Source organism: Tateyamaria sp. 7Alg 36 (assembly GCF_059882455.1).
This window is the reverse complement of sequence record NZ_CM187613.1, coordinates 1690682-1746708: the sequence shown is the minus strand read 5'-3', so window position 1 is coordinate 1746708 and position 56027 is coordinate 1690682. Positions and strand designations below refer to the sequence as shown.

General features: G+C 61.5%; 54 protein-coding genes, 1 tRNA gene and 1 other RNA gene (1 of these 56 cut by a window edge). 33 read left to right on the top strand and 23 right to left on the bottom strand.

Annotation, left to right across the window (positions count from 1 at the left end; genetic code table 11):
- The 3 genes from pheT to AC6GQJ_RS08580 all read left to right on the top strand — a co-directional run.
- Window positions 1-2364 carry the 3' portion of a phenylalanine--tRNA ligase subunit beta gene (gene pheT, locus AC6GQJ_RS08590; protein ID WP_500773720.1) on the top strand. 36 nt of this gene lie to the left of the window's left edge, so only the last 2364 of its 2400 coding nucleotides appear in the window; the start codon falls outside the window, past its left edge; its stop codon occupies window positions 2362-2364.
- 143 nt (window positions 2365-2507) lie between these two features.
- A complete protein-coding gene (locus AC6GQJ_RS08585; protein WP_500773718.1) occupies window positions 2508-2954 on the top strand; it encodes a YtoQ family protein in 447 nt (148 codons plus the stop codon).
- A gap of 26 nt (window positions 2955-2980) precedes the next feature.
- Complete coding sequence (locus AC6GQJ_RS08580) at window positions 2981-4588, top strand: GMC family oxidoreductase (protein WP_500773716.1); 1608 nt, start codon at window positions 2981-2983, stop codon at window positions 4586-4588.
- 85 nt (window positions 4589-4673) lie between these two features.
- Here AC6GQJ_RS08580 and AC6GQJ_RS08575 read toward each other — a convergent pair whose 3' ends face one another.
- On the bottom strand, window positions 4674-5372 hold the full coding sequence (locus tag AC6GQJ_RS08575) for a glutathione S-transferase family protein (protein ID WP_500773714.1): 699 nt from the start codon (window positions 5370-5372) through the stop codon (window positions 4674-4676).
- A gap of 146 nt (window positions 5373-5518) precedes the next feature.
- Between AC6GQJ_RS08575 and mscL the strand changes: the two genes are divergently transcribed.
- The 3 genes from mscL to AC6GQJ_RS08560 all read left to right on the top strand — a co-directional run bounded on the left by mscL (window position 5519) and on the right by AC6GQJ_RS08560 (window position 8117).
- The gene (mscL, locus tag AC6GQJ_RS08570; RefSeq protein ID WP_500773712.1) at window positions 5519-5947 is read left to right on the top strand and encodes a large conductance mechanosensitive channel protein MscL; all 429 of its coding nucleotides are present in this window, start codon (window positions 5519-5521) and stop codon (window positions 5945-5947) included.
- Window positions 5948-6096: 149 nt separating this feature from the next.
- Entirely contained in the window at window positions 6097-6387 is a 291-nt protein-coding gene (locus AC6GQJ_RS08565) for a hypothetical protein (protein WP_500773710.1), read from the top strand.
- A 35-nt stretch (window positions 6388-6422) separates the two neighbouring features.
- Window positions 6423-8117, top strand: coding sequence for a methyl-accepting chemotaxis protein (locus AC6GQJ_RS08560; RefSeq protein WP_500773708.1), 1695 nt, complete (start codon window positions 6423-6425; stop codon window positions 8115-8117).
- A 96-nt stretch (window positions 8118-8213) separates the two neighbouring features.
- Here the strand turns inward: AC6GQJ_RS08560 and rpsU are convergent, their stop codons facing one another.
- Window positions 8214-8420 (bottom strand): 30S ribosomal protein S21, encoded by a 207-nt coding sequence (gene rpsU / locus AC6GQJ_RS08555; RefSeq protein ID WP_007118112.1) that lies wholly within the window; start codon window positions 8418-8420, stop codon window positions 8214-8216.
- Between the two features lie 107 nt (window positions 8421-8527).
- Between rpsU and AC6GQJ_RS08550 the strand changes: the two genes are divergently transcribed.
- The 3 genes from AC6GQJ_RS08550 to AC6GQJ_RS08540 all read left to right on the top strand — a co-directional run bounded on the left by AC6GQJ_RS08550 (window position 8528) and on the right by AC6GQJ_RS08540 (window position 11370).
- Window positions 8528-9223 carry a COQ9 family protein gene (locus AC6GQJ_RS08550; RefSeq protein WP_500773704.1) on the top strand — a complete coding sequence of 232 codons (696 nt, stop codon included), beginning with the start codon at window positions 8528-8530 and terminating at the stop codon, window positions 9221-9223.
- A 144-nt stretch (window positions 9224-9367) separates the two neighbouring features.
- Entirely contained in the window at window positions 9368-10357 is a 990-nt protein-coding gene (locus AC6GQJ_RS08545) for an NAD(P)H-quinone oxidoreductase (protein WP_500773702.1), read from the top strand.
- A gap of 38 nt (window positions 10358-10395) precedes the next feature.
- Window positions 10396-11370, top strand: a complete 975-nt coding sequence (locus AC6GQJ_RS08540; RefSeq protein WP_500773700.1) for a quinone oxidoreductase family protein — start codon at window positions 10396-10398, stop codon at window positions 11368-11370.
- Between the two features lie 262 nt (window positions 11371-11632).
- Here AC6GQJ_RS08540 and AC6GQJ_RS08535 read toward each other — a convergent pair whose 3' ends face one another.
- Window positions 11633-12262 (bottom strand): ribonuclease T2 family protein, encoded by a 630-nt coding sequence (locus tag AC6GQJ_RS08535; RefSeq protein WP_500773698.1) that lies wholly within the window; start codon window positions 12260-12262, stop codon window positions 11633-11635.
- A 126-nt stretch (window positions 12263-12388) separates the two neighbouring features.
- On the opposite strand from AC6GQJ_RS08535, the gene AC6GQJ_RS08530 reads away from it, so the two are divergent.
- Both AC6GQJ_RS08530 and ltaE read left to right on the top strand, forming a co-directional pair.
- Window positions 12389-13147, top strand: a complete 759-nt coding sequence (locus AC6GQJ_RS08530; RefSeq protein ID WP_500773696.1) for a DUF1013 domain-containing protein — start codon at window positions 12389-12391, stop codon at window positions 13145-13147.
- 79 nt (window positions 13148-13226) lie between these two features.
- Window positions 13227-14267 (top strand): low-specificity L-threonine aldolase, encoded by a 1041-nt coding sequence (gene ltaE, locus AC6GQJ_RS08525; RefSeq protein ID WP_500773694.1) that lies wholly within the window; start codon window positions 13227-13229, stop codon window positions 14265-14267.
- Here ltaE and AC6GQJ_RS08520 read toward each other — a convergent pair.
- From AC6GQJ_RS08520 to AC6GQJ_RS08500, 5 genes are all read right to left on the bottom strand, one after another.
- Window positions 14264-14683, bottom strand: a complete 420-nt coding sequence (locus tag AC6GQJ_RS08520) for a thermonuclease family protein (RefSeq protein ID WP_500773692.1) — start codon at window positions 14681-14683, stop codon at window positions 14264-14266. The two genes, ltaE and AC6GQJ_RS08520, sit on opposite strands and share 4 nt — an antisense overlap.
- A 331-nt stretch (window positions 14684-15014) precedes the next feature.
- Window positions 15015-15608 carry a recombination mediator RecR gene (gene recR / locus AC6GQJ_RS08515; RefSeq protein ID WP_500773690.1) on the bottom strand — a complete coding sequence of 198 codons (594 nt, stop codon included), beginning with the start codon at window positions 15606-15608 and terminating at the stop codon, window positions 15015-15017.
- A gap of 24 nt (window positions 15609-15632) precedes the next feature.
- Window positions 15633-15977 (bottom strand): YbaB/EbfC family nucleoid-associated protein, encoded by a 345-nt coding sequence (locus tag AC6GQJ_RS08510; protein ID WP_500773687.1) that lies wholly within the window; start codon window positions 15975-15977, stop codon window positions 15633-15635.
- Window positions 15978-15991: 14 nt separating this feature from the next.
- Window positions 15992-16381 carry a hypothetical protein gene (locus AC6GQJ_RS08505; protein WP_500773685.1) on the bottom strand — a complete coding sequence of 130 codons (390 nt, stop codon included), beginning with the start codon at window positions 16379-16381 and terminating at the stop codon, window positions 15992-15994.
- Entirely contained in the window at window positions 16357-18114 is a 1758-nt protein-coding gene (locus AC6GQJ_RS08500; protein ID WP_500773683.1) for a DNA polymerase III subunit gamma/tau, read from the bottom strand. Before AC6GQJ_RS08500 ends, AC6GQJ_RS08505 begins: the two co-directional genes overlap by 25 nt.
- Before the next feature lie 141 nt (window positions 18115-18255).
- Here AC6GQJ_RS08500 and ypfJ point away from each other — a divergent pair, with 141 nt between their 5' ends.
- Entirely contained in the window at window positions 18256-19107 is an 852-nt protein-coding gene (ypfJ, locus tag AC6GQJ_RS08495) for a KPN_02809 family neutral zinc metallopeptidase (protein ID WP_500773681.1), read from the top strand.
- 86 nt (window positions 19108-19193) lie between these two features.
- Here the strand turns inward: ypfJ and ffs are convergent.
- Together ffs and AC6GQJ_RS08485 are read right to left on the bottom strand one after the other, a co-directional pair.
- Window positions 19194-19291: signal recognition particle sRNA small type (gene ffs, locus AC6GQJ_RS08490), an RNA gene on the bottom strand.
- Between the two features lie 43 nt (window positions 19292-19334).
- On the bottom strand, window positions 19335-21125 hold the full coding sequence (locus tag AC6GQJ_RS08485) for a 5'-nucleotidase C-terminal domain-containing protein (RefSeq protein ID WP_500773679.1): 1791 nt from the start codon (window positions 21123-21125) through the stop codon (window positions 19335-19337).
- Between the two features lie 172 nt (window positions 21126-21297).
- Between AC6GQJ_RS08485 and nudC the strand changes: the two genes are divergently transcribed.
- Both nudC and AC6GQJ_RS08475 read left to right on the top strand, forming a co-directional pair.
- On the top strand, window positions 21298-22266 hold the full coding sequence (nudC, locus tag AC6GQJ_RS08480) for an NAD(+) diphosphatase (RefSeq protein WP_500773677.1): 969 nt from the start codon (window positions 21298-21300) through the stop codon (window positions 22264-22266).
- Window positions 22267-22305: 39 nt separating this feature from the next.
- Complete coding sequence (locus AC6GQJ_RS08475; RefSeq protein WP_500773675.1) at window positions 22306-22773, top strand: SRPBCC family protein; 468 nt, start codon at window positions 22306-22308, stop codon at window positions 22771-22773.
- On the opposite strand, the gene AC6GQJ_RS08470 is transcribed toward AC6GQJ_RS08475, so the two are convergent.
- Window positions 22770-23600: a prephenate dehydratase gene (locus tag AC6GQJ_RS08470; protein WP_500773673.1), complete on the bottom strand. Its 831-nt coding sequence runs from the start codon at window positions 23598-23600 to the stop codon at window positions 22770-22772. The two genes, AC6GQJ_RS08475 and AC6GQJ_RS08470, sit on opposite strands and share 4 nt — an antisense overlap.
- Before the next feature lie 142 nt (window positions 23601-23742).
- Between AC6GQJ_RS08470 and AC6GQJ_RS08465 the strand changes: the two genes are divergently transcribed.
- From AC6GQJ_RS08465 to AC6GQJ_RS08445, 5 genes are all read left to right on the top strand, one after another.
- Window positions 23743-24255, top strand: a complete 513-nt coding sequence (locus AC6GQJ_RS08465; protein WP_500773671.1) for a c-type cytochrome — start codon at window positions 23743-23745, stop codon at window positions 24253-24255.
- Window positions 24256-24441: 186 nt separating this feature from the next.
- Window positions 24442-26391 carry an extracellular solute-binding protein gene (locus tag AC6GQJ_RS08460; RefSeq protein ID WP_500773669.1) on the top strand — a complete coding sequence of 650 codons (1950 nt, stop codon included), beginning with the start codon at window positions 24442-24444 and terminating at the stop codon, window positions 26389-26391.
- Between the two features lie 4 nt (window positions 26392-26395).
- Complete coding sequence (locus AC6GQJ_RS08455) at window positions 26396-27487, top strand: microcin C ABC transporter permease YejB (protein ID WP_500773667.1); 1092 nt, start codon at window positions 26396-26398, stop codon at window positions 27485-27487.
- Between the two features lie 68 nt (window positions 27488-27555).
- Complete coding sequence (locus tag AC6GQJ_RS08450; RefSeq protein ID WP_500773857.1) at window positions 27556-28665, top strand: ABC transporter permease; 1110 nt, start codon at window positions 27556-27558, stop codon at window positions 28663-28665.
- Window positions 28662-30242: an ABC transporter ATP-binding protein gene (locus tag AC6GQJ_RS08445; protein WP_500773665.1), complete on the top strand. Its 1581-nt coding sequence runs from the start codon at window positions 28662-28664 to the stop codon at window positions 30240-30242. Before AC6GQJ_RS08450 ends, AC6GQJ_RS08445 begins: the two co-directional genes overlap by 4 nt.
- Window positions 30243-30283: 41 nt before the next feature.
- On the opposite strand, the gene AC6GQJ_RS08440 is transcribed toward AC6GQJ_RS08445, so the two are convergent.
- Window positions 30284-30646 (bottom strand): DUF6552 family protein, encoded by a 363-nt coding sequence (locus tag AC6GQJ_RS08440; RefSeq protein WP_500773663.1) that lies wholly within the window; start codon window positions 30644-30646, stop codon window positions 30284-30286.
- Between the two features lie 102 nt (window positions 30647-30748).
- On the opposite strand from AC6GQJ_RS08440, the gene AC6GQJ_RS08435 reads away from it, so the two are divergent.
- The gene (locus AC6GQJ_RS08435) at window positions 30749-31624 is read left to right on the top strand and encodes a LysR family transcriptional regulator (protein WP_500773661.1); all 876 of its coding nucleotides are present in this window, start codon (window positions 30749-30751) and stop codon (window positions 31622-31624) included.
- Window positions 31625-31645: 21 nt separating this feature from the next.
- On the opposite strand, the gene AC6GQJ_RS08430 is transcribed toward AC6GQJ_RS08435, so the two are convergent.
- The 3 genes from AC6GQJ_RS08430 to AC6GQJ_RS08420 all read right to left on the bottom strand — a co-directional run bounded on the left by AC6GQJ_RS08430 (window position 31646) and on the right by AC6GQJ_RS08420 (window position 34733).
- Window positions 31646-32308: an aspartate/glutamate racemase family protein gene (locus tag AC6GQJ_RS08430; RefSeq protein WP_500773659.1), complete on the bottom strand. Its 663-nt coding sequence runs from the start codon at window positions 32306-32308 to the stop codon at window positions 31646-31648.
- A gap of 25 nt (window positions 32309-32333) precedes the next feature.
- The gene (locus AC6GQJ_RS08425) at window positions 32334-33758 is read right to left on the bottom strand and encodes a D-alanyl-D-alanine carboxypeptidase family protein (protein WP_500773657.1); all 1425 of its coding nucleotides are present in this window, start codon (window positions 33756-33758) and stop codon (window positions 32334-32336) included.
- Window positions 33759-34034: 276 nt separating this feature from the next.
- On the bottom strand, window positions 34035-34733 hold the full coding sequence (locus AC6GQJ_RS08420; protein ID WP_500773655.1) for an HAD family hydrolase: 699 nt from the start codon (window positions 34731-34733) through the stop codon (window positions 34035-34037).
- A 91-nt stretch (window positions 34734-34824) separates the two neighbouring features.
- Here AC6GQJ_RS08420 and clpS point away from each other — a divergent pair, with 91 nt between their 5' ends.
- From clpS to hemF, 4 genes are all read left to right on the top strand, one after another.
- Window positions 34825-35166: an ATP-dependent Clp protease adapter ClpS gene (gene clpS / locus AC6GQJ_RS08415; RefSeq protein WP_500773653.1), complete on the top strand. Its 342-nt coding sequence runs from the start codon at window positions 34825-34827 to the stop codon at window positions 35164-35166.
- Window positions 35167-36150: a class I SAM-dependent methyltransferase gene (locus tag AC6GQJ_RS08410; RefSeq protein ID WP_500773651.1), complete on the top strand. Its 984-nt coding sequence runs from the start codon at window positions 35167-35169 to the stop codon at window positions 36148-36150.
- A gap of 2 nt (window positions 36151-36152) precedes the next feature.
- Window positions 36153-36956 carry an SDR family NAD(P)-dependent oxidoreductase gene (locus AC6GQJ_RS08405; protein ID WP_500773649.1) on the top strand — a complete coding sequence of 268 codons (804 nt, stop codon included), beginning with the start codon at window positions 36153-36155 and terminating at the stop codon, window positions 36954-36956.
- 66 nt (window positions 36957-37022) lie between these two features.
- Window positions 37023-37916, top strand: a complete 894-nt coding sequence (hemF, locus tag AC6GQJ_RS08400) for an oxygen-dependent coproporphyrinogen oxidase (protein ID WP_500773647.1) — start codon at window positions 37023-37025, stop codon at window positions 37914-37916.
- A 121-nt stretch (window positions 37917-38037) separates the two neighbouring features.
- On the opposite strand, the gene hemC is transcribed toward hemF, so the two are convergent.
- Window positions 38038-38982, bottom strand: coding sequence for a hydroxymethylbilane synthase (gene hemC / locus AC6GQJ_RS08395; RefSeq protein WP_500773645.1), 945 nt, complete (start codon window positions 38980-38982; stop codon window positions 38038-38040).
- 67 nt (window positions 38983-39049) lie between these two features.
- On the opposite strand from hemC, the gene hemE reads away from it, so the two are divergent.
- The 6 genes from hemE to AC6GQJ_RS08365 all read left to right on the top strand — a co-directional run bounded on the left by hemE (window position 39050) and on the right by AC6GQJ_RS08365 (window position 44709).
- Window positions 39050-40093 carry a uroporphyrinogen decarboxylase gene (hemE, locus tag AC6GQJ_RS08390; protein WP_500773643.1) on the top strand — a complete coding sequence of 348 codons (1044 nt, stop codon included), beginning with the start codon at window positions 39050-39052 and terminating at the stop codon, window positions 40091-40093.
- Window positions 40094-40150: 57 nt separating this feature from the next.
- Window positions 40151-40227: transfer RNA gene (locus tag AC6GQJ_RS08385), tRNA-Met, on the top strand.
- Window positions 40228-40626: 399 nt separating this feature from the next.
- A complete protein-coding gene (locus AC6GQJ_RS08380; protein WP_500773641.1) occupies window positions 40627-41664 on the top strand; it encodes a TRAP transporter substrate-binding protein in 1038 nt (345 codons plus the stop codon).
- 57 nt (window positions 41665-41721) lie between these two features.
- Window positions 41722-42288: a TRAP transporter small permease gene (locus AC6GQJ_RS08375; protein WP_500773638.1), complete on the top strand. Its 567-nt coding sequence runs from the start codon at window positions 41722-41724 to the stop codon at window positions 42286-42288.
- A 40-nt stretch (window positions 42289-42328) separates the two neighbouring features.
- Window positions 42329-43648 carry a TRAP transporter large permease gene (locus AC6GQJ_RS08370; RefSeq protein ID WP_500773855.1) on the top strand — a complete coding sequence of 440 codons (1320 nt, stop codon included), beginning with the start codon at window positions 42329-42331 and terminating at the stop codon, window positions 43646-43648.
- Window positions 43649-43815: 167 nt separating this feature from the next.
- Window positions 43816-44709 (top strand): helix-turn-helix transcriptional regulator, encoded by an 894-nt coding sequence (locus AC6GQJ_RS08365; RefSeq protein WP_500773636.1) that lies wholly within the window; start codon window positions 43816-43818, stop codon window positions 44707-44709.
- Window positions 44710-44719: 10 nt separating this feature from the next.
- On the opposite strand, the gene AC6GQJ_RS08360 is transcribed toward AC6GQJ_RS08365, so the two are convergent.
- The 5 genes from AC6GQJ_RS08360 to AC6GQJ_RS08340 form a co-directional block, all read right to left on the bottom strand.
- Window positions 44720-45208, bottom strand: a complete 489-nt coding sequence (locus AC6GQJ_RS08360; RefSeq protein WP_500773634.1) for a DUF2165 family protein — start codon at window positions 45206-45208, stop codon at window positions 44720-44722.
- A gap of 88 nt (window positions 45209-45296) precedes the next feature.
- Window positions 45297-46952: an ABC transporter substrate-binding protein gene (locus AC6GQJ_RS08355; RefSeq protein ID WP_500773632.1), complete on the bottom strand. Its 1656-nt coding sequence runs from the start codon at window positions 46950-46952 to the stop codon at window positions 45297-45299.
- A gap of 210 nt (window positions 46953-47162) precedes the next feature.
- Window positions 47163-48572, bottom strand: coding sequence for an FAD-binding oxidoreductase (locus tag AC6GQJ_RS08350; RefSeq protein WP_500773630.1), 1410 nt, complete (start codon window positions 48570-48572; stop codon window positions 47163-47165).
- A complete protein-coding gene (locus tag AC6GQJ_RS08345) occupies window positions 48569-49747 on the bottom strand; it encodes an amidohydrolase family protein (RefSeq protein ID WP_500773628.1) in 1179 nt (392 codons plus the stop codon). Before AC6GQJ_RS08345 ends, AC6GQJ_RS08350 begins: the two co-directional genes overlap by 4 nt.
- Window positions 49744-50514 (bottom strand): creatininase family protein, encoded by a 771-nt coding sequence (locus tag AC6GQJ_RS08340; RefSeq protein ID WP_500773626.1) that lies wholly within the window; start codon window positions 50512-50514, stop codon window positions 49744-49746. Before AC6GQJ_RS08340 ends, AC6GQJ_RS08345 begins: the two co-directional genes overlap by 4 nt.
- 270 nt (window positions 50515-50784) lie before the next feature.
- On the opposite strand from AC6GQJ_RS08340, the gene AC6GQJ_RS08335 reads away from it, so the two are divergent.
- Complete coding sequence (locus AC6GQJ_RS08335; RefSeq protein WP_500773624.1) at window positions 50785-51174, top strand: RidA family protein; 390 nt, start codon at window positions 50785-50787, stop codon at window positions 51172-51174.
- An 85-nt stretch (window positions 51175-51259) separates the two neighbouring features.
- Here AC6GQJ_RS08335 and fahA read toward each other — a convergent pair whose 3' ends face one another.
- Together fahA and AC6GQJ_RS08325 are read right to left on the bottom strand one after the other, a co-directional pair.
- Entirely contained in the window at window positions 51260-52516 is a 1257-nt protein-coding gene (gene fahA, locus AC6GQJ_RS08330; RefSeq protein WP_500773622.1) for a fumarylacetoacetase, read from the bottom strand.
- Window positions 52517-52561: 45 nt separating this feature from the next.
- Complete coding sequence (locus tag AC6GQJ_RS08325; RefSeq protein WP_500773620.1) at window positions 52562-53371, bottom strand: division plane positioning ATPase MipZ; 810 nt, start codon at window positions 53369-53371, stop codon at window positions 52562-52564.
- Between the two features lie 193 nt (window positions 53372-53564).
- Between AC6GQJ_RS08325 and edd the strand changes: the two genes are divergently transcribed.
- Window positions 53565-55376: a phosphogluconate dehydratase gene (gene edd / locus AC6GQJ_RS08320; protein WP_500773618.1), complete on the top strand. Its 1812-nt coding sequence runs from the start codon at window positions 53565-53567 to the stop codon at window positions 55374-55376.
- 2 nt (window positions 55377-55378) lie between these two features.
- Complete coding sequence (gene eda, locus AC6GQJ_RS08315) at window positions 55379-56023, top strand: bifunctional 4-hydroxy-2-oxoglutarate aldolase/2-dehydro-3-deoxy-phosphogluconate aldolase (protein WP_500773616.1); 645 nt, start codon at window positions 55379-55381, stop codon at window positions 56021-56023.
- Window positions 56024-56027 lie beyond the last annotated feature (4 nt).

The following is a 56027-nucleotide window of genomic DNA, read 5'->3' as shown; positions in this document are numbered from 1 at the left end:
GACACAACTGCAACAGTGGACGAGATCACCTATGCCTTGACCGACCTCGGTCTTGAGGTCGAAGGGGTCGAGGACCGCGGTGCGAAACTGGCGGATTTCACCATCGGCAAAGTTATCAGCGCCGAAAAGCATCCCGATGCGGACCGCCTGCGCGTCTGTCAGGTGGACACGGACGAGGGCATGAAACAGATCATCTGCGGCGCGCCCAACGCCCGCGAGGGGATCACTGTGGTTGTCGCCAAGCCCGGCGTTTATGTCCCCGGCATCGACACGACCATCGGCGTGGGCAAAATCCGTGGCATCGAAAGCTTCGGCATGATGGCGTCCGAGCGCGAGATGGAGCTGTCCGAGGAACATGACGGCATCATCGAACTGCCATCGGGCGAGGTAGGTGCGCGCTTTGTGGACTGGCTGGCCGAAAACGATCCGGCCAAGGTAGACCCCGTGATCGAAATCGCGATCACGCCGAACCGCCCCGACGCTTTGGGTGTGCGCGGCATCGCCCGCGATTTGGCCGCACGCGGCATCGGCACGCTGAAACCGCTGGACAATCCCAACGTCGAAGGGGCCTATCCCTCGCCGATCTCGGTCAGCATCGACGCAGATGCACGCACACAGTGCCCCGTCTTTTTCGGACGGCATATTCGCGGCGTCAAGAACGGCCCCAGCCCCGTTTGGTTGCAGGACCGTCTGCGCGCCATCGGCCTGCGCCCGATCTCGTTCCTTGTGGATGTGACCAACTATTTCACCTTTGACCTGAACCGCCCGCTGCACGTGTTCGACGCGGACAAGATCGAAGGAGGCGCGTTGCGCATTCATCGCGCCGAAGGGGGCGAGACCCTGATCGCGCTGGATGACAAGGAATATACATTCAGCCCCGACATGACCCTGATTTCGGATGCCGAAGGCGTCGAAAGCATCGGTGGCGTCATGGGCGGCGCCCGTACCGGCTGTACGGAGGAGACCGTGAACGTCTTTGTCGAGGCGGCCTATTTCGATCCTGTCCGCACTGCCTATACGGGCCGCGCGCTCAAGATCAATTCCGACGCGCGCTATCGCTTTGAGCGCGGCATTGATCCGGCATTTACCGCAACCGGTCTTGATCTGGCTTGCGAGATGATCCTTGAACATGCCGGCGGCGAAGTTTCCAGCCGCGTGCAATCGGGCGAGGTACCGAACACGGCGCGCGCCTATCGCTTGAATGCGGCGCGCGTACAAAGCCTTGTTGGTATGGACATCCCCGAATCCGAGCAGCGCCAGACGCTGACCGCGCTTGGCTTCCGCCTAGAGGGCGACATGGCGCATGTGCCAAGCTGGCGTCCCGACGTGATGGGCGAGGCCGATCTGGTCGAGGAAGTGGCCCGTATTGCGTCGCTGACCAAGTTGCAGGGCCGCCCCCTGCCGCGTCTCAGCGATGGCATCCGCAAGCCGGTGATGACCCCGATGCAGCGCCGCGAACAGATCGCGCGCCGCACCACTGCCGCCTTGGGCTATAACGAATGCGTCACCTACAGCTTCATTGATCAGGCCTCGGCGGCGCTGTTCGGGGGCGGAGAGGATATCACGCGTCTGGAAAACCCGATCTCTTCGGACATGAGCCATATGCGCCCCCACCTGTTGCCCGGTCTGTTGCAGGCTGCGGCACGCAATCAGGCGCGCGGTTTTATGGACCTGTCCCTGTTCGAGGTCGGCCCCGTCTTTGACGGTGGCGAACCAGGTGAGCAGCGGTTGCAAATCTCCGGCCTGTTGATCGGCCGCACCGGTCCAAAGGATGTGCACGGGGCGTCGCGCCCTGTGGACCTCTATGACGTGAAGGCGGATGCCGAGGCCGTGCTGGCCGCGATCGGCGCGCCTGCCAAGGTTCAGATCCTGCGCGGCGCGGACACGTGGTGGCATCCGGGCCGTCATGGCAAAATCTGTCTGGGTCCGAAAAAGGTGCTGGGCGTCTTTGGCGAACTGCACCCCAAGGTGACGGCGGCGATGGACATCAAAGGGCCCGCCATGGCCTTTACCCTGTGGCCCGCCGAGGTGCCGATGCCGCGCAAGACCGGCGCAAATCGCGGCGCGTTGGAGATCAGCGATCTGCAAGCGGTCGAGCGTGACTTTGCCTTTGTCGTGGATGCAGATGTCGAGGCGCTGACCCTTGTGAACGCTGCGATGGGTGCCGAAAAGGGGCTGATTGACGACGTGCGTGTCTTTGACGAGTTCATCGGAGGTGCCTTGGGCGAGGGCAAGAAATCCCTTGCCATCACAGTGCGGATGCAGCCCCGCGATTCCACGCTGAAGGACGCCGATATTGACGCGGTGGCCAAGAAAGTCGTCGAGAAAGTAACCAAAGCCACCGGCGGTACGCTGCGCGGTTGATGTTTTGACAGGGACCGACCGGCGCGGCATTGCCGGTCGCTCCCTTTGACGCGCGCGTGATCCGTGTGCGCTGTTCCTGCCTCTTGCCTTCGGGCGACAACCTGACAGGGTGGTCGCCAAGCAATGCAAGAGGAGCAATACCTATGTTGAACGTTTACCTTTCCGGCGAGATCCACACCGACTGGCGTGAGCAGATCATCGACGGGGCGCAGGGTCTTGATGTGACCTTTAGCGGGCCTGTGACCGATCACGGGGCCAGTGACGATTGCGGTGTGGCGATCCTTGGCGCGGAGCCTGACAAATACTGGCACGACCACAAAGGCGCGATGATCAACGCGATCCGCACCCGCAAAGGGATCGAGGGCGCGGATGTGGTCGTTGTGCGTTTTGGCGATCAGTACAAACAGTGGAATGCCGCCTTTGACGCGGGCTATGCTGCGGCGCTTGGCAAGTCGCTGATCATCCTGCACGGGCCGGACCATGCCCATGCGCTCAAGGAAGTGGACGCCGCCGCACTGGCCGTGGCGCAAGAGCCTGCGCAGGTGGTCAACATTCTGCGCTATGTGCTGACGGGGTCTTTGCCCGCCTGAGTGGCGCAACTGGGGGGAGGGGCGCGATGAAGTTTGATTACGTGATCGTGGGCGGCGGCTCGGCAGGCTGTGTGATGGCCGCACGGCTAAGCGAGGATGCGGGCGTCAGCGTGTGTTTGATCGAGGCGGGCGGCACGGGGCGGGACATTTTTGTGCGCGCGCCTGCTTTGGTGGCGGGCATGATCTCGGGCCGGCCCAAGATCAACAACTGGGCCTTTCACACCGAACCGCAGCCCGAATTGAACGGACGCCGCGGGTTTCAGCCGCGTGGCAGGGGGCTAGGCGGGTCCAGTGCGATCAACGCGATGCTGTACGTGCGCGGGCATCCACGTGATTACGACGAATGGGCCGATCTGGGGGCTGATGGCTGGGATTGGGAATCGGTCCTGCCCTATTTCAAAGCGTCAGAGCGGAACGTACGCGGGGCGGATGATCTGCACGGGGCCGATGGCCCGTTGCGGGTGGCCGACCAGTCCGAACCGCGCGCCATCACCCATGCCTTTATCGAGGCCGGAACACAGGCGCAGGTACCTCCATGCGATGATTTCAACGGGCCGGAGCAGGAGGGCATCGGCCTTTATCAGGTCACGCAGCATTTTTCCGGCCCTGCCAAGGGCGAACGCTGCTCGGCGGCATCTGCCTATTTGCCCAAGAGCGTATTGGCGCGTTCGAACCTGACGGTGATGACCCGCACCATGGCCCAAAAGGTCGAAATGCAGGACGGACGCGCCATCGGTGTGCGCGTGCGCCATGACGGGCGGATCAAGTTGGTTGAGGCGGGGCGCGAAGTGATCCTGTCGGGCGGTGCGTTCGGCTCTCCGCAGCTGCTGATGCTGTCGGGGATCGGCCCGCGCGATGAACTGGCCGCCCACGGGATCGAAGTGCTTCACGAAGCTGCCGGTGTCGGGCAGAACCTCCAAGACCATCTGGATTACGTGATCAGTTATCATTCCAAGCGCAGCGACGTGGTCGGTCTGGGGCCGAAAGGGCTGGCCGATCTGGCGCGGGCGGGTCTGCGCTGGCGCAAGGACGGGTCGGGCTTGTTCGCCTCGCCCATGGCGGAAGGGGGCGCGTTCTTGAAGACCGATCCAGCGCTAAAGCGTCCGGATGTGCAATTGCATTTCGTCGTCGGGATTGTGGACCAGCATATGCGCAAATTGCATTTCAGGTTCGGCTATTCCTGTCATGTCTGCGTGCTGCGGCCTGAAAGTCGCGGGACTGTCGGATTGCAGTCCGCCGATCCTGCGCGTGCGCCGCGCATTGATCCGCAATACCTGACCGCGCCGCGTGATTTGGACGTGCTGGTCAAGGGCGCGCGCATGATGGAGCAGGTGTTGGAAGCGCCGGCCCTTGCCCCGTGGCGCGGTGCGCGCCTGTACCCCCACGATGGCACCGATGCAGGTCTGGTGGCGGACATCCGCGCGCGTGCCGACACGATCTATCATCCGGTCGGCACCTGTCGCATGGGCGCGGACGAGATGGCGGTGACGGACAGCCAAGGCCGCGTGCATGGCGTCGCTGGCTTGCGCGTGGTGGATGCGTCACTGATGCCGCGATTGTTGGGTGGCAATACCAATGCGCCCACGATCATGATGGCAGAGAAGATCTCTGCCATCATGCGCGCAGACGGTTAAACTGAGGCTGCGCCACGCCATATTTTAGGGGCTTTGCCCCGTCGCTTGTCAGCGACTCCCCACAGTATTTGGGGCCAAAAGAAGGTCAGGGACGCGGCGGAATGTTCAAGCCTTTTTGCACGGCGGGACGGGCCATGAACCGGTCGAGATAGGCGATCAGGTTCTTGTGGTCGTCCCATCCGACGAGGTCGCGGGCACCGTAGAAGTTCAGTGCGTTCAGCCATGGTGCAATGGCGATGTCGGCTATGGAGTACTGGCCGGTCACCCAGTCCTGCCCTTCGAGTTGTTTTTCGAGGACGGCGAGCAGGCGTTTGGCTTCGTCAACATAGCGTTGTTGGGGGCGTTTGTCGTCCCATTGGCTGCCTGCGAATTTCACGAAGAAACCCATCTGGCCAAGCATGGGGCCGAGGCCGCCCATCTGGAACATCAGCCATTGGATCGTGTGGGCGCGTTCGGTCGCGGTGGTGCCGATCAACTGGCCGGATTTTTCCGCGAGATAAATCAGGATGGCCCCCGATTCAAAAAGGCCGATGGGCGAACCGTCCGGGCCGTTTGGATCGATGATCGCAGGGATTTTGTTGTTGGGGTTGAGGGACAGGAATTCGGGGCTTTTGACATCGGAATCCGAGAGGGTCACGAGGTGGGCCTCGTAAGGAATACCGGTTTCCTCGAGCGCGATAGACGCTTTGACGCCGTTCGGGGTCGGGAAGGAAAACAGTTGCAGTAGGTCGGGATTTTCCGGTGTCCATTTACGGGTAATTGGAAATGCGCTGAAGTCTGTCATATCGGTCACTCCTGTGATGCCCTTTTTACATAGGGGAAAAACCGGCAAAAATTACCCTTCGTGATGTGTTGAAAACTGTGTAGACCTGTTCGAAAGCGCACATCCAGACAAATCGATGCGTTTTTTAGTGAACCAAGGGACAAGAAATGCTGAACGAATTTAAAGACTTCATCGCCAAGGGCAATGTCATGGACATGGCTGTTGGTATCATCATCGGTGCTGCGTTCACGGCGATTGTGTCGTCGTTGGTGGCAGACCTTATCAACCCGTTTATCGGCCTCTTCCTCGGCGGCGTCGATTTCTCGAACATGTATTTCGTACTGTCGGGCGACGTTGCACCCGGCACATCGCTGGAAGCGGCGCGTGAATCCGGCGCGGCGATTTTCGCCTATGGCTCGTTCATCATGGCGGTCATCAACTTCCTAATCATCGCCTTTGTGGTGTTCATGCTGGTGCGTTACGTCAACAAGATCAAAGCCGCGACAAGCAAGCCTGAAGAGCCCGTCGAGGCCGCGCCTGCTGGCCCGACCGAGCTGGAAATCCTGATGGAAATCCGCGACTCGCTGGCCAAGTAAACCTACGCCAGTTGGTCCGAGTGACCCGTGACGCCGTCCTGAATTCAGGGCGGCGTTTTTCGTTTGCGGGCGCTTTGCCGGTGGAAGTTAGGAGATTTTTCAGACCTCTGGCCTAAGCCGAGGAAGGATTTGCAACGAAAAGGGGCGAGATGCGTGTCTGGATACTCATGCTGGCGTTGATCGCGACCGGGCCGGTGCTGGCTTTGTCGGGGGCATCGCAACAGTCGGATGACTTGTATCTGGTCGTGCTGCCACCGTGGGCGGATCGCGCGGCTTTGGTGCGGCGGCTGGACGGGCAATGGGTCGGGCCGGCGTCTGCCCCGTTTGGCGCATTGCTGCAAACCGATCTACCTGATGTCGCCGGCGTAGCGCGGTCAGCGGGCGCATGGTGGGTGACAGACGGCGCGGCGATGGCTGCGATATGTGGAGTTGCAGTGTGATGTCGGAGGTTATGGATACGCTGGACGTGTATAGGGTGACGGCCGCGCGTTGGTTGTTGCTTGCCTTCGCGGTGATCGGTCTGGGCATTACAGCGGGCGGTCTGTTTTTGCCGCTGAATTCCGCTCTGCCAGGGGCGATTGGTATATCCGTGACTGCCTTTGCCTATTGGTGCACGATGACCGGCTATGCGCATTACCGTTCGGTTGTCGGGCAAGCAGGGGCGGCGCAGGCGCTGGCCCTGATCGCCGTGACCTCTGGTACGGCTTGGCAGATTGACGCGCATATGGCGGTTTTTGTCATTCTTGCAGCGCTCATCGCTCTTGTGGATGTGCGACCGATCCTGCTGGCCGCGTTAACCATCGTGGCGCATCACGTCGTGCTGGCGGTTCTGGTGCCGCAAATGGTTTTCCCCTCCTTCGACGTGGTCGAGAATTTGCAGCGGGCAGTGATCCATGGTGCCTTTGTCGCGCTGGAGGTCACGGCGCTGACGCTATCGGTTGCGATGCGGTTGAAGCTGACGGCGCAGGTGACACAGGCATTGGAAGAGGCGAAGGCCGCCACCCTTGTCGCGGAAGAGGCGGGGGAACGGGCCAGACAGTCCCGCGATGTTGCCAAGGCCGAGGCGGAAACGGCACGCAAGGCGCAGGACGAGACAGAAAAGCTGCTGGAAGGGTTGCGCAAGGAACAGGCAGCGCGGGAACAGTCCGAGGCGGAAGCCAAGGCTAGCAACGCGCGTAATGAGCTTGCGCAAAAGTCCTTTGTCGAGGCGCAGTCGCAAGTGGTGAAAGCCCTGCGCGGTGGGCTTGAGCGGATTGCGAATGGGGATCTATCACGCCGGATCGAAAAGCCCTTTCCAGAAGGGTACGAAGAATTGCGCCATGATTATAACCGTGCCCTCGCAACCTTGGGCGCTGTGCTGAGGGGCGTTTTGCAAAGTGCGGATGACCTGATGGGGCAGGTGTCGAGTGTGGCAGCCTCGGCGGATGCGTTAGCGAACCGGACAGAGCAGCAGGTCACCTCTCTGGAATCAACGAGTCAGGCAGTGCATGCGTTGAATAAAACGGTGCAGGCATCGACGGAGAACGCGCGCGAAACCGTTCGGGCTGCGGGTGCGGTCAAGGCAGACGCCGAAGCGGGGGGCGAAGTTGTGCACCGCGTCGTCAAGGCGATGAGCGATATCGAGGCGTCCTCGCAGGAGATCGCCAAGATCAACGCAGTCATGGACGGGATCGCCTTTCAAACCAACCTTCTGGCGCTGAACGCGGGGGTCGAAGCGGCGCGCGCAGGCGAGGCAGGGCGCGGGTTTTCTGTCGTGGCGTCCGAAGTGCGGGCCTTGTCACAGCGCGCGACCGAAGCGGCGCGCGGGATTAACGAGTTGACCGAACGCAGTGGCCGCCAGGTCCGCGAGGGGGTCAGCCTTGTGGGGCAAGCGGGACTCGCGCTGGAAACCATCGTCACCTCAATCGAGGGGATGGGCGATTCGACGCACCGCATTGCTCAAGCCGCAGAAGAGCAATCACAGCGTCTGGACAAAGTCAGCGCCTCGGTCACGGAACAGGATGCGGTCGCACAAAGTAATGCAGCGATGTTCGAAGAAACTAATGCGGCATGTCAGGCTTTGAACCTGGGCATGACCCATATCTCGGACCTGATGCGGGACTTTCAGTTGGGGCCAGATTCGGCACCGGCCCCTCGTCAGGACAATGCCGCGTGGTCAAAAGTCTCCTGACCGCAGACGCCGCGCCGGTTGACCCCTACTGCACAAAAGCAAACCCCCGCGGCAGGGCCACGGGGGTCGTAACTTTTTCACATTGCTCGGGATGACTTACATCATACCTTCGCGTTGTGCTTTTTTACGCGCCAGCTTACGGGCACGGCGGATCGCTTCAGCTTTCTCGCGCGCTTTTTTCTCGGACGGTTTCTCGAAATGTTGCTTGAGCTTCATTTCACGGAAAACGCCTTCGCGCTGCAGCTTCTTTTTCAGGGCACGAAGCGCCTGATCGACGTTGTTGTCGCGAACACTAACCTGCATGTGGTTGTCACCACCTTTCTAGTTTCGAGTTGCAAGGATTTGCAGGAAGTGGCCACATAGCAAGTGTGCCCTAGTTTGTCTAGTGCCCGCCGGAAAAGGAGCACATTATGACCACGCCCTATGAGACGACCAAAGACGCCTTGTTGGATGCCGCACTGATGCATGTGGCATTTGACGGCTGGACCGAGACGACATTCAAGGCCGCCGTGAAGGATGCCGATGTCGATCCTGCGCTGGCGCGGGCGGTCTGTCCGCGCGGGGCGCTTGATCTGGCACTGGCTTATCACGCGCGCGGAGACGCGGCGATGGTGGCGCGGCTCAAGACCGACGACCTGCCCGAGCGGTTCAGCGACAAGATCGCCGCAGCGGTGCGTTTCCGGATTGAAGCGGTATCCGACAAAGAGGCCGTACGTCGCGGCACCACCCTGTTTGCCTTGCCCATGCATGCGGCGGATGGGGCCAAATCGATCTGGGGCACGGCGGACAAGATCTGGGATACGCTGGGGGATACCTCGGACGATGTGAATTGGTACACCAAACGCGCCACGCTTTCGGGTGTGTACAGTGCGACGGTTCTGTATTGGCTGGGCGATGACAGTGCCGACAATCAGGCGACATGGGCCTTTCTGGACCGCCGGATCGCGGATGTGATGCAGATCGAAAAGGTCAAGGCGCAGGTGCGCGACAGTAAGGTGCTGAGCGGCCTTCTGGCGGGGCCGAACTGGCTGCTGGGCCAGATCAAGGCGCCACCGCGCATGCCCAATCCCGACTTGCCCGGCATGTGGCATTCGGGGCGGGATTAAGGGCATCGGGATCATCCCCGCGATGGTCCCGATACGCCGCCAACTCAGCTATCTCTTGCACTTCCAATCCCAGACACGCCGCCCGCAACAGGCTTCCTTTCCCCACGCGGAAACGGAATACTGCGCGGCAAAAGGATGACCTAAATGACCCAAACCATGCGCGCAGTTGAAATAACAGCCCCCGGCGGCCCCGATGTTCTGAAGGTGGTCGAACGGCCCCGCCCTGAACCCGAACATGGCCAAGTGGTCATCAAGGTCGCATGGGCAGGGGTTAACCGCCCCGACGCGCTGCAACGCGCGGGGCTGTATAACCCGCCACCCACGGCCAGCGATCTGCCGGGGTTGGAGGCATCGGGCACCATCGCGGCCATCGGCACGGGCGTCAGCGGCTGGAATATTGGTGATGAAGTCTGCGCCCTGCTACCTGGCGGCGGGTATAGCGAATATGTCGCCACGCCCGCCGCGCATTGTTTGCCCGTACCGGAAAACATGGATCTCAAACGCGCCGCGTGCCTGCCTGAGACGTACTTCACTGTGTGGTCAAACGTATTCTCGCGCGGCGGCTTGCAGGGGGGCGAACGGTTTCTGGTCCATGGCGGGTCGAGCGGAATCGGCACAACGGCCATCCAGTTGGCGCACCACTTCGGCGCGCGTGTCTTTGCCACCGCGGGAACCGAGGATAAATGCCAAGCCTGCCGCGCCCTTGGCGCAGAGATCGCAATTAACTACCGCGACGCTGATTTCGTCGAGGTGATAGAAGAACAAGGCGGCGCGGATCTGATCCTTGATATGGTCGGCGGCTCTTACATCCAGCGCAACCTGAACGCGCTGTCCGATGATGGGCGGCTGGTGCAGATCGCGTTCCTTCAAGGCCCGAAGGTCGAGCTGAACATGGTGCAGTTGATGACGCGCCGCCTGACGATGACGGGCAGTACCTTGCGCCCGCAAAGTGATCTGGCCAAGGCGCGGATCGCACAGGACTTGCGCGAGGCGGTGTGGCCGCTCCTTAGCGCGGGGCGCATCGGCCCCGTTATGGATTCCGAGTTCCCGCTGGAGCAGGCAGCCGCCGCGCATACCCGCATGGAAAGCTCGGGCCATATCGGCAAGATTGTTCTGGAAGTGGCAGGCGGGTAGCGCGCAGGCGTCCGCACAACAAAAAGAGAAAGCGCAAGATGGTGAAGACCGCAGTCATCGAGGCCCACGGCGGGCCGGAACAGTTCCGCATCATCGACCAGCCGGTTGGCGATCCCGGTCCGGGGGAAATCCGCATCGCGCACAAGGCGATCGGTTTGAATTTTATCGACGTTTACCAACGCTCCGGCGTGTACCCCCTCAGCATGCCGCACGCGTTGGGCATGGAAGCTGCCGGTATTATCGAGGCCGTTGGCGACGGGGTGAGCCATCTTTCTGTTGGCGACCGCGCGGCCTATGCCGCGAATCCGCCCGGCGCCTATAGCGAAGCGCGCGTGATGCCCGCGGCGCAGGTGGTAAAGCTTCCCGATGCCATCCCTTTCGACGTTGCCGCTGCCATGATGCTCAAAGGGTTGACCACGGACTACCTATTCAACCGCACGACCCCGCTGACCAAAGGGGACACCGTCCTGTTTCAGGCGGCAGCGGGTGGCGTTGGCCTGATCGCGTGCCAATGGGCGCGGTCAGAGGGCATCACGCTGATCGGCACAGCGGGCGGGCCGGAAAAATGCGAACTGGCGCTCGCACATGGTGCCGCGCATTGCATTGACTACAAAGCACAGGATTTCGCGCCCGTTGTCCGCGAGTTGACGGATGGCAAAGGGGTGGACGCGGTGATGGATGCCGTGGGTAAGGACACGTTCGAAGGGTCGCTCGCCTGTCTGCGGCCCTTGGGTATGTTCATGTCTTTTGGGGCGGCATCCGGTCCTGTGCCACCGCTGGATATTGGCCTGCTGGCCAAACACGGCTCGCTCAAGATCACCCGCCCGACGCTGTTCACGCATATTGCTGATCCCGAGGCGCTGCGCGCTATGGCGGCGCGTTTGTTTGAAAAAGTGACCTCGGGCGATGTCACCCTGCGAATTGATCAGCGGTTCAAGCTGGACGACATCGCAGAGGCGCATCGCGCCCTCGAAGCGCGCCAGACAACGGGATCCACGGTGATCGAGTTGTAAGTGGCGCTAAAAGGGGCCAGCCCCCTCGGCCTGCGGCCTCACCCCCGCGGTATTTCCGGCCAAAAGAAACCGCCCGCGCCACCCATCCTGTGAGCACCGCGGGCGGTGAAAAAGCATTCGCTTCTTCTGGCGTGGCCATCGGCTCTGCAGCCTGTGCCATACAGGTCAGCGTGCCGTCATATGGTTAACAAAGCCCTTCTTTTGGCTAAAAATACTGCCGCTGGAGGCTCCTGTAGGTTCAGCCCTTGGACCGGTTGGCCATTCAGCGCACGGGGGTAAACCTTGCATCGCGCGCTTTGCAATCTTTCACCACGTCCTGTCCGCATGGGACGGGGGTAAGGTCGCGGGACAGGCAGATACGGGCCTCTTGGATATAGCCCGAACGGCAGGTGATGGTGACACCGTCCGCTTCCATGTCGGGATTGGCTTGCAAGAAGGCATCCTCCACAACGGAGGCGGGCAGTTTGACCTCGCGGTCGAGTTTGCGGAACACGGGCGGGCGCACGACTTTTTCGTAGGCTTCGCGCGACAGGGCGTAGTAGTCCGCAGCGGATAGGCCGGTGCAGGTGCCGTGTTTCTTCCACTGGTGCCACGCCAGCCCGCTGGTGCCCATAATGTCGGCCATATCTGCCGTCATGCCGCGGGACGGGGCCCGTTCGGCAGTCCGACAGAATGATGGATAGCCGCGATGGAACTGCGGCCACAGGCCGTGCATGATCCAGCCGTGATCGTGGCGCGCGTCGCATTGGTCGGACTGTCTGGCATCGCCTTCATAGGCGCACCAGTTGGGCGACCAGCTGAGGCTTAGCACATAATAGTCAAACGCCCCCGCTTTTTCGCCCTCCGCAAGGGCAGGCACGGACAGTAACAACCAGATCAACACAGCACGCATAAGGCTTTCCTTTTTCGTCATCTGCAACTATACGCGCTGCAAGTTCCCCTACAATGGAAACCCGCCTTGCAAACCAAGGCCGCCTGATTCGGGCGACGGGAAAGATATGCGCGAAGGAGCACGAACATGGCAAAACCGATCATGGCACGGGCCACCGCCGTCTGGCTTGTGGACAACACCACCCTGACTTTCAAACAGATTGCCGACTTTGTCGAAATGCACGAACTCGAAGTTCAGGGCATCGCGGACGGTGATGTGGCGGCGGGCGTGAAGGGCTTTGACCCCGTGATCAACAACCAGTTGACGCAGGAAGACATTGATGCGGCGGAGAAAGATCCGACGCGCAAGCTGACCCTCAAGTTCAACGCCGCAGCCGTTGGCGAGGAAAAGCGTCGCGGGCCGCGTTATACGCCGCTGTCCAAACGTCAGGACCGCCCTGCCGCGATCTACTGGCTGGTCAAGTTTCACCCCGAACTGTCCGATGGCCAGATCTCCAAACTGGTGGGCACCACCAAGCCGACGATCCAGTCGATTCGCGACCGCTCGCACTGGAACATCAGCAACATCCAGCCTGTTGACCCTGTCGCCTTGGGCCTGACCAAGCAGTCCGAACTGGACGCCGCCGTTCAGAAGGCCGCATCGAAGAAAGCAGCGGACCAGCCTGTCATGTCCGATGACGAGCGTCGCAAACTGGTCAGCACCGAGCAGTCGCTGGGTATGGACACAGAACCCAAGATCCCCACGGCGATCGAAGGGCTCGAGACATTCTCGCTCTCTATGGATGTGGACGATGACGAGGATGACGACAAATCCACGCTGGTCGATGCGGACAGCCTATTCAACCTGCCCAAAGGTGACGGTTCGGACGAAGACGAACAGCCCTGATCGCCCTGCGATGTTTTGATGTTTTTCAACGGGCGTGCCGCATGCGGTAACGCCCGTTTTCTTTGGAAAAGGTGCCAAGATGAGCCAATACGCCGCTGTGAAAGAGACATCCGATGTGCCCGTCATTTGCGACTTGCGCAGTGACACGGTGACAGCCCCCGACGCTGCGATGCGCGCCGCCATGGCACAAGCGGAGGTGGGCGATGACGTCTATGGCGAGGATCCAACCGTCAACCGGCTTGAGGCGACCCTTGCCGAGCGGTTGGGCAAAGAAGCGGGGCTGTACCTGACCTCGGGCACGCAAAGCAATCTGGTGGCCATTCTGGCCCATTGTGGGCGCGGAGAAGAGGTTATCACAGGGCGCGGCTATCACATCTGGACTTATGAGGCGGCAGGCGCGTCGGTTCTGGGCGGGGTCGCGATGGACCCGCTGGCGGTTGCGGCTGACGGGGGGCTGGATGCCGACCAGATCACCGCCGCCGTGAAAGAGGACGACCCACACCACCCGATCAGCCGTTTGCTGGGGCTGGAAAACACCCATAACGGCGCGGCTGTACCACTGGCGCGGTGCGCTGCGGCGGCGGATGCGGCTCGCGCCGCGGGTCTGTCCGTGCATCTGGACGGCGCGCGCTATTTCAACGCCGTCGAAGCATTGGGTTGCGGCGAGGCGGACCTGTCGGGCATTTTCGATTCCGTATCCGTGTGCCTGTCCAAAGGCCTCGGCGCGCCTGTCGGGTCGGTTCTGGTCGGGCCGCGTGAGGTGATCGACCACGCGCGTCGCTGGCGCAAGATGCTGGGCGGCGGCACCCGCCAGTCAGGCGTTCTGGCGGCGGCTGGCCTGCACGCGCTGACCCATAACGTGACACGGCTGACTGATGACCGCATGCGGGCAGAGCGGTTGGCGCAGGCATTGTCGGCCTATGGCGATGTGCATCAGGCCACGAACATGGTCTTTTTCACACCGCATGGCGGCATCACCCCCGCAGTGCAGCAGGCCATGGCCGCATGCGGTGTGACGCTAAGCGGGGCGACGGGCACGACCCGCCTCGTGCTGCACAAAGATGTCACGGACGAAGGTTTGGACGCTGCGATCAAAGGGTTCGAGGCTATTTTCGGTTAATTGGTGGCAGAGCTGTTCCGACGCGCCTCGAACTCTTCCCAAACGTGCATGTGGCCTTTTTGACGGGCGTCTGCCAACCAAAGTTTCTTGCGCACACCCGGAGGTTCAAACATTCGGTAATCTCCCGCCGAAAACTTTGGCCAGTCCAGTGCCAAACCGAGTTTGACCATCTCTTCCGACAAGTCGCGCCCATCCGGCAGATAACACATTGCCACTGTCCGTCCGTGGGTGTCGGTTGAGACGATCTTGGCACGGACTTGGTGTCCTTTGCACAACGCAACCATGGCCCATTTCGCCTTCTGTCCAAAAGGATGATTCAACTCAGGTGCGTCCACGCCATACAGTCGTATTTGGGTATTCTTGACGACGATGCTGTCGCCATCGATCACATGTGCAGGCCCGATGATTTCGGGCATGTTTCCGTGGGGGCGTGCAGGTTTGGGGCTTTGGTATTTTGGCTGGTGCCTGCGGCGGAGCGACTGGGGGTTTGGGCGATACAGCGGGGGTAAAGGGTGGTGCGGCCGGGGCTTGGCCTTTGGTGTGTAAGATCGCGGCGGGGGGCGGTTACTATGATCGCGACCACTTAACCCGACTCCGATGTACACAATGACACCCAGAACGAGCATTCCAAATAAAAATTCCACCGTCAAATACCTGCGTAAAAACTTCACTTTCTTCGTAAAAGTGCGCTTTAGGCAAGTGTTTTGTATCCATACCCGTCGCGGGTAGGCATGCGGTTCTGTCGGATTAAAGCGATTTGCGCGCGCGCATTGCGGCAGTGATCGTGCCGTCGTCGAGGTAGTCAAGTTCGCCCCCGATGGGGACGCCTTGGGCCAGCGACGTCAGTTTGACCTGCCCTTCCAGTTGGTCGGCGATGTAGTGGGCGGTGGTTTGTCCGTCGATTGTGGCATTCAGTGCGAGGATGATCTCGGTCACGTTTTCGGTGGCCACACGGTCGATCAGACGCGGGATGCGCAATTCGTCGGGGCCGATGGCGTCCAGCGCCGACAGCGTGCCGCCCAGCACGTGATAGCGGCCCTTGAACACGCCAGAGCGTTCCATCGCCCAAAGGTCCGCGACATCCTCGACCACGCACAGCTCGCCATTGGCGCGCTTTTCCGAGGTGCAGATATCGCAGACGTCGCTGGTGCCCACATTCCCGCAGTTCAGACATTCACGCGCGGTGGCCGCGACGGTCTGCATCACATCCGCCAGCGGGGTCAGCAACAGCGCCCGCTTGCGGATCAGGTGCAACACAGCGCGCCGCGCAGAACGCGGGCCAAGCCCAGGCAGCTTGGCCATCATCTCGATCAGGTTGTCGATGTCGCGCGTGCTGCTCACAAAGCGGTCCTAGCGGGTGAGGAATCAGAAGGGCAGTTTCATGCCTGCGGGCAGGCCCATGCCTTCGGTCAGTTTGCCCATTTCTTCTTGGGCCTTTTCGGTTGCCTTGGCTTGGGCGTCTTTGATCGCGGCAAGGATCAGGTCCTCGACCACTTCCTTGTCATCGCCGTTAAAGATCGACGGGTCGATGTCCAGCGCGGTCAACTCGCCTTTGGCGGTTGCCGTGGCTTTGACCAGACCCGCGCCGCTTTCACCTGTGACGGACAGGTTGTGCAGCTCTTCCTGCATCTCGGCCATCTTGGTCTGCATCTCTTGCGCTTTTTTCATCATGCCGGCCATATCGCCAAGCCCGCCTAGTCCTTTGAACATTCTTGTCTCCTGAGTTACGTGTCGTCCGCTGTGCGCGGCATGGTGTACAGAACTGTCGCGCCACATATCGCAGCCACGATGGCGATGAACAAGGCGGGCGAGCCGATACAGCCCTCTGCCATTGCGTCAGCGCGCAGGCCGGTCGGGTCCGCCATGGTTACAAGGGTGATGTAGCCCGTCCATGACAGCACGGCCAGTAATCCCATCCACTGGCTGCGAAACCGCAGGGCGACAACGGTAAAGGCAAGGATCAGCACCCCGATTGGTGTCATGAACAACGTCAGCGCCTCGTGCAGCGCAGAGACCGCCGCGCCGTCCCAATCGGGGCGCGCCTTGTCGCAAACCTCGGCCCATGCCGCGCTTGGCACTAGGGCAAGGATCAGTCCTCTTCGAAGGGGTCCCATTCGTCATCCACTTCGGGCAGCGCCTCGATATGCGCCTCTTGGGCGATGTCGGCGGCGGTACGGATTGCGGTAATCTTGGCCTTTGGGAAATGCGAGATCACCGCCTGTACCAGCGGATGCGCTTCGGCGCTGGCCTTGAGCGCAAGTTCGGCGGCATCGCGCACTTCAGCAATAGTCGGCGCGCCGCCTTCGTTCACCACGGTGACGGCCCAGCGGTTGCCCGTCCAGAGTTGCAGGCGCTGGCCAAGCCGTTGGGCAAGGTCGCTTGGCGCGGTCGGACCGGGTTCGAATTCGATCCGTCCGGGTTGGTAGGCGGCCAGACGCAGGTCGGTTTCCACGTCGATCAGCAACTTGCCATCGCGGTTCGTGCGGATCAGTTCCAGCACATGTTCAAAGGTCGGGAACCGTGCCAGCGCCGCTTGTGGGTCATGGGCCAGCGCGGTGGTCGCGCCGGAAGCGGTCGGCTGGCTGGTCATGCGGGCCTGCGCCTGTACCACGGCCTGCGTGCCCGATGACGGTGCCGCGCCGCCACCGCCGCCATTGCCCACGGGGGCAGCCGGGGCGGGCGGTGTCGCGTTTTGCAGCTTGCGCACCAGTTCGTCGGGGCTGGGCAGGTCGGCGACGTGAGTCAGACGGATGATCGCCATTTCGGCGGCCATCATCGCATTGGGGGCCATTGCGACCTCGTCCAGCGCCTTGAGCATCATCTGCCAGAACCGCGTCAGCACCCGCATCGGCAGGGTTTCGGCCATTGTCAGGCCGCGGCTGCGTTCGTCCGGCGGAATGGTCGGGTCATCTGCTGCCTCGGGCGTGATTTTCACCACCGACACCCAGTGTGTAATCTCGGACAGGTCGCGCAGCACCGCCATCGGGTCGGCCCCGTCGGCATATTGCGCGCCCAGTTCGGTCAGCGCGCCATTGGCATCGCCCTTGAGCACCATGTCGAACAGGTCCAGCACGCGGCCACGGTCGGCCAACCCCAGCATGGCACGCACCTGATCGGCAGTGGTTTCGCCTGCGCCATGGCTGATCGCCTGATCCAGCAGCGACGTGGCATCGCGCGCCGATCCTTCGGCGGCGCGGGTGATCAGTGCTAGCGCATCATCGGCAATCTCGGCCCCTTCGGCGGTGGCGATCTTGCGCAGCAGGGCGATCATCACCTCTGGTTCGATCCGGCGCAGGTCAAAGCGCTGACAGCGCGACAGGACCGTGACCGGCACCTTGCGGATTTCCGTGGTGGCAAAGATGAATTTGACGTGGGCGGGTGGTTCCTCAAGCGTCTTGAGCAACGCGTTGAACGCGCTGGTGGACAGCATGTGAACTTCGTCGATAATGTAGATCTTGTAGCGGGCGGAGGCTGCGCGATAGTGCACCGAGTCGATAATCTCGCGGATGTCGTTGACCGAGGTGTTGCTGGCGGCGTCCATCTCAAGCACGTCGACATGGCGCCCTTCCATGATGGCGCGACAGGGTTCGCAGACGCCGCAAGGATCGGTTGTCGGCCCGCCGTTGCCATCGGGGCCGACACAGTTCATCCCCTTGGCGATGATCCGCGCCGTGGTGGTTTTGCCGGTGCCGCGAATGCCCGTCATCACAAAGGCTTGCGCGATGCGATCCGCCTGAAACGCGTTCTTGAGCGTGCGCACCATGGCATCCTGACCGACCAGATCGGCAAAGGTTTCGGGCCGGTATTTGCGTGCGAGAACCTGATATTTCGGGGCTGCGTCTGACATAAGTGCGAACAAGACCTTGGATTCGGAGTGACCGCACAAGACTAGGCCTCGCGCGACCCGGCGTCCACCGCCGTTGCGCGTTCACATGCGCCCAAAAGACCGCTAGGATTCGCGCAACATATCCAACGAAGGGATCACACCATGCGTCTGCGCGGGATCAGGAAAAGCCGGAATATCGAAGATCGCCGCAGCGCGGGCCGTTCGGGGGGGCGACGCATTGGCGGCGTCGGCGGTCTGGGGATCGGTGGTATCCTTGTGGTGCTGGTCATCGGCTGGGTGACGGGCATTGACGTGATGCCACTGCTTTCGGGCGGACAGGCCCCCGCCACGGCCAGCCGTCCCCTGACCGAAGCCGACGCGCAAGAGGGCGAATTTGCCGCCCGCGTCCTCGCCACGACCGAAGCCGTCTGGAGCCGCGAGTTCCCCGCGCAGGTGGGCCGTCCCTATACGCCGCCTGTCATGGTTCTGTTTTCCGACTCCACCCAAAGCCCCTGTGGCGGCGCGTCCGGCGCGACGGGCCCGTTCTACTGCCCTGCGAATGACAAGGCCTATCTCGACACCGCGTTTTTCACCACCATGCGCGACCGTTTGGGCGCGGGCGGTGACTTTGCCGCCGCCTATGTGATTGCTCACGAGGTGGCGCATCACGTCCAGAACGAATTGGGCGTGTTGGCGCAGGTACAGCAGGCGCGCCGAGGGGTGAGCGAGGCGCAGGCCAATGCACTGACCATGCGGTCCGAGCTGATGGCGGATTGCCTGTCGGGCATCTGGGCGCGCAATGTGGGCGAGTTGATGGAACGCGGCGATCTGGAAGAGGCGTTGAACGCCGCCCGCATGATCGGTGACGACCACTTACAGCGTCAGGCGGGGCGCGTGCCGCAGCCGCACACCTTTACCCACGGCACCTCCGAACAGCGCGCGCGCTGGTTCGAACGCGGCTATGATTCCGGCGCGATCAAAGATTGCGATACATTCGCGGCACAGCGGTTGTAACTTGGGGGTTCGGCGATCCGCCCGCGATGATGTTTCAGGAACATCTACCGTGGGGCGGGGCGCGGTTTGCACTGGGAACAGTGCAAAGGTGAGAGATTGACAACGACCCAAGCGGGGCTCGTTACGGCTGCTTCCTTCCGGATCTGACCGGGTTGGCGAGGCGCCTGCCCGCGCCAACCTCTCAAGCGGTGATATAGGTGCCCCGTGCCCCATGCGCAAGCATGTCGTCAGATTGCGACGTCGAGTTCCAGAAATCCCGCCTGATTGAGGCCGACAATCTTGGGATCAAAACCTGCAATTTCGTGCAGATGGGCGCGGGCATGGGGCGAGGTTTCAATCAGGACGCGGGTGTCGCTGTCGCCCGCGAATCGCCAGACCGACGGGGCGGGGTCAAAGGCACCGGGATCGCTGCGGACCACATCGTGCAACGCTTGGCCCAGCGTTGTCTGCGTGGCAATTCCTTCGGTCGGTGAGGCAAGGCGCGGAAACGCACCGCCGCCCGCGCCACGATAGCTGGTCATGGCCACGACAAACCGCGCATCATCCGCGACCGGCGCGCCCTGATAGCTTAGCGACTGGACACGCTGCGCGGAGGGATCGACCAGCACCCCTTGCAGGTCAAACCGCCTGTCACAGCGCGGATCCAACACCGCCCCGACCCCGTGCAGAATGTCGAAGTTAAAGGCAGGCGCGTCCGGTTCCACCAGATAGCGGCCGCTTTCCAACGGTGCGGCGAAAAAGGCGGCAGAGCGTTCGGACCATGCCCGCAACTCGGCCCCCGTCATAACCATGCCGGAAATCGTGTCGGTAAAGGGCGACAGCATCGCAAGATGCCGCGCCCGCACCGCACCGCGCGGCACCTCGACAAAATTGCGCGGCCCCAGCCGTCCGCCCATCAGGAAAGTGGCGACCGAGGCGAGCATCGGCAGCCCCGCAAGTTCGGTTTGCGCAATCTGGTCGCGCAGGCTGTGCATCATGGCGCGGGCCACCAGCGCGCTGGCCAGACCGGAGCGCAGCATCTCGAAATAGCTGTGAAATCCAGTGTCGGTATGGGCCACCACCGTGTTCAGACGGTCCCGCGTTTCGGCAATGGCAGGGGCGGACAGGGCGGTGATGTCGGGGCGGGGCGTGTCGCTTTCGTGTGGAGTGATCAGGCGGGCATGGTGGTTCGTCACGCGCCATCCCGTCGCAGTCCAGTCAAGCTCAAGATCAATGGCGCCAAGCGCCTGTGCCCCGTATCCTGGCATGACGGCAGGCACCCCGTGTAGGGATCGCGGGCCGCCGCGAACGGGGAAGTATTCGTGGGTGTGTCCCAGCACCATAGCGTCGATGCCTGCGACTTCGGCGGCCAAAGCGGCGGCGAAATTCTCGGAATCCGCACCGTTTTCTGTGTCGATCAAGCCGCTGTGGCACAGCATCACCACAATATCGGCACCTGCGTCGCGCACGGCTTGGACGGCCTGTTTTGCGGCCTTGATCCCTTGCAAAAAGGTTAATCGACCCGTCAATTGGGCATGGTTCCAGATCACCGTCTGCGGCGGCAAAACCGAGGTGATGCCAACCATCAGGGCGCGGACTTCACCGTCGCTGCACCGTAGGCGGCGCGGCAGCAGGGCCATCGGGGCGACGCCTTCGACATCGCCTTCGTCAAAGCTCGCACACAGGGTCGGCGCGTCTGTCTGCGCGACGACCTGTTCCAGAAACGGGATGCCGAAGTCAAAGTCGTGATTGCCCAGCCCGACGGCGTCATAACCGATGGCATTTGCAACGGCGGCCCATGGGTGGATGTGGTCGGCGGGCCAAGCCGCACAGGTTTCCCCGACAGGCGTGCCTTGGACGGAATCGCCGTTGTCGACAAGGATGCAGTCGCCCTGCGCGGCTAGGCGCGCGGCCTCGATCTTGTGGGCCAACACATCCATGCCGCGTTCGCCCACCACCTCGTCGCGCAGGGGATCCCAACCCGTGACATGCATATGCGTGTCGCTGGTGGCAAGGATGCGGAAATGTGCGGAGGGCATGCGTGCATTCATTGCGTCAGTTGCACGCAAGATCGTGGGAATTTCAACCCCAAGTGGCATTGAATGTCGCGTCACATCGACGGATGCGACTTGTGTGGGCATTGCACCCGCTGGGCTTGCGTGCAAATTCTGGCGCGGGCCGGTGGTGGCGCGATTGGAAAAGGGCGAATTTATGCGACATGCCGAAACGGTCACCTTCGGAGGGTCCGCCTTTGATCGCGCTGGCGAATTGCGCGCCGATCCCCTTGCTTTACAGGCCGCAGCCAAGGACAGCGCCGCACGCGCCGTGGTGTTCTGGCGCGGCAAACCGTTGATTGATCGCACCCGTCCGGCGGGGCTGGTACGCGTTGGCATGGACCATCCCGCCCTTGCGGAAGCGGCAGAGCCGCCGGTGTTTCTGGGTCGTGAGGACGGCGCGCCGCGATTTGCGTACAATTTGACGCAGTGGCAGCCCGAAGATGCGGATGACGCCGCGCTAGGTGCTTTTCTGGACCCGAGCGAACAGCACCACCCCGCCTTTGGCCCCGATCAGGTCTTTGCCGAACTCAGACGGGTGATGACATGGCTTGACCCGCGCGATGCCGAGATTGCGGCCAGCGCCAAGGCGGTGTTCGGTTGGCACGAAAACCATATGTTCTGTTCCAAATGCGGTGCGGCTTCCGAGGTCGCGATGGGCGGTTGGCAGCGCATCTGCCCGACCTGCAAGGCGCACCATTTTCCGCGCACCGATCCGGTTGTCATCATGCTGATCACACGGGGGAATTCGGTGCTTATGGGCCGGTCCCCCGGCTGGCCTGAAGGGATGTATTCCTTGCTCGCGGGCTTTGTCGAACCGGGAGAGACGCTGGAAGCGGCGGTGCGCCGCGAGGTGTTCGAGGAATCCGGCGTGCGGGTTGGCGCGGTAGACTACCTTGCCAGCCAGCCATGGCCGTTTCCCGCGTCGTTGATGTTTGGCTGTCGTGGCGAGGCGATCAGCGACGAGATTACCATCGACCCTGCCGAGATCGAGGCCGCGCTATGGGTCAGCCGCGAAGAGATGATGAAGATTTTCGCCGGTGATCACGACACGATTCTCCCTGCGCGCGAGGGCGCGATTGCACACTTTTTGCTGGAAAACTGGCTTGCGGATACGCTGGATTAGACCGACACTGCGCAAAACACGGAATTACAGGCTCCAAACATGAAATTTTCCACTCGGGAAGACATCTCTGCACCGATTGATCAGGTGTTTCAGGCGCTTTGCGATTTTGAAAGCTTTGAGCGGCAGGCGATGCGCCGTGGTGTCGACGTGCGCCGGACGGACAAGCTGACCAAGGCGGCGGTGGGCATGACGTGGGATATCAATTTCATCATGCGTGGTAAGCCACGGGCGGTTAAGCTGGAGCTGGTCGGCTTTGACGTGCCGAACGAGTTGAGTTTCGACGCCAAGTCTTCGGGGATTGATGCGAATTTCAAGGTCGAGCTGATGGCCCTGTCGCGCAGCCGCACGCGCATGGCGATCTCACTGGATATCACGCCGCTGAACCTGTCGGCGCGTTTGTTGGTGCAGTCACTAAAGCTGGCCAAGTCGAACCTGACCAAACGTTTCAAGCTGCGCGTTGCGGATTACGCGCGCGGTTTGGAAGAAAAACTACAGCGCACCGCCTAGTCGCGTTTGGCGGCGGCGGGGTAGACCCCCAGAATGTCCAAGCGGTTGGTGAAGAACGATAGTTCCTCAAGCGCGAGCGCCAGTGCCGGATCATCGGGGTGCCCTTCGACATCCGCATAGAACTGGGTCGCCGTGAACGCACCGCCCACCATATAGCTTTCCAGCTTGGTCATGTTGACGCCGTTTGTCGCGAAACCGCCCATCGCCTTGTACAGCGCGGCAGGGATGTTGCGCACCTCAAAGACAAATGTGGTGATCATTGTCTCGGCACGGCGGGTGGTGTCAGCCTTGGGTGACATCAGCAGGAATCGCGTGGTGTTATGGCCCTGATCCTCAATGTCGCGGGCCAGAATGTTCAGCCCGTGAATGTCCGCCGCCACGGCAGAGGCCAGCGCCCCCACACCCATTTCCCCCGCCTGCGCAATGGCCGCAGCGGCGCCTGCGCTGTCGGCAGCGGCTTCGGCGGTGATGCCGTGCGCCTCAAGAAATGTGCGGGCTTGTGGAATCAGCACCAGATGCGCGCGCACGTGGCGAATATCTTCGAGGGTCTGGCCCGGCATGGCCATGAGCGCGATGCGCACACGCACAAACGCTTCGTCCACGATGTGCAGGCCGCTGTCGGGCAACAGGCGGTGAATGTCGGCCACGCGGCCATAGGTGGTGTTTTCCACTGGCAGCATCGCCATGTCGGCATCGCCCTTGCGCACTGCCGCAATCACGTCTTCAAAAGTGGCACATGGTACGGGGATCGCATCGGGGCGCGTATTTACGCACGCTTCGTGACTATATGCGCCCAATTCACCTTGAAAAGCGATCCGCTCTGCCATTTTATGTACGTCCTTATCGCTGCCCCAACACCGCAAATGGCGGGCAGGGCGATTGGTCGCGGTATCTATACCTTGCGAGTCGCAAGGGGAAGCCGTAGATACGCGCGGAAATGACAACTTGCGGTACGGGAACGGAATACAAATGTTCGACACCATGACCTTAACCAAGATCGCCAGCGGCCTGTGCGGCGCGCTGCTTATCCTTCTCCTTGGCAAATGGGCCGCAGAGGGACTTTACCATGTGGGCGGCCATGGCGGCGGCGAACAGGCCTATGTGATCGACACCGGTGCAGAAGACACCGCCGAGGTCGAAGAAGAAATCCCGTTCGAGACGATCCTCGCCTCCGCCGATATTGGCGACGGTGCCAAAGTGTTCCGCAAGTGCAGTGCCTGCCACAAGCTTGAGCAAGGCGCGAACGGCACAGGCCCATACCTTTACGGTGTGGTTGGCCGCGACGTCGCATCCGCTGAAGGCTACACCGCCTATTCCGGCAATCTGGTCGCAGTGGCCGATGTGTGGACTCCTGAAAACCTGAACGGTTTCCTTGAGAACCCCAAGAAATACGCACCCGGCACCACAATGGGCTTTAACGGCCTGCCCAAAGTCGAAGATCGCGCCGACCTGATCGCCTATCTCGACAGCCTCGACGACTGATCCCGTCGCATACCGTTATCTCAAAAGGCCGATCGCCCCGTGCGGTCGGCTTTTTTGTGCGTTGACGGTCGATTGCCGCCGATATGACGGCTGATCACATATTCTCAATTTGCATCTTGGCGCTGCCGCCGATTAGCTTAGTTTGACCGGCACAGCGTCCGTTCGTCACCCCGAGGAGGATCAACAATGCGCAACACCCATCACCGGAACAAGGCACAGGCCCGCGTCATCGCTGCACGCGACAAGACTGTGCGATGGGGGGCATTGGGCATCTTGGGGCTGATCATCACTTTGGCGGCTGCCACGTTCGCGCGGGCGGACGGGCACGAGGCTGTAACAACCTCGCACGGGTATTCCTTCTACGGCGATCTGACCTATCCCGAGGATTATCCGCATTTTGATTATGTGAACCCCGATGCACCCAAGGGCGGCGAGATTTCCTTGGGCACGGTGGGCACGTTTGATTCGATGCACCCCTATACTCGCAAAGGCCGCGCGGGGGCGTTGTCGTCCTCGATCTACGAAAGCCTGCTGGGCGAGGGCGTGAACGGCACGGCGGCACCCGCGGACGTTTACGGCGAATATTACGGCCTGCTGGCCGAGCGTCTGGAATATGACGAGGGCAAGAACTGGGTCATTTTCTACATGCGCCCCGAGGCACGGTTCTCCGACGGCACCCCCGTCACCGCCCACGACATCGCGTTTTCGCACAACCTGCTGCTGGACGAGGGGCTGAAATCCTATGCCGACGCGGTGCGCCAGCGCATTCCCAAGGTCGAGGTGATCGACGATCACACCATCAAATTCTATTTCACCGAAGGCATCTCGCGCCGGTCGCTGATTGATCAGGTCGGGTTCGTGCCTGCGTGGTCCAAGAAGTGGTACGAAGAAACCGGCGCGAAACTGGATGAAAGCCGCCTCGAAATCTCTCCCGGATCGGGGCCTTATGTGGTGGACGAGGTCGATGTGAACCGGCGCATCGTCTACAAGCGCAATCCCGACTACTGGGCGGCTGATCTGCCGTTCAACGTGGGGCGCAACAACTTCGATACGATCCGCATCGAATATTTCGGCGACGCCGAGGCTGCGTTTCAGGCTTTCCTTGCGGGTGAATTCACGTTCCGCACCGAAAACGATTCCAAGAAATGGGCGACGGGTTACGACGCGCCCAAAGTGCGCGACGGGTCCATCGTAAAGGATGATCTGGCGGACGGCTCGCCCCCTACGCCGACGGGCATCGTGTTCAATCTGAACTCCGAATTCCTCAAAGACCGCCGCGTCCGCGAGGCGATCTCGCTTGCCTTCAACTTCGAATGGACCAACGCGTCGCTGCAATACGGTCTGTTCAAACAGCGCGCGTCCTTCACCCAAGATACGCCACTGATGGCGACGGGCCTGCCTGAAGGGGACGAACTGGCTTTCTTGCAGTCCCTCGGTGACGTGGTCCCGCCAGAGTTGTTCGAGGCCGAGGCGCGGATGCCGCACACTTCGAACGGCGAGCGGCTGTTTGACCGCCGCAATGCGCGCAAGGCCATGGCACTGCTGGACGAGGCGGGCTGGCTGGTCGGCGATGACGGGATCCGGCGCAAAGACGGCAAGGTGCTGAAGCTGAACTATCTGTTCAACTCCTCCTCACCCGATACCCTGTCGGGCGCGATGGAGAATTTCGTTTCCAATGTCAAAAAGCTGGGCGTCGATATCACCTTCGAAAAGGTGGATTCCTCGCAATACACCTCGCGGGAACGCGACCGCGACTATGATTTGGTCTATGATGCCTATGCGCCATTCCTTGGCACTGGCACCGGTTTGATGCAGCGGTATGGCTCCGAAGCGGCAGAGTTTTCGCTGTTCAACCCCGCAGGTCTCGCCAGCCCGCTGGTCGATGCGATCATTGAGGCGTCACTGAACGCCGAAACACGGGAAGAGGAAGCCGCGTCGCTGATGGCGCTGGACCGCGCCCTGCGCCACGAGTTCATTATGATTCCCCTTTGGTACAATCCCAGCTATTGGGTCGCCTATTACGATATGTACGAACACCCGGAAACGATGCCGCCCTATGCGTTGGGGCAACTGGATTTCTGGTGGTACAACGAGGAAAAGGCGGCCGCGCTCAAGGCGTCCGGCGCACTAAGGTAAATTTATGGGCCCCTATATCCTGCGCAGGCTGCTGTTGGTTATTCCGACATTGTTGGGCATTCTGCTGGTCAATTTCACCCTCACCCAATTCGTTCCGGGCGGCCCTGTGGAACAGGCCATTGCCCGTGCGCAAGGGGGTGGGGATGTGTTCGGCGGCTTTGCCGGCGGCAACAACGACGCGGGCACGGACGAGTTGAACACTGCCTCGGACAGCACCTATGTGGGCGCGCGGGGCCTGCCGCCCGAATTCATCGCAGAGCTTGAGCGTGAATTCGGTTTCGACAAGCCCCCCGTACAGCGGTTCCTGAACATGGTCTGGAACTATGCGCGCTTTGATTTCGGAGAGAGTTATTTCCGGTCCATCGGCGTGATTGATCTGGTCAAGGAAAAGCTGCCCGTGTCGATCACGCTAGGGCTGTGGTCAACGATAATCGCCTATCTGGTGTCGATCCCGCTGGGCATTCGCAAGGCGGTGCGGGACGGCACGCCGTTCGATACGTGGACATCCGGCGCGATCATTGCGGCCTATGCCATTCCGGGATTCCTTTTTGCCATTCTGCTACTCGTGTTGTTCGCGGGCGGGTCATACTGGCAGATTTTCCCGCTGCGCGGCCTGACCTCGGACAACTTCGATGACCTCAGCCTTTTAGGCAAGGTGGGGGACTATTTCTGGCACATCACCTTGCCGGTTCTGGCGGGCACCATCGGGGCCTTTGCAACGCTGACCCTGCTGACCAAGAACAGTTTTCTGGACGAGATCAAGAAACTGTACGTGATGACAGCCCGCGCCAAGGGCCTGTCGGAATCCCGCGTCCTTTACGGCCACGTGTTCCGCAATGCGATGCTGATCGTGATCGCGGGTTTTCCGGCGGTATTCATCGGTGTGTTCTTTGGCGGATCGTTGATTATCGAAACCATTTTCTCGCTCGACGGTCTGGGCCGTTTGGGGTTCGAGGCCGCCGTGGCGCGCGACTATCCCATCGTGTTCGGCACCTTGTACATCTTTGGCCTGATGGGCCTGCTGGTCGGCATCCTGTCGGATCTGATGTATGTGCTGGTTGATCCGCGCATCGACTTTGAGCGGCGGGAGGGGTGAACACCATGCAGCAGCCCCCCGCACCCGCCCAAGCGCTGTCACTTGTGCCGACCGAACCCAAACGTGGCATGTTCACCCTGTCGCCGCTGAACCAGCGCCGCTGGCGGAACTTCAAAAAGAACCGACGCGCCTTCTGGTCGCTGTGGATCTTCGGCATCCTGTTCGGCCTGTCGCTCTGTGCGGAATTCCTTGCCTATGACAAGCCGATCGTCGTGCGTTACCAGAACGAGTTCTATTTCCCGATCTGGAACTTCTATGCGGAAACCGACTTTGGCGGCGATTTTCAGACCGAGGCAAGCTATCGCGATCCAGAGGTGGAATGCCTGATCGTGTCGGGCGGGCTTGAGGCGTGTTTTGACGACCCTGAAGACGTGATCGCCCAGTCGAAAACCGGCACCGTCGGCGGCGAGGCGATTACCCGCGGCTGGACCATCTGGCCGCTGATCCCCTACAGCTTTGACACTGCCGTTGACCGCCCCGGCGCGGCACCCTTGCCGCCCAACCGCCAGAACCTGCTAGGTACGGACGGGACCAAGCGCGACGTGCTGGCCCGTGTCATCCACGGTTTTCGCCTGTCGGTCCTGTTCACGCTGATTGTCACTGGCGCCAGCGCCGTCATCGGCGTGATCGCGGGCGCGGTGCAGGGGTATTTCGGGGGGCGCACCGATCTGATTTTCCAGCGCATCATCGAAATTTGGTCTTCGACGCCCAGCCTTTATGTCATCATCATCATGTTCGCCATTCTCGGGCGCAGCTTTTGGCTGCTTGTGTTCCTGCTGGTGCTGTTCGGCTGGACCGGCCTTGTCGGTGTGGTGCGGGCCGAATTCCTGCGGGCGCGCAACCTTGAATATGTGCGTGCGGCGCGTGCGCTTGGTGTGGGTAACATCACCATCATGTTCCGCCACATGCTGCCCAATGCGATGGTGGCGACGCTGACCATGCTGCCCTTTATCATCACGGGCACGATTTCCTCCTTGGCGGTGCTCGACTTCCTCGGCTTTGGCTTGCCGTCTTCCGCCCCCAGCTTGGGCGAGTTGACCTTGCAGGCCAAACAGAACCTGCAAGCGCCATGGCTGGCCTTTACCGCCTTCACGGTGTTCGCGATCATGCTCAGCCTGCTGATTTTTATCTTCGAAGGCATCCGCGATGCCTTCGACCCCAGAAAGACGTTCTCGTGACTGCGCTGCTAAATGTGACCGACCTGAGCGTCGGATTCCGTCAGGATGGCAAGCTGACCGAAGCGGTGCGCAACGTGTCCTTTCACGTGAACCGTGGCGAGACGGTCGCGCTGGTCGGTGAATCGGGGTCTGGCAAATCGGTGTCGGCACTTTCAACCGTGTCCTTGCTAGGCGACAGTGCCGAGGTGACGGGCTCCGTTACCTATGACGGGCAGGAAATGATCGGCGCGAGTGAGAAGCTGTTGCGCAAGGTGCGCGGCAACGACATCTCGTTCATCTTTCAGGAACCGATGACCTCGCTCAACCCGCTGCACACGATTGAAAAGCAACTGGGCGAAAGCCTTGCGCTGCATCAGGGACTGGCCGGTGACGCCTCGCGCGCGCGCATCCTCGAACTGCTGGACAAGGTGGGCATCCGTGATGCGGAAAGCCGTCTGGGGGCCTATCCGCACCAACTATCCGGCGGGCAGCGCCAGCGCGTTATGATCGCAATGGCCCTTGCCAACCAGCCCGACATTCTGATCGCGGACGAACCGACAACGGCGCTGGACGTGACCATTCAGGCGCAAATCCTTGACCTGCTGGCCGATCTGAAAAAGACCGAACAGATGGGGCTGCTGTTCATCACGCACGACCTTGGTATCGTGCGCCGCATCGCCGACCGCGTCTGCGTCATGCAGCATGGCGAGATCGTCGAAACCGGCCCGACCAAGGATATCTTTGACGCGCCGCAACATCCCTATACGCAAAAACTTCTTAGCGCCGAACCCACGGGCCAGCCTACGCCGGTGCCAGTGGATGCGCCGCTGATCGCGGAGACCTCTCACCTCAAGGTCTGGTTCCCGATCACACAAGGGCTGCTGCGCCGCACAGTGGGCCACGTAAAGGCGGTGAATGACGCCACCTTGCAGGTCCATGCGGGCGAAACCATTGGCATTGTAGGGGAATCCGGCTCGGGCAAGACGACGCTGGCACTGGCGATCATGCGCCTGATCTCCTCCGAAGGGGGGATCGTCTATATGGGGCAGGACATCCGCAGCTGGTCGGTGCGCGAGTTGCGCCGTCTGCGCAAGGATATGCAGATCGTGTTTCAGGACCCTTACGGGTCACTGTCGCCACGTATGACCGCGATGCAGATTATCGCCGAAGGTTTGGGTGTGCACGGTATTCAGGACGGGCGCACCCCGCGTGAGGTGGTGGGCGAGGTTATGGCAGAGGTCGGTTTGGACCCTGCCACGATGGACCGCTACCCGCACGAATTCTCGGGCGGTCAACGCCAGCGGATCGCCATCGCCCGCGCCATGGTGCTGCGCCCGAAACTGGTGGTGCTGGATGAACCGACGTCGGCGCTGGATATGACAGTGCAGGTGCAGATCGTGGAACTGCTGCGCGGGTTGCAGCAGAAATACGGCCTCGCCTTCCTGTTCATCAGCCACGACCTGAAAGTCGTCCGCGCGATGAGCCACAAGGTGCTGGTCATGAAGCAGGGCGATGTGGTCGAACAGGGCACCACAGATGACCTGTTTGACCGGCCCCAAACGGAATATACGCGCCTGCTGTTGCAGGCCGCGCATTAATCGGCGGCGCGCCTGAACGGGCGCGCGCCGCCGATAGGTCGTCAGGTTGCCATCATGCCGATCAGCATCGCCGCCGCCGCCACGATGTGGATCAGAATGATGGCGCGGTCGTTCCAGCGCAGTCCGACGATGAACCAGCCCAGAATGCCGAACACAAAGAAATACAAGTTCAGCGGGGTCACCCCCATCGCCGTGGCGCCATAGCCCAGAATTTGCGCGACAGAGGCCACCCATTTGATGACATCGGTGCTGATCGACAGCCCGCGCAAACGGGACCACAGCGTCGCGCGTCCCTGCGGCATCGGTGTTGCTGTCATGCGCAGCGACGGCAGGGACGGGCGCAGGCCCTGAGCAGAGATATGCGGGGTCGCGGTTTTCAACGTATTTGCATAAACGTTCAACATGATCGGCCTCATTGCAGATGTGGAGTTTGTCCAACGCTTGTTGATCGAAACGCGCATATATGCCAGACAAAGAGAATGCTAACATGTAAGCTGATATAACATATGGAGTGGCGCGACCTCCCTCCGCTCGCGTCGCTGCGGGCCTTTGCCGCCTTTGTGGAAACAGGCAGCGTGACGGCGGCGGGCGTGGCCTTGTCGGTCAGTCACGCCGCGATCAGCCAGCAGTTGCGCAGCCTCGAAACCTTTCTGGGGGTGACGTTGCTGGACCGGACGGGCCGCGCCATGACCCTGACCGCCGAGGGCGAATTGCTGGCCCAAGGCTGCGCTGACGGGTTTTCCCAGATCTTGGGCGCTGTGTCGCTGGTGACAGGGGCCGAGGCACAGCGCCCTTTACATATCTCGCCCACCCCGACCTTTGCGGCGGCGTGGCTGATGCCGCGCCTGCCGGAATTCCGCGCCGCCCACCCCGAGATTTCGATGGTCCTTGATCCGCGCCCCGACGTGGTCCCGCTGAAACCCGGCGGGATTGATCTGGCGGTGCGCCACGGCACGGGCGAGTGGCAGGGGTTGGAAAGCACCTTGTTGATGGAATCCGCGATGGTCGTTGTCGCCGCGCCCAGCCTGATCGAAGGGCGCGATGTGAGCGACCCAGAGGTGCTGTCCCGCCTGCCGTGGCTGGCCGAATTCGGCAATACCGAAAGCACACGCTGGCTGGCCGCGCGCGGTATCGAAAAGGGCGGCCATGGCACGCTGATCCAGGCCCCTGGCAACCTGATGCTGGACGGCGCGCGCGACGGGCAGGGGCTGGTGGTGATGGTGCGCAACTTTGTCGAGGCGGACATTCAGTCCGGCCGTCTTCAGGTCCTTCACGAAGAAGCCACCCCCGGCATGGGCTACTACATTGTGAGACGACCGGGCGTGATGCGCCCGCCACTCAAGGCCTTTGTACAGTGGATTTTGAAGGCCGCACGGCAATAGGGCGGGCGGCGATACTGCGCCCTAACGCAGGGCGACTTCGACCAGATGATCGACATGAATGTCCAGCGCGTCGATCACCGGAAATCCCGCGTCCTTCCCGTCAAAGGCCAAGCCCAGATCGGTGCCCGCCAGCAGGATGGCGTCCGCACCGCGCTGCATCATCTCGACCCCCGCTGCAAAGACGATGGCGCGGGCCTGATCCGAACAATGCCCTTTCGTCGCCATATCGAGATAGGCGTCATGCACTGCATCTATGTCCGTCGGTGCCAACGCAGTCGCGCTGTGCAACTGACCATAGAGGGCCGATCCCATAACCTGCCGCGTACCAAGCAGGCCGACAGTCCGTACCCCCGCTTGCGCCAACGCGGCATCCACGGGGGCGATTGCGCTGATCAGGGGGATGGGGGAAAGTGCCTCGGCCTCGGCAAAACAGAAGGATCCACCAAGCGAGGTGATGGTGCCAAAATCCGCGCCTGCACCCTGAAGCTGGGCCAAGTGGCGGGCATAGACCTGCGCCTGTGCGGCGCGGTCGTCGACTTGGGCGTTCTTGACTAAGGTCTGCACGTCGGCATGGACGATTGTGAGCTCAAGCGGTTGGTTCGCCGCGCGAAAGGCGGCCACGATGCGGTTGTAGTACACCACCGTCGCCGCAGGGCCGATGCCGCCGATCAAACCGATATGCATGGCAACGCCCCCGTTCGAATGCTCTTTAGGGCCCGATCATAAAGCACGACACATTGCGCGCTTGAAGCCGGCGGCAGGCAAGGTCGGCAGATTCGCGGGTCAGCCCCATAAAGTTCGCGTCAAATCCGGTCGGGCGGCGCACAACTTTACGCAGCGAACCGTCCAGCGTCGACATTTCGGCGAGCGCGGTTTGCAGTAGAACCTTCTCGGCCTTGTAGCGGCTGGTGTAGCGCCCGATGTTTACACCCCAGTGCCGACCGCCAGAGGTCGAGACGCGGGTGACGACTTCGGGTTCAGCAACGGGGCGGATACTTGCCTTGACCACGTTCTTGGGCCGTGCGGCGGGGCGTACGGCGGGGGCCATAGGTGCTGCACCCGCAGGGGCAGGGGCCGCTGTGGCGGGTGCCGCAGCCGCGACCACGACAGGCGCAGCGGCGACAGGTTCGGATTGTGCCGCCTCAAGCGCGGTCATGATGTCGTCAGGCGCGACCAAGGGCGTCGCCGCCGCAACGACGATAGGTGCCTCGGTCACAGGGCGCAGCTTGGGGCGCACGGAGTTTTTCACCGCGCCGGACAGACGGATGACCTTGCCTGCCGTGGTTGGCGCGCCATCGTCACGCACGACCACCATCGGATCATCGGCGGGTACGAAATCGGGTTTTTCAGGTTTGCGCAGCGGCGCACGGCTGGGCGCACGGCGGAACCCCATGTCCAACAGTTCCGCGATCTTGGCGTTACGGGCCGGTGTCGAGGTGCCGCCAAAGACGGTCGCGATGATCCGCTCGTTTCCACGCTCGGCCGAGGATACAAGGTTGAAACCTGCTGCACGGGTGTAGCCGGTCTTGATCCCGTCCGCGCCTTTGTACGATCCCAGCAGGCGGCGGTTGGTGTTGTACACTTCTTTCACGCCTGCATCGGTGGTGACGCGGGAAAACAGATTATAATATTGCGGGTAGTCATAAATGATGTGGCGGCCCATGATCGACATGTCGCGCGCGGTGGACAAGTGCCCGTTTTCGGTCAACCCGTGGGCGTTCTTGAACGTTGTGCGGGTCATGCCGAGCGATTGCGCCGTGCGGTTCATGCGACGGGCAAAGGCCGCTTCGGAGCCGGAGATCGCTTCGGCCAGTGCGGTGGCAGCGTCGTTGGCAGACTTTACCGCAGCAGCACGCACCAGATAGCGCAGCTTGATCTTTTGCCCCGACCGCAGGCCCAGTTTCGAGGGCGGCTCGGACGCGGCGTGGGACGAAATCGTCACCGTGGTGTCCATCGTGATCTCGCCACGTTCAACGGCTTGGAACACCACATAAAGGGTCATCATTTTGGTTAGCGAGGCGGGATGCAGTCGCGTATCGGCGTTGCGCGAATGCAGAACCTCGCCCGTGCGCGCATCCATCACAAATGCGGCGTAAGGTGCGGCAACTGCCGACAATGGTGCAAAGACCAGCATCCATACTGCGATGATTGAAAATAGCCCTAAACGGGCCGGCTGAATGCGCCGAACCTTCACGATAAACCTGCCTATGTCTGCCTCTGGCCGCCGATTTTTCGACTGGCCGATTATTGTTACAACCAAGGTAACACAGGTCACATTTTGGATAAAGTGTTGATGCAGTTTAGATTTTGGTTTTTCTGCGCCTGCACATCTCAACATTTGGGGGGTAGCGACGGCGCAGCCCCCATACAGGCGATTGTGGCAGGAATGTGGCGCGCGGGTCGGCGGAAATCATCCAACCTCGTTCAGAAAGTCGGGCAGCGCGCCAAGGTCGGGCAGGGTGGCATAACGCGGATGCCCTTCGGGGGCTTCGGCGGCCTCGAAATCCCATTCCAGATCGTGGGGCACAAAGACACCGTAGCCGCCCGCGTCGATCATCGGGCGCACGTCCGACTTCATTGAATTGCCGATCATCATGCCCGTTTCCGCCCCGCCATAGGCGTCAAAAATGCGGGTATAGACGTGGGGCTGTTTGTCCGACACGATCTCGACCCCGTCGAACAGATCACCCAGTCCCGACTGCGCCAGCTTGCGTTCCTGATCCAGCAGATCGCCCTTGGTAATCAACAGAACTGGACCATAGGACTTTGCAGCCTCAACCGCCTCGGTCGCGTGGGGCAGCAGGTCGATGGGGTGGCGCAGCATGTCCTGCCCCACCACGATCAGTTCCGAAATCACCTCTCCGGGGACGCGACGGTCGGTGACGTCCAGCGCGGTTTCGATCATCGACAGGACAAATCCCTTGATGCCAAACCCGTAATGCCCAAGGTTGCGCCGCTCGGCCTCCATCAGGCGCACGCCCAGATCGGGGGCATCTGTGTGGGGGGCCAACAGGTCGGCAAAACGGTCCTGCGTCATCTTGAAGAACCGTTCGTTGTGCCAAAGCGTGTCGTCCGCATCAAAGCCGATGCACTTGATCGTTTCAGGCATATCGGAAGGGCCCTCTTTTCTAACGCGCCTTTCGCGTTATATAGACGGCTCACGGACACACCACAGGATTCGTTGGGTAATGGGGACGCAGATGCATCCAGACGTACACATGATGACTGGGTCGAAGGATGACGACGGCGATACAACCGTCATCACCGACACCAAGCCCAAGACCAAGCGCCCGCCTTTGTACAAGGTGATGCTGCTGAACGATGACTACACCCCTATGGAATTTGTCGTGCATGTGCTGGAACGGTTCTTTGGTTTGAACCACGCACAGGCGTTCGAAATCATGCTGACCGTCCACAAAAAGGGACTGGCCGTTGTCGGTGTGTTCAGCCACGAAATTGCAGAAACCAAGGTTGCGCAGGTGATGGATTATGCCCGTCGCCACCAGCACCCGCTGCAATGCACAATGGAAAAAGAAGAGTAAGTGATAGGTGATCGCCTGCCACTCGCGCTGCAAGCGGTATCGCTTGACGGCGATGGCCCCGTTGCGGTGCTGCATCCGGCGGCGGATGCGGACCTGTCCGCGCTTGACCCTGCACGCGTGCAGATCGTGTCGCCCCTTGCCCCTGTCTGCACCGCCTTCGCGGCGCGGGGTTTTGCGGTGGCACCCGAGTTCCCCAAAGACGTCCGTTTCGCAGCCAGCGTCGTTTGCCTGACCCGTGCGCGCAGCGAAGCGCAGGCGCTGATCGCTGCCGCCATGGCACAGACCGACGGCCCCGTTATCGTGGACGGTCAAAAGACCGACGGCGCGGATTCGATGCTGAAGGCATTGCGCACCCGTGCCGAGGTCAGCGCGCCCATTTCGAAGGCGCATGGCAAGATTTACTGGCTGGCTGGCGGCGCGGATTTCAGTGATTGGGCCGCTGGCCCCGAATTACATCCGGGTGGTTTCTGGACTGCCCCCGGCGTCTTTTCGGCAGACGGGGTCGATCCGGCCTCGCAACTGCTGGTGCAGGCACTGCCTGAAACGATGTCGGGCCATGTGGTCGATTTGGGCGCGGGCTGGGGGTTCCTGTCGGCGCATATCCTGACCCGCGATGTGAAATCGGTGCAATTAGTCGAAGCACATGACATGGCGTTGCAATGCGCACGCCATAATGTGACCGACCCGCGTGCGCAGTTCCACTGGGCTGATGCCACCACGTGGAAGCCTGCGGAGCTTGTCGATACGGTCGTGATGAACCCGCCCTTCCACACGGGGCGCACGGCGGATCCGTCGCTGGGGCGCGCCTTTATAGCGGCAGCGGCGCGTATGCTGAAACTGCATGGCACGCTGTGGATGGTGGCCAACCGTCACCTCCCTTACGAAGAGGCGCTGGCAAGTGCTTTCACCAAAGTAGTTGATCTGAACGGCGATGCGCGGTTCAAACTGGTGCGGGCCGAACGGCCGAAACGCAAACGGGGATAAACATGTCATTTTCCATCCGCGGCAAGACCGCCATCGTGACAGGTGCCGCCAATGGCATCGGTCTGGCCATCGCGCGCCAGTTTGCCGACCGTGGCGCCAAGGTGATGTGTGCCGATATGGACGAAAAGCGGCTGGCCGAGGAAATGGGCGCGCTGCCCGAAGATGCCGACATCCGCTATTTCGCGGGTGATTTGCGCCAGCGCCTGACCATCGCCAATCTGATTTCCGCGACCATCGACGCTTTTGACCAGATCGACATTCTGGTGAATGCCTCGCGGCAGGTGATGGAGACGGACGCCCTCGACCCCGAGGACATGTCGGTAGACGACCTGTTCCAGCAGAACGTGATGACCGCGCTGCGCCTCAGCCAGCAGGTCGCGCGCCGGATGATCAAGCAGGGCGAAGGCAGCGAAGCGGGCGCGGCGCGCGGCTCGATTGTCAACCTCAGCTCGATCGCAGCGCATCAGACGCGGCCTGAACTGCTGGGTTACTCCATCGCTTCGGCAGGGCTGGAGCAAATGACGCGGTCCATGGCGCTCGCGCTTGCGCCCCACGGCATCCGCGTGAATGCGGTAGCCTTTGGCTCTGTCATGTCTGCTTCGCTTAAATCCTCCATCGGCAGCCATCCCGACTGGCGCGACGATATTGAAAACCACACGCCCCTGCACCGGATCGCAAGCCCGAGCGAGCTTGTCGATGCGGTCCAGTTCTTGGCGTCGGACGGGTCAGGCTTTGTCACTGGCGATGTGATGACAGTGGATGGCGGGCGCAGCCTGCTTGATCCGGTCGAAGCACCCGCACACTGACGCATCTGCGCAACGGCCCGTTCAGGTCGGCGCACAGCGCACCGTCCCTTCTGACAGGACATGTTTATGACAGACACGTTTGACACCGAAAAAGCCCGCGCCTCGGTCTGGTTCCGCCAGCTACGCGACGACATCGTCGCCGCCTTCGAAGGATTGGAGGCCACCCACGCCACAGGCCCCCTGTCGCAGGCGCAGGCCGGAACATTCGACGTGACCGAAACCAAGCGCACCTCGGACGACGGATCGGACGCGGGCGGCGGGTTGATGAGCGTGATGCGCGGCGGGCGCGTGTTCGAAAAGGTCGGGGTCAATATCTCGACCGTGTACGGGACGTTGGCTGAACGCGCACAGAACGCCATGGCCGCGCGCAAGGGCATTCCGGGAATGAAGGACGACCCGCGGTTCTGGGCCTCGGGCATCAGTCTGGTGGCGCATATGCAAAACCCGCATGTGCCGGCTGTGCATATGAACACGCGCATGTTCTGGACGCCGCATGCGTGGTGGTTCGGGGGCGGTTCCGACCTGAACCCCTGCATCGAATATGCCGAAGACACGGCCCATTTCCACGCCCAGCAGCGCGCCCATCTTGATCCGCATGATACCGCGCTTTACCCCAAGCTGAAGGCGTGGGCTGACGAGTATTTCTATATCCCGCACCGCCACCGCGCACGCGGCGTGGGCGGGATTTTCATGGACGATCACTGTACGGGCGATTGGGAAGCGGATTTTGCGCTGACCCAAGACATCGGGCGCGCATTCTTGCCAGCTTACCTGCCCTTGGTCGAGGCGCGGCGCGTGCAGGACTGGACCGAGGCCGATAAAGAGGCGCAGTTGGTGCACCGTGGTCTTTATGCGGAATACAACCTTGTTTACGACCGTGGCACCAAGTTCGGTCTTGAAACGGGCCACGACGCAAATGCCGTGCTGATGAGCCTGCCACCCTTGGCCAAGTGGATCTGATCGGTCGTCGGACGGCACTGTTTTTCATGTCTGCGCCATGAAAAAGGCGCCCGCCCACCGACCCGTTCATTGCCGGTACTTATGGATGGCCATACTCTGAGTGCTGGATCGCAGTGCGACCCTAGTGCCAGTCGAAAAAGCCTTCGCCCGCGCGGCCCAAAAGCGCCTTGGCAAGCTCGGTCCCCATTTGGGGCCCATCCGCAATCGCACCTGAAATGCTGTCGGCCAGAACTTCGGACCCGTCGGGGCGCAGTACTTCACCGCGCAGCGTCAGAGTGGGGCCATCCAGCGTTGCCAGCCCCGCAATCGGCGTCTCACAAGAGCCATCCAGCGTCAGCAGGAACTGCCGTTCAGCGGCAAGCCGATGCCCCGTGGTAACGTCGTGGATGGCCGAAAGCATCTGCGCCGTGTGTGCATCATCCGCGCGCCGTTCAATCCCGATGGCACCTTGCGCGATCGCAGGCAGCATATCGTCAGGATCAATCGGCGTTGCGGGCACATCATCCATGTTCAAACGGTTCAGGCCCGCACAGGCAAGGAAGGTGCATTCGGCCACACCGTCGGCCAGCTTTTTCAGCCGAGTCTGCACGTTACCGCGAAATTCCACCACATTCAGATCGGGCCGTTTGTGCAGCAATTGCGCGCGGCGGCGAAGGGATGAGGTTCCAACTGTCGCGCCATGGGCAAGCTGTGCAATCCCGGTCGCTTTGGACGACACAAACGCATCGCGCACGTCTTCACGCGGCAGATATGTATCTAGGATCAACCCCTTGGGTTGTTCGGTCGGCATGTCCTTCATCGAATGCACGGCGATGTCGATCTCGCCCGCCAGCAGGGCATCCTCGATCTCGCGGGTGAACAGGCCTTTGCCACCAATTTCCTTGAGCGGCTTGTTCTGGATGGCATCGCCTGTGACCTTGATCACAACGATGTCAAAAGCGTCCTGCGGCAGATCGAAGGCCTGCGCCAGCCGCGTGCGTGTTTCATAGGCCTGCGCCATGGCAAGGGGCGATCCGCGCGTGCCGATTTTCAGCGGCGCAGATGAATTGGGAAGTGGGGATGTCATGGGTTTTACTTTTAGTTACGTCAACTTATGTTGACAACTGGAAACGAAAAACCGGAGGCGGCGCGCGATGAACGATGGGGTTCTAACCAAGACGATTTTGCGGGCGCTGGCCGGCGAAACCCTACCGACGCCGCCCATCTGGATGATGCGGCAGGCGGGGCGGTATCTGCCCGAATACAAGGCGACGCGCGCGCAAGCCGGCGACTTCCTGAGCCTGTGCTACAATCCCGAACTGGCCGCCGAAGTGACGCTGCAACCCATCCGCCGCTATGGCTTTGATGCGGCGATCCTGTTTGCGGATATCCTTCTGGTGCCGCAGGCACTGGGGGCGGATCTGTGGTTTGTGACGGGCGAGGGACCACGCCTATCCACCATCTCGGCGCAATCGGATTTTGATGCGCTGAAACCGGTCGAGGACGTGCACGAAACCCTTAACCCGATTTACGAGACGATCAAGATTTTGCGCCGCGAATTGCCGGCCGAGACGACCTTGATCGGCTTTGCCGGTGCGCCATGGACCGTGGCAACATACATGATCGCAGGGCAGGGTACGCCGGATCAGGCACCTGCCCATGCGCTGATGCAGGGCAATACACCCCTTTTCGAGGCCCTCTTGGCCCGCATTACTGCGGCAACCATCGAATACCTCTCTGCGCAGATTGAGGCTGGGGCCGAAGTTGTCAAGATCTTTGACAGCTGGGCCGGATCATTGAAAGGCGAGGCGTTCCAGAAATATGCCGTTGCCCCCTGCGCCGAAATCACGCGCGCCCTAAAAAAACGTTACCCTCATATTCCTGTCATCGGTTTCCCACGCGAAGCGGGCGAAGGCTATATCGGGTTCCACGCTGCAACAGGCGTTGACTGCGTCGCGCTGGATAACTCAGTCTCGCCGGACTGGGCGGCCAAGCACGTTCAGGTGGGCGGCTGCGTGCAGGGCAATCTGGCGTCTTCGCACATGGTGACAGGCGGGCAAGCTCTGGTGGACGACACCCGCGCGATCGTAAAGGCGTTCTCGAAGGGGCCGCATATTTTCAACCTCGGCCACGGGATCACACCGGATGCCGACCCTGAAAATGTCACGCTGATGATCGAAACTGTGCGCGGGGGCTAACCTTACTGGATTTCGGCCTTGACGATTCTCGGGGGCTGTCTTAGGTGACGCGTCGATGGCGCGGTAGCTCAGTTGGTTAGAGCGATCGACTCATAATCGATAGGTCGGGAGTTCAAGTCTCCCCCACGCCACCACCTTTCACTTTTTCGGTCTTCATCCGCTGCGCGTAAGTACGTGTCAGCAGCGCTTGCACATGCTTCCAACTCGGTAAATGCATATTTGTAGAACAATGAAGCAGTGCGCGATCAACTTGCGGGCGCAGTTCTTCCCATCATTGTTCCGGTAAATATGCAAAATCCGAAGATTTGCCACGCGGGCTGACTTCTGGGTGATTTTCACGAGGGTGGTGCCTGCTGACCGTGGTGAGCGATCGAATAAGCTGCATCGTGTCAGTTTGAAGCTCTATAGGCAGCGCCCAACAAACACGCGGTCTCAACAAAGACGGGTGACAGTACCTCGCGTCTTGCATAACAATTCCAACACTACACCACCGTCCGGCCCCGATACGCCGCCCCGCATTCCGGAGATTTTCCATGCCGATCACGCGCAAATCATTCCTGAGTCTCGCAACTGCCGCTGCCCTCGCTGTGAGTCTAAGCGGCGCGGCAAAGGCGCAAGAGGTCTATCTGTCGTTGCACCAGTTCCTTCCAGAGCAGGCCAATGTGCCTAAGCTGATTTTGGACGTTTGGGCCGACAATGTCGAAGAGGCTTCGGGCGGGCGGATCAAGATTGACCGTTATCCTTCCATGCAGCTTGGGGGTAGCCCGACGGAACTGATGGATCAGGCGATTGATGGCGTGGCCGACGTTGTCTGGACGGTTGTTGGCTATACGCCCGGACGTTTCCCGACGACAGAAGTGTTCGAGCTGCCTTTCCTCACGAAAGACGCACGCGCGACGTCTTACGCCTTCTGGAAGATGTACGAAAAACATATGAAAGACGGCGAATTCAAGGATGTGCACGTTCTGGGCACTTGGGTCCACGGCCCGGGTTTGCTGCACACCAACAAAGAGGTGACCTCCCCCGACGACATGGTTGGTCTGAAAATCCGCGGCGGTTCGCGCCTTGTGAACGCGTTGATGGAGAAAGTGGGCGCGACGCCGGTCGGGATGCCCGTGCCGTCCGTGCCCGAGGGGCTGAGCAAAGGGGTCATTGATGGCACCACCGTCCCATGGGAGGTCACGGGATCCTTGAAAGTGCCCGAGCTTGTGAAGAACCATACTGAATTTGAGGGCAACGCGCTTTATGTGCTCGCCTTCGTACTGGTGATGAACAAGGACCGGTATGAAAGCCTGCCCGATGACCTCAAGAAAGTGATAGACGACAACTCGGGGCTAGATTTCAGCGTCTATGCCGGTGGCATCCAGTCCGATCAGGATGCACCTGCCCGAAAGGTGGCGGTGGACCTTGGTAACAACATTGTGACCGTGAGTGGCGACAACCTTGAGGCGTGGAGAAATGCCGCCGCGCCCGTATATGATGAGTGGATCGCGGATATGGACAGCAAGGGCATTGATGGTCAGGCGCTGATCGACGAGGCCACAAAACTCATGGACGACTACGGCAAATAGCATGTAAGAGGGCCCGCCGCGCCACTGTGTCGCGGTTTGGATATATTCGAGGGGCCCATGCATCGTTTGGTAAAATGGCTATCACATGCTTCGGCGGTGATTGGCGGCACAGTTCTGCTTGTCCTGATCGGATTGACTACTGTGTCGATCCTCGGGCGGTCGCTGTCCAAGCTGGGCCATACCCTGTCCGATGGCTGGGCCTCCGGCCTCGGGCAGGCGCTGGTCGCAAGCGGGCTGGACGAAGTCCGCGGCAGCTATGAATTGACCGAGGCTGGCGTCGCCTTTGCCATTTTCGCCTTCTTTCCGGTCTGCCAGTTCTATGGCGCCCATGCGACGGTGGACGTGTTCACCGCCCCCTTGCCGCGCCGTGTCCTAGGCTGGCTGCGCGCATTTTGGGAGGTCGTACTGGCCTTCGTCATCGTGTTCATCACCCTGCGCCTGTTCGAAGGGTTGCAGCGATACCTCGGCAATGGCGAGACAACGCTGTTCCTTCAGTTCCCTGTCTGGTGGTCCTATGCGGCCAGTGTCGGCGCGGCGGCAATCGCCAGCGTGACAGCGATTTACTGTGCAGGTGCACGCATTGCAGAAGCGGCGACAGGCCGTTCGATTTTGCCCGAGGACTAAGCAGTTGGATTTGATAAGAGAGTTTGTGCAGTTCATCGGGCTGACCCGTCTCGAGCTGGGGTTCTGGTCCTTTCCGATCCTGCTGGGACTGATTTTCCTGCGCGCGCCTATTGGGCTGGCCATGTTCATATGCGGCGTAGTGGGCTGGATCTTTGCGATGAACGGCAACGCGGTGCCGATCTTTGCCAAGCTGAAATCCGAAACCTACACGACCTTTTCCAGCTATTCGCTGACCATCATCCCGATGTTCCTGTTGATGGGGCAATTCGCGACACTGTCCGGCATGTCCTCGGCCCTGTTCAAAGCGGCGGAAAGTTTCCTTGGTCATCGCAGGGGTGGGGTGGCCATGGCCGCTGTCGGGGCCTGTGCGGGGTTCGGTGCGATCTGCGGATCCTCCCTTGCTACCGCCGCCACGATGAGCCGCGTCGCCTTGCCCGAACTCAAACGCTATGGCTATTCGGGCGGGTTTTCGACGGCAACGCTGGCTGCGGGCGGCACGCTGGGCATCCTGATCCCGCCGTCGGTCATTCTGGTGATCTATGCGATCATCACCGAACAGAACATTGCCAAGCTGTTCCTTGCCGCCTTCATTCCCGGTGTGCTGGCTGCGGTCGGTTATGTCATCACGATCTCGATCTACGTGCGTCTGTATCCGGATGCGGCGGGCACGCGCCCTTCGATCCCGATGGCCGCGCGGTGGAAAGCACTTGCCGACACGTGGCCTGTTCTGTTGATCTTTGGCCTCGTGGTTGGCGGCATCTATGCGGGCTGGTTCACCCCGACCGAAGGGTCCGCCATAGGCGCGGCGGGCACGGGGCTGGTGGCGCTGGTGGGCGGCAACCTGACGTGGCGACTGCTGGGGCAGGCGCTGATCGGGACGGCCAAGACCACGGCCATGATTTTTTTCATCGTGTTGGGCGCATCGCTTTATAACAACTTCCTCGCGCTGTCGGGCGTGCCGCAGTTTCTGGCCGACCTTGTGCTGGGGCAGGGATACGGGCCGTTTCTGGTGCTGGCCGTGATCCTTGTGTTCTACCTAATCTTTGGCTGCGTCATGGACAGTCTGTCGATGGTCCTGCTGACTGTTCCGATCTTCTTTCCCGTGATCTCGGGGCTGGATTTCGGCATGTCGCCGGAACATGTGGCCATCTGGTTCGGCATTCTGATGCTGATCGTGGTTGAGGTCGGGCTGATCACGCCGCCTGTGGGGATGAATCTGTTCATCATCAACGCAATGGACCGCGAAACCCCGATCACCGAGACTTATAAGGCGGTTCTGTTCTTTGTCGGGTCGGACATCGTGCGGGTGATCCTGCTGGTCGCCTTTCCGGCCATCACGCTGTTTTTGCTTCCCAACTAGGGCTCCATGCGCCCCATTATGCACTGTTTCCGCAAACATCGGGCAGGGGCGCGTGCGCCCTTGCGCGCCTGATCGTAACGCAGGCGCGCAAGGATGCGACATTTTGCGAATTCCGCTTGTTCGGTCGCGCCCCCGCGCTAGCTACCTTCTGGAACAAAAGGGCGCATATGACTTCTCCGAAACCCATACCGGACGCATCAAGCGAATTGATCGACAGGCTGGCGAAACGTGTACGCGCGGCCCGTCTGGCGTTGGGCCTGCCGCGGCGGGCCTTGTCCGAACGCTCGGGCGTGTCGCAACGCTATCTCGCGCAGCTTGAGGCGGGAGAGGGCAATATCTCGGTCCTGTTGCTGCATCGCGTGGCCACGGCACTGGATGTGCCGATTGAAAGCTTGCTAAGTCGCACGCCGCCGCTTGAAGGCGACGTGGCGCGGGTGGCGCAGTTATATGCGGCAGCGCCGTCATCGGTGCAGGGTAAGGTGCGCGCCATGCTGGCTCCCGACAACCCGCTGACCCAACGCGCCCAGCGGATCTGTCTCGTGGGGCTGCGGGGTGCGGGCAAGTCCACCTTGGGCAAGGCTGCTGCCGAAAAGCTGAAAATTCCGTTCATCGAACTCACGGACGAGATCGAGGCCGAGGCAGGCATGCCGCTGGCCGATATCAGGGCGCTGTCCGGTCAGGACGGCTATCGCAGTTTTGAGGAAAAGGCACTGGACCGCGTGATCCGCGCGCATGACAAGATGATCCTTGCCGTTGCGGGTGATATTGTGGCTGACGAGGACGTCTATGCCAAGGTGCTTGAACGGTTCCACACTGTCTGGGTGCGGACCAGTTTGGGTGAACATATGGGCCGCGTACGCGCGCAGGGCGATCAGCGTCGGGGCGACGGCAATGCCATTGCGATGGAACAGTTGCGGACTCTTCTGAGTGCGCGCACCCCTTTTTACGAGCGCGCCCATGCGCAGGTCGATACCAGTTCGAAACCTGTTCAGGCCTCGGTAAATGATCTGCTGGCGGTCATCGCCTCGAACTCGTTTCTGGGGCGGATCGGGCGCGACTAGGCCGCAGGATCTAGGCGATGGCAATCAGGATCATCGACGCGATCCCCCATATCGTGATCTGGTAATGCACGTTCTGCGCGCCCTCGTGGCAGACCCAATAGCAAAAGTGGTTACCCACGATCAGGAACCCCGCCCAGATCGAGGTAAAGGCCATCCCACCGATCAAGGCAATGCTGCGCGCAGTCTGCGGCGCGCACAGACCCACCGCCGCCAGCAGCAGTGCCACCACCCCCGCCCACAGGATCAGGGTGGCTAGCGCCTCGGCCATCACAACACAGCGAAAGGCGCGCAATTGCAGACGGCGGTCAGTGATAGCGCGATGGGCCACGGTGGCAAACATATCCGGATAATGGGCCTGCATCCGCGTCATGGCCAGCACCTCGGCTGTCAGGCTTCCATTGGCGGCGCCGTAAAGGATGTTGTCCCGCACCCCCAAGGTCAGCCACGCCGCCATCCATCCGCAACATAGCGCCTGCGCCAGCAAAAGGGTTGTCTGCATCTTCGCCCTCTAGATGTTCCCACGTCCCATAAAAAAGGGGCCGCCTATCCCAAGGCAGCCCCGATCCCGTGTCATGGTGATGCAAGCATCAGGTCCAGGCGATTTGCTCGGGCCGGATCTCGAACGAGATGTGGTGATTGCCGCCCACCAGACCTTCCTTGGTGTGGTTATAGAGCGACCGCCAATAGGGCTGGATCGTCACCGCGTCGTTTTGCAGGATCGCCTCGCCCTCGGCCATCAGCGCCTTGCGGGCGTCGATATCTGCGGTTGCCAATGCCTTTTCCAGAATGGCATCGAAGTCAGGGTTGGAATAGCCGAACTCGTTCCATGCCTCGCCCGTGCGATAGGCAAGCGCCCAGATCTGCACGCCAAGGGGGCGGTGGTTCCAGTTGGTCGAACTGAACGGATATTTCACCCAGTCGTTCCAGAAGGTCGATCCGGGCAGGATCGTGCGTTTCACATTGAAACCTGCATCGCGCAACTGTGCGGCCACCGCATCGGTGGTGTCCTTGCGCCACGCATCATCAATCGAGAACAGCTCGTGCTCGAAATCGAGCATGCCTGCCTCTTCCATCAGGGCCTTGGCCGCTGCGGGGTCCACCTTGCGCGGGGGCAGTTCAGCGTATTCGGGGTGCATCGGCCCGACATGGTGGTTTTCGGCAGGAATGCCGCGGCCCGCATAGCCGAGTTCCAGCAGAACCGAGTTGTCGACAGCCATTGCAATCGCCTGACGGACGCGCGGGTCGGCATAGGGTTTCTTGCCATCGACTTCGGCCAGTTGGTTGGGCCGGATGACGATGGTAGCGGCGGTCACGATCTCGTTCTCGACCCAGCCGTCCAGCGTGCTGAAGATGTCGATAAATTCGCCTTCGATCGAATAGGTCATGTCGATCTCTTCGGCTTCGGCGGCGGCGACAAAAGCGGACGGGTCGGTGCCGTAATCTATATATTCGATCCGGTCGAGATAGGCGCCATTACCCTCGTTCCACCACGTGTGGTCCTCGTTGCGCACCAGTGTGGCCTTGACGCCCACGTCGAATTCTTCAGGCAGGTAGGGGCCTGTGCCGATGGGGCTGGACGTGTCGTCGACCGAGGTGTCGGGGTGGATGATCGCCGCAGGGTAATCCGCCATGCCCGGGATCAGTGAGATGTCAGAGGCGGGCAGCTTGAGTTTGACTGTGTGGCTATCCACGACCTCGATCGCGCCGTCGATAGCCTTGTTGGTGTCGGCGTCAATCAGGGTGGCGAAACGGCCCGCCATCGAGTTGCCCTCGACGCTTTTGTCGCACCAGCCTTCAATGTTGCGCGCCACGTCTTCGGCGGTGAAGTCGTCTCCATTGTTCCATTTCACGCCCTTGCGGACATTAAGGGTGTATTCGGTGGCGTCGTCGTTAATCTCCCAGCTTTCCAGCAGTCGGCCGGTAAAGGTGCCGTCGTTTTCATAGTGGACGAGATATTCCTGCCACCCGCGCGAGAAGTTGGCGATCTGCGACCAGTCATAGGTGCGCGGATCCTTGAGGCCGCGAACTTCCATCTGGATGCGGACAGTCCCGCCGGTTTTATGCGCTGCCGCCTGTGCGGGCGCGGCCAGTCCAAGCATGCCATAGGCTGTTGCAGCCGTTGCACCAAAGGCGCTGGCAAGGGCCAGAAATTCACGCCGGTTCACCGGATCGGTGCCGACGGAGGCCGCAGAATCCACAATGGTTTTGGGCAGCGGTTTCCCGGTACGGGTATAGAATGTCATGATCTTCCTCTCTGTAGGTGTCGCAAAGCGTGCCTTGCGCCCAGTGTCGCGCAGGCATCCATGGCCTGCTTTCAGGTGTTGCAGTTGGTCTGCTGTTTTTTGGCCGCCCCTATTGCTGAGGAGACGTTCGAAGTTCAAACGATCCATGCCAGTACGTCAACCCCGACGGGCAGATTGTGAACTGGCACAGCTTTGGGGCGTGCGCGGGGGCTAGCCGCTCTTGTGGCCAAGGGCCTCGATCTCGGTCGGGGACAGATGGGCGACTTCGGCCCAGAACCGCGATTTGGCCGCGTTCAACAGCCCCTTGGGGTCCATCCGCTTTTTCCACGCCAGATGAGTGTAGTCGGGTTTCATTCCGCCCCCTTCGACGTTCCATGTGTGGGCGTCATATACGGGGAAACCCGCCGCCTCGTAGGTGGCGTTGATCTCGTCCAGACGGGCGCGGGTCGAATACCAGATGATCGGCAGATCAAAGGTTGCGATCTGCCCGCCCACCCGCGCAAATTCGTGGTGCATCCAGACATCATCGCCCAAGCGCGGGCGCAGCGCCGCAATCGCCGCCGGATCGGGCGGGGCGGGGCAGCCGACCTGCTGATAGGTGGCGGAGCGGTCGGCCTTTAGCACCTGCAATGTCGTGTGGTTATAGCTGAAGTCATAGACATGCGGCAGCTTCGCAGTGATCCGTTCTGCCTCGGTCAGCGTCAGATCGACCGTGCCACCCTGTCCCCGGATCAGATCGGCAAAGGCATCGCGGTCCTCAATCGGGATCATCGACACCAGCAGGTGTTTTTGCGCTCGCACATGGCCGTCGAGTTTCGGGAAATAGGCGCAGATGCGGGCATCGACCGTGGTGACCAGCTTGGCCGCGATATCGGGCGCCTGCGCGATGGCATGGCCTGCGCCGTAGGCCTGTTCGTAGCGGTCAAAGCTTGCGATGCATCCGACCCAGTCGCGGCGCGGCACGGTGCGCAGGGTCACATCGACGATTACCCCGTTCAGGCCCCACGCATGATGGATATGCAGCGCCCCGGCCCCGTCAAAGCGGTGGTGTTGCGGCGTGTCCTCAACGCTCATCACAGTCAGCGACAGTATATTTCCGGCGTCTCGCAGCGCGCCGTTGGCGACTGATCCGATACCCGCACTGCCGCCCGCCACGAACCCGCCCACGGTGGCGATATCCTGCGTTGATGGGAACATCGCCATCTCTTGCCCAGACGGCGCGAGGGCGGCGTTGATGTCGGCCATCAGCGCGCCTGCCTCTGCGCGTACAAATCCGTCCCCGACCTCGAGAACCTTGTTCATCGCGGTGGTGTCGACGATCAACCCGCCGTCCATCGGGACCGCCTGTCCGTAATTGCCGGTTCCGCCGCCGCGTAGCACGATGGGTGCGTCCAGCGCATAGGCGTGCGCCAGCACACGGGCCAGTTCGTCGCGCGTTGCGGGCCGCGCCACCAGATCGCCAAAGCACCGTTTCAGGGCCTCATTCAGGATCGGTGAATACCAGAAAAAGTCGCGGCTGCGTTTCTTGACTAGCACCGGTTCGCGGATGGTTTCCACGGGGGCGATGGCGTCTGCGAACGCATCCCAATCGATGTCACTCTTGCCCGAGATTGAGGTCATGCAAGCACCTCTACCGCCGGACGTAACGGCAGCCGCCCCGAGATCAGGTTTGCCGTATGCGCCACATCGCACGCCAGCAGATCCGCCACCTGCGCGCCGTCCACAAATACAGGCGCACGGCCCAAGGCCATGGCCGCATCCGTGGTGATCGCGGGCAGCCAGTCGCCCAAGGGTGGGTCAAGGTGTGCGGCAAGACAGGCCAGCGCCAGTGCCGCACGCGGGTCGTGCGCGCCCAAGGGGCTGAACGCGTCGGCCACGTTGTCCGATGCCACGATCACCTTCACACCCGCTGCGCGCAACTCGTGCACCCGCGTGATGCCGCGCCGGTCGGGCGTGCCGTCGGTACGTCCTTGCAGGTACAGGTTGGTGACGGGCAGGGTGCAGACGCTTATGCCAGTGCGCGCGCACTTGTCTGCAATGCGCTGCACGTCGCCGGGGGATTGGTCCATCAGGCTGACCGCGTGACCGCACAGGATCGGCCCCTCGAAGCCGATCGACAGGGCCATGTCGGCAATCGCCTCAAGCCCGTTATACGCGCCCAGCCCTTCGTCCACGTGAAAATCCAGCATCAGGCCGTGCCGCATCGCGACGTCAAAGATATTGGCCAGCCCCGCCTGCATCGCGTCATGGCCCAGCACAAACGCCCCTGCCACACCGTTTGCCGCTGCGATATGCTGTCCAACCGTGTGGGCAAACTCTGCGTCGGCCCATTGGCCGATCCCGACCAGTGCGGCAAGTTGCAGATCATGCGCCTCGCCCGCGCAGTCCTGCAAGACGGACCACGCCAAGGGCGGCGCAGCGCTGTCGCCCCAGTCGACATGGCTGCGGATGCTGTGGCACCCGTTCTCCTGCGCCTCGCGGATACCTTGCAGGGCGCGGCGGCGCAAATCGTCCTCGGTCCAGTTTTTCTTGTCGGCGCGCTGTTGTTCGATCGCGTGGGGCAGGTCGCCGCCCACCTGACCGATCCGCGCAATCGAGTGGCATTTATCAAGATGGCAATGGGCCTCGACCAGCTTGGGCAGGATTATGCGTGCGTCCTTGCCCTGCGGCGCGGACAGGGCCACCAGCCGCCCATTGCGGATGACGGGGGTGCCGCGCAGGCAATCGCCCTGCACGCTGCCGCCAAAGCGTGCGGGGTCGGACACGCAGGCGCTTGGGACCAGAATATCGCTCATCCGTCGTCTCCAATCTTGAAGGTGGCAAAATCTTCGAGCCATCGGGCAAAGCCTTCCGCCGCACTGTCGAGCAGATGCGCGCCCTTGGCCTCGGTCGCGGCGGCAGCATTGCCAAGCGCGCCTTGCGGGTTCAGATCGTCGATGATCCACGCGGGGCGGGCGGGCTGTCCGGTCAGTCCCGTCTGGTGGCCTGCGCTTTCCCAATCGTGCATCGCGGTCGCGAAGTTCTGGGCGTGTTGCATCGTCACCAGGTCGGGGCGGGTGGCGAGCATGGCGCTGGTTTCAACGTCACCGGCATGCAGGTCATAGGCAAGGTCCTGCGGGTCAAAGCCACTTGTGTCGGCAAAGGCGAACCAGCTTGTGTGGGCGCAGATCAGGCCGTGGTCTATGCGCGCAGCGCGGGCTGCTACCTCCAGAAGCGCCGTATTGCCGCCATGGCCGTTGAAGTAGACTAGCCGACGCACGCCCGCACGCGCCACCGATGCGGCGATGTCGCGCAACATCGCAAGCATAGTTTCCGCACTAAAGATGAGCGTGCCCGCGTGGCGCGCGTGTTCATCGCTTTTGGTGATGGCGAGCGTGGGCAGTTGCAGGGCAAAGGCGGTGGTGTCGACACGGGCCAACACCTGTTCTGTCAGTACCGTGTCAACGCAAAAAGGCAGGTGTGGCCCGTGTTGTTCGGTTGCGCCCAGTGGTAGGACGGCGATGGCGTTATCGGGCAGCGGGGCAAAGCCCGTGCGGCTCTGCTCGGACCAGAGGGGGATCATGGGCGTGCCTCCTTGGCGGTGTTGGTGAGGGACCGGTCGAACCAAACGCCTTGTGCAGGGGCGGGTTCCGGCGAGGGTGCATGGTTGTGGGAGGTATGGGGTGGTGGATCAATGACCTCGTCCCGCTTGGCGCGGTGGTCTATGCACAAAAGTCGCTTGTCCATTACTTCCCCCTTTATCGGAAAATAGATGTCAGCGGCCCTTGAGATATCATGATCTGTGCCTGCCCCGAGGGTTTCAAAATTTGCGCCACTGCGCAAGGGTGCTGTTATGAAATCCCTAAGCCCCGATAGTATCGCCCCGCCATTTGCCCGTTATGCCCACGGCGTGGAGGTGCCTGCCGGTTGGCGCATCGTGCGCACCTCGGGTCAGTTGGGGGTTGGGCGCGATGGCGTGGTGCCGGATGGGGCGCGGGCGCAGGCCGATATCTGTTTTGCGAACATCGCCGCGATTTTGGACGCGGCAGGGATGGGGCCGCAGGATGTGTGTCATGTTAGTGCCTATGTCACCGACCGTGCGCATATGGCGGGATATATGGCGGCGCGCGATGCGTTTCTTGCTGACAATCAAGTGCTGCCGAGTTCGACGCTGGTGATTGTGTCGGGGTTTACCCGACCGGAATTCGTGGTGGAGGTCGAGGTTTGGGCGGCGGCATCCTGATCCGCGCCTTTGCGTTTGTGGTGTCTGTCGGTCCCGGGGCGCTGCCCCGGACCCCGCAGTATTTTGGGCCAAAAGAAACGCGGCGCTATCGGCGGTAGGGATTGTCGAGGGAGGGCAGGATGGTGCCTGTGCAAGTGCCGAAGCCGATTTTGTAACCCTTGCCTGTGGCGTGTCCGTGCAGCGTGATGGTGTCGCCGTCTTGGAGGAAGCTTCGCGTCTCGCCGGTGTCGAGAGTCAGGGGTTCCTTGCCGCCCCAGCTGAGTTCGAGAAGGCTGCCGCGTTCCTGTTTGGACGCACCTGAGATTGTGCCCGATCCGAGCAGGTCGCCCACGTTCATCGGGCAGCCCGAACTGCTATGGTGGGCGAGTTGTTGGGCGGGAGAGTAATAGAGTTCGCGCGCGTTGGTCTGTGTGATCTGCGTGGCAGGCTGCCCTTCGGGCGCCAGTGTCACCGACAGGTCGATGTCATAGAGCATCGGTGTAGTGTCTTTCAGATGGTCGAGCAGCGGCACCTCGCGCGGTGGGGTATTGGTGCGAAACGGGGCAAGGGCCGCTTTGGTCACGATCCACGGGCTGATGGAGGTCGCGGTGGCTTTTGCTTGAAAGGGCCCCAGTGGCTGGTACTCCCACGCCTGGATATCGCGCGCGGACCAGTCGTTCAGCAGGACATATCCGAAAATGGCGGCGTCCGCCTCGTCCACGGTCAGCGGCCCTTCGGACGCCATGCCGACAATCGCGCCCAGTTCGAGTTCCATATCGAACCGGCGCGAGGGCAGGAAAGCGGGGCTGTCGTGGGCGGCTGATTTCAACTGGCCCCACGGGCGACGGATTTCGGTGCCCGAAACCACAACGGACGAGGCGCGCCCGTTATACCCAATCGGCATGTGTAGCCAGTTGGGCGGCAGGGCGTTTTCGGCTCCGCGGAACATGGTGCCGACGTTCGTGGCGTGGTGGCGGCCTGCGTAGAAGTCGGTGAACTCGGACACCGCAAACGGCATGTGCAGGGTGGCTTCGGCCATGGGGATCAGCAGCGGTTCAAGCCGTGCACGGTCGGTAGAGGCCGCGCCCAGCAGGTCGGTCAGCCGTGCGCGCAACGCGGCCCAGACGGCGGGGCCAGCCTCCATCAGTTCATTCCAGTAGGGCACGTCGAACAGAGGGTCATCCGTAAGCGCGATCAGGCCTGTTTCCTCGCACGCGCACACGTCGAGGATCATGTCCCCGATCGCTACGCCACAGCGTTCATCATGCGAAGGCGTTGAGAACACGCCATAGGGCAGGTTGTTCAGCGGAAAATCCGTATCGGGACTGTTGGCGCTGGCGACCCAGCTTTCAAGACGGGACATCGCGGGGCCTTTCAACGGGTTTGCCGGTCTGGGTGGGGCAGGGCCTTACAGGTCGACTTCGACCCCGGGCAGGTTCAGGGTCTTTAGCAGTTCGCGCAATTCCTGGCGCGCGGCCACGTTGGAGATGTTCAACTGCTTTACCCCGATATCCTTGAGGTCCAAGAGGGTCAGCCCACGCGGGAACAATTCACGGAAAACGACGCGTTCGGAAAAGCCGGGTGCGATGCGGAAGCCGATGCGCTTGGCTAGCATCTTGATCGCGCGCTCCATCTTTTCCTTGTTCACCATGCGTTGCGCGCCCATGCGGTTGCGCACGATGATCCAGTCGATGGGTTTCAGACCCGCCTGCGCCCGCAATTGCCGCGCATTCCAGACCATTTCCGAATAGACAGAAGGGCCAAGGATCTTGTCGCCCGAGGCGTCGATCCGCGCCAGTAGGTCGAAATCCACAAAGCTGTCATTCAACGGTGTGATCAGCGTATCGGCCAGCGAATGGGCCACCTGCGACAAACGCGTATGCGATCCGGGGCAGTCGATCAGGATAAAGTCGTTGTCAGGCTCGAGCGTGGCCACTGCCGCACTTAGCCTATGGTCATAGATATTCTCGCCCGGTTTCAGAGCGCTGCGGTCGATTTCAGGCAGTTCATGCGCATCGGGCGATGGCAGGTCGATACCGGCAGAGGCAAGGAATGCTTTGCGGTTCTCGACATAGCGGCCGAAGGTGCGTTGACGCAGGTCCAGATCAAGCGCGCTGACCTTGTGGCCCATCCGTGCAAGGGCTGTCGCAACATGCATGGACACGGTTGATTTCCCCGCACCGCCCTTTTCGTTGCCGACGACGATTATATGCGCCATTTCTGCCCTCTTACCCAATATCTGCTTAGCAGAGTTTCGCCTACTATATGTGGTGCTTGTGACCTTGGGAAGCGCTGTGCGCTGTTTTCCTGCGCCATCGCGCCACAGGAATGACCGTTGCTACTTGTTAGCGCTATCAGAATTGATGTGTTATAGTGCCGCCAGCCGGCTTTGAATCACTAAGGAGAGCACCATGCCCCTGAACCCCGTTGTCACCCGCGTGACCCAACGCGTCATCGAACGCAGCGCACCGACGCGTAACCGGTATCTGGATCGGATGGCCAAGGCGAAATCGGATGGTCCGGCGCGTGCGCACCTGTCCTGCAGCGGTCAGGCCCATGCTTTTGCTGCCGCCGGAACGGATCAGGACCGCCTAGCCGAAGCGGTCAGCGGCAACCTTGGTATTGTGACGGCCTATAACGACATGCTGTCGGCGCACCAGCCGTTCGAACGCTACCCCACGCTGATCCGCGATGCGGTGCGTGCAGCGGGCGGCACGGCGCAGGTGGCGGGCGGCGTGCCTGCGATGTGTGACGGCGTGACTCAAGGTGAGGCGGGCATGGAGCTGAGCCTGTTCTCGCGCGATGTGATCGCGCTGGCAGCGGGTGTCGCGCTGAGTCACAATACTTTCGACGCGGCGGTCTATCTGGGTGTGTGCGACAAGATCGTGCCGGGCCTGATCATCGCCGCGCAAAGCTTTGGTCACATGCCAGCGGTATTCTTGCCCGCAGGGCCAATGACCAGCGGCCTGCCGAATGACGAAAAGGCCCTTGTGCGGCAACGCTTTGCCTCGGGCGAGGCCACGCGCGAGGAGTTGCTGAAGGCCGAGATGGCCGCCTATCACGGGCCAGGTACCTGCACCTTCTATGGTACGGCCAACACCAACCAGATGTTGATGGAGTTCATGGGCCTGCACCTGCCAGGGTCATCCTTTGTGAACCCGAATACGGAACTGCGCGATGCCCTCACCATCGAAGGGGCCAAGCGCGCGTTGTCCCTGTCGGCGCTGGGCAATGCCTATACGCCGGTCTGTGACGTGCTGGACGAAAAGGCATTCGTGAACGGTATCGTCGGGTTGAATGCCACAGGCGGGTCGACCAACCTGCTGATACACCTGATCGCCATGGCGCGGGCCGGCGGCATCATCCTCGACTGGGAGGATTTCGCGGATCTGTCCGAGATCACGCCGCTGCTGGCGCGCGTCTATCCGAACGGTCTGGCAGATGTGAACCAGTTCCACGCGGCAGGCGGTCTTGGCTTTATGATCGGGCAATTGCTCAACGCGGGGCTGCTGCACGACGATACCAAAACCGTCGCGGGCGACGGGCTGGAAAACTACACCCACGAACCCAAGCTGGAAAACGGCACCCTTACTTGGACGCCCGGTACAGGCGAAAGCCTGAATACCGGTATTCTGCGCCCCGCCAGCGAACCGTTTCAGGAAACCGGCGGTCTCAGCCGCCTCAGCGGCAGCATCGGTACAGGCGTGATGAAGATTTCCGCCGTCGCCCCAGAACACCGCATCGTCGAGGCACCCTGCCGCGTATTCCACGATCAGGACGAGGTGAAAGCCGCGTTCAAGGCGCAGGAATTCGAGGGCGATGTGATCATTGTCGTGCGTTTCCAAGGGCCCAAGGCCAACGGCATGCCCGAACTGCACAGCCTCACGCCACTGCTCGGGATCATGCAGGGGCGGGGCCAGAAGGTCGCGCTGGTGACAGACGGGCGCATGTCGGGCGCGTCGGGCAAAGTGCCCTCGGCCATCCACGTTTCGCCCGAGGCGCTGGACGGTGGGCCGATTGCGCAATTGCGCGACGGCGACATCATCCGCATCGATGCCGAGGCAGGCGTGCTTGAAGTCCTGACCGAAGGCGTGTTGAACAGGCCCCATGCCACGGCAGACCTGTCGGACAATCATTGGGGCGTCGGACGCGATATGTTTTCCGCGTTCCGTTCCGCCGTCGGGTCTGCCAACACAGGCGCCACAGTATTTGGAGATTTTTGATCATGATGACTGCAAAAGCCGCCGCGTGGCGCGCCCGTGAAATCTGTGCATTGGCCCCGATTGTGCCCGTGCTGGTGGTGGACGATGTGGCCCACGCCCGCCCCTTGGCCGAGGCGCTGATCGCCGGTGGTCTGCCCGCACTCGAAGTGACATTGCGCACGCCATCCGCCCTTGATGTGATTGCCGCCATGGCCGAAATTAAAGGTGGCGTTGTCGGGGCGGGGACGCTGGTCACGCCCGATGACGTCAGCGCCGCCAAAGCGGCAGGCGCGCAGTTCGGCGTGTCCCCCGGCGCGACCGACGCCCTGATCGCCGCGTGCGAGGCCGAAGGCCTGCCGCTGCTGCCAGGGGCGGCTACAGCCTCCGAAGCGATGGCACTGCTCGAGCGCGGCTATGACATGCTCAAGTTCTTCCCCGCCGAAGCTTCGGGTGGCGCACCCGCGCTCAAGGCCATCGGCGCGCCTTTGCCGCAGATCTCCTTCTGCCCGACGGGCGGCGTCAGCATGGATAATGCTAACAGCTACCTCAGCCTGCCCAACGTGGTCTGCGCCGGCGGCAGCTGGGTCGCCCCCAAGGACAAAGTGCTGGCAGGTGACTGGGCAGGGATCGAGGCGCTGGCCAAAGAAGCCGCCGCGCTCGCAAGCTAAAATC

Coding starts and splice junctions, on each gene's coding strand:
- AC6GQJ_RS08585 (WP_500773718.1), top strand. CDS start 2,508: ATGTTGAACGTTTACCTTTCCGGCGAGATCCACACCGACTGGCGTGAG.
- AC6GQJ_RS08580 (WP_500773716.1), top strand. CDS start 2,981: ATGAAGTTTGATTACGTGATCGTGGGCGGCGGCTCGGCAGGCTGTGTG.
- AC6GQJ_RS08575 (WP_500773714.1), bottom strand. CDS start 5,372: ATGACAGACTTCAGCGCATTTCCAATTACCCGTAAATGGACACCGGAA.
- mscL (WP_500773712.1), top strand. CDS start 5,519: ATGCTGAACGAATTTAAAGACTTCATCGCCAAGGGCAATGTCATGGAC.
- AC6GQJ_RS08565 (WP_500773710.1), top strand. CDS start 6,097: ATGCGTGTCTGGATACTCATGCTGGCGTTGATCGCGACCGGGCCGGTG.
- rpsU (WP_007118112.1), bottom strand. CDS start 8,420: ATGCAGGTTAGTGTTCGCGACAACAACGTCGATCAGGCGCTTCGTGCC.
- AC6GQJ_RS08550 (WP_500773704.1), top strand. CDS start 8,528: ATGACCACGCCCTATGAGACGACCAAAGACGCCTTGTTGGATGCCGCA.
- AC6GQJ_RS08545 (WP_500773702.1), top strand. CDS start 9,368: ATGACCCAAACCATGCGCGCAGTTGAAATAACAGCCCCCGGCGGCCCC.
- AC6GQJ_RS08540 (WP_500773700.1), top strand. CDS start 10,396: ATGGTGAAGACCGCAGTCATCGAGGCCCACGGCGGGCCGGAACAGTTC.
- AC6GQJ_RS08535 (WP_500773698.1), bottom strand. CDS start 12,262: ATGCGTGCTGTGTTGATCTGGTTGTTACTGTCCGTGCCTGCCCTTGCG.
- AC6GQJ_RS08530 (WP_500773696.1), top strand. CDS start 12,389: ATGGCAAAACCGATCATGGCACGGGCCACCGCCGTCTGGCTTGTGGAC.
- ltaE (WP_500773694.1), top strand. CDS start 13,227: ATGAGCCAATACGCCGCTGTGAAAGAGACATCCGATGTGCCCGTCATT.
- AC6GQJ_RS08520 (WP_500773692.1), bottom strand. CDS start 14,683: ATGCCCGAAATCATCGGGCCTGCACATGTGATCGATGGCGACAGCATC.
- AC6GQJ_RS08510 (WP_500773687.1), bottom strand. CDS start 15,977: ATGTTCAAAGGACTAGGCGGGCTTGGCGATATGGCCGGCATGATGAAA.
- AC6GQJ_RS08505 (WP_500773685.1), bottom strand. CDS start 16,381: ATGGGACCCCTTCGAAGAGGACTGATCCTTGCCCTAGTGCCAAGCGCG.
- AC6GQJ_RS08500 (WP_500773683.1), bottom strand. CDS start 18,114: ATGTCAGACGCAGCCCCGAAATATCAGGTTCTCGCACGCAAATACCGG.
- ypfJ (WP_500773681.1), top strand. CDS start 18,256: ATGCGTCTGCGCGGGATCAGGAAAAGCCGGAATATCGAAGATCGCCGC.
- AC6GQJ_RS08485 (WP_500773679.1), bottom strand. CDS start 21,125: ATGCCCTCCGCACATTTCCGCATCCTTGCCACCAGCGACACGCATATG.
- nudC (WP_500773677.1), top strand. CDS start 21,298: ATGCGACATGCCGAAACGGTCACCTTCGGAGGGTCCGCCTTTGATCGC.
- AC6GQJ_RS08475 (WP_500773675.1), top strand. CDS start 22,306: ATGAAATTTTCCACTCGGGAAGACATCTCTGCACCGATTGATCAGGTG.
- AC6GQJ_RS08470 (WP_500773673.1), bottom strand. CDS start 23,600: ATGGCAGAGCGGATCGCTTTTCAAGGTGAATTGGGCGCATATAGTCAC.
- AC6GQJ_RS08465 (WP_500773671.1), top strand. CDS start 23,743: ATGTTCGACACCATGACCTTAACCAAGATCGCCAGCGGCCTGTGCGGC.
- AC6GQJ_RS08460 (WP_500773669.1), top strand. CDS start 24,442: ATGCGCAACACCCATCACCGGAACAAGGCACAGGCCCGCGTCATCGCT.
- AC6GQJ_RS08455 (WP_500773667.1), top strand. CDS start 26,396: ATGGGCCCCTATATCCTGCGCAGGCTGCTGTTGGTTATTCCGACATTG.
- AC6GQJ_RS08450 (WP_500773857.1), top strand. CDS start 27,556: ATGTTCACCCTGTCGCCGCTGAACCAGCGCCGCTGGCGGAACTTCAAA.
- AC6GQJ_RS08440 (WP_500773663.1), bottom strand. CDS start 30,646: ATGTTGAACGTTTATGCAAATACGTTGAAAACCGCGACCCCGCATATC.
- AC6GQJ_RS08435 (WP_500773661.1), top strand. CDS start 30,749: ATGGAGTGGCGCGACCTCCCTCCGCTCGCGTCGCTGCGGGCCTTTGCC.
- AC6GQJ_RS08430 (WP_500773659.1), bottom strand. CDS start 32,308: ATGCATATCGGTTTGATCGGCGGCATCGGCCCTGCGGCGACGGTGGTG.
- AC6GQJ_RS08425 (WP_500773657.1), bottom strand. CDS start 33,758: ATGCTGGTCTTTGCACCATTGTCGGCAGTTGCCGCACCTTACGCCGCA.
- AC6GQJ_RS08420 (WP_500773655.1), bottom strand. CDS start 34,733: ATGCCTGAAACGATCAAGTGCATCGGCTTTGATGCGGACGACACGCTT.
- clpS (WP_500773653.1), top strand. CDS start 34,825: ATGCATCCAGACGTACACATGATGACTGGGTCGAAGGATGACGACGGC.
- AC6GQJ_RS08405 (WP_500773649.1), top strand. CDS start 36,153: ATGTCATTTTCCATCCGCGGCAAGACCGCCATCGTGACAGGTGCCGCC.
- hemF (WP_500773647.1), top strand. CDS start 37,023: ATGACAGACACGTTTGACACCGAAAAAGCCCGCGCCTCGGTCTGGTTC.
- hemC (WP_500773645.1), bottom strand. CDS start 38,982: ATGACATCCCCACTTCCCAATTCATCTGCGCCGCTGAAAATCGGCACG.
- hemE (WP_500773643.1), top strand. CDS start 39,050: ATGAACGATGGGGTTCTAACCAAGACGATTTTGCGGGCGCTGGCCGGC.
- AC6GQJ_RS08380 (WP_500773641.1), top strand. CDS start 40,627: ATGCCGATCACGCGCAAATCATTCCTGAGTCTCGCAACTGCCGCTGCC.
- AC6GQJ_RS08375 (WP_500773638.1), top strand. CDS start 41,722: ATGCATCGTTTGGTAAAATGGCTATCACATGCTTCGGCGGTGATTGGC.
- AC6GQJ_RS08365 (WP_500773636.1), top strand. CDS start 43,816: ATGACTTCTCCGAAACCCATACCGGACGCATCAAGCGAATTGATCGAC.
- AC6GQJ_RS08360 (WP_500773634.1), bottom strand. CDS start 45,208: ATGCAGACAACCCTTTTGCTGGCGCAGGCGCTATGTTGCGGATGGATG.
- AC6GQJ_RS08355 (WP_500773632.1), bottom strand. CDS start 46,952: ATGACATTCTATACCCGTACCGGGAAACCGCTGCCCAAAACCATTGTG.
- AC6GQJ_RS08350 (WP_500773630.1), bottom strand. CDS start 48,572: ATGACCTCAATCTCGGGCAAGAGTGACATCGATTGGGATGCGTTCGCA.
- AC6GQJ_RS08345 (WP_500773628.1), bottom strand. CDS start 49,747: ATGAGCGATATTCTGGTCCCAAGCGCCTGCGTGTCCGACCCCGCACGC.
- AC6GQJ_RS08340 (WP_500773626.1), bottom strand. CDS start 50,514: ATGATCCCCCTCTGGTCCGAGCAGAGCCGCACGGGCTTTGCCCCGCTG.
- AC6GQJ_RS08335 (WP_500773624.1), top strand. CDS start 50,785: ATGAAATCCCTAAGCCCCGATAGTATCGCCCCGCCATTTGCCCGTTAT.
- fahA (WP_500773622.1), bottom strand. CDS start 52,516: ATGTCCCGTCTTGAAAGCTGGGTCGCCAGCGCCAACAGTCCCGATACG.
- AC6GQJ_RS08325 (WP_500773620.1), bottom strand. CDS start 53,371: ATGGCGCATATAATCGTCGTCGGCAACGAAAAGGGCGGTGCGGGGAAA.
- edd (WP_500773618.1), top strand. CDS start 53,565: ATGCCCCTGAACCCCGTTGTCACCCGCGTGACCCAACGCGTCATCGAA.
- eda (WP_500773616.1), top strand. CDS start 55,379: ATGATGACTGCAAAAGCCGCCGCGTGGCGCGCCCGTGAAATCTGTGCA.